We start from the raw sequence: 57671 nt of genomic DNA, 5'->3' as shown, positions 1-57671 counted from the left end.
CAAGACTATTATCTGGAACATGATCCTAACGCACAAGCAGTTTGTCGTAGTGTTCGGACTAAAATTATCAACAGATTACTACCAGAGATTGCTAAAGCTTTTAACTTCAATGTCACCAGGATGGAACGCTATGTCATTGCTTGTTATGATGGTAAAGTTGGTGGGTTTTTCCGTCCTCATCGTGACAATACAACTAAAGCTACGGCGTATCGTCGGTTTGCCTGTACCATCAATCTTAACGCTGAAGAATACGAGGGAGGTAATCTCCGCTTTCCTGAGTTTGGAGACAAAATTTATCGCGCACCAACGGGAGGGGCTGTGGTTTTTTCTTGTTCTCTTCTTCATGAAGCTACTCCTGTTACCCAAGGAATACGTTACGCTTTTTTACCCTTTTTATATGATGAAGAAGCTGCTAAAGTTAGAGAACAAAATGCTCATTTTCTTAGTAATGAGTTAATCGATAAAAGACAATAAAGTAGAGTTCGGGGTTAGGTAGAACGGTGGAACGGTTTTAGGTATTAGGTTTTATTATTCCTATATATCATACTCCCTCTCTCCCCGTCTCCTCCCTTCTCCCCACACTTCCCCTCTCTTCCCTCTTACAAGAGTGCCTTTAATGTTTAGCTAGTTTATAGGCTGAGATTAATAAAATTATGCCTAAAATCCAATAGAGATAAATACTAGCAATATACTGTAATAAGTAACTGCCAATAAATGCACCTACAATAGAACCTATTGCCATCAAAATTAGAAAAGAGTAATCATCTTTTACTTGTTGTAACTTTTGCTGGCGATTATATTTCCATAAACCCATGATAATAGTAGGTACACTGATAGCTAGACTTAAACTACCTGCTAATTTTATATCTACAGCAAAAATCAAAATAATCGTAGGAATGATTAATTCTCCTCCTGCTACTCCTAGTAAACTACTAAAAACTCCAATTATTACACCAGCTAGCCAAGCGCTTATGACTTTTAATAAACTAGGTAATTCCCAAATTTGTAAACTAAAAATTAATTCATGTGCCATTAAAATAAAACTAATAATCACTAAAAAAATAACGACAATTTTATTCAGAAGTTTTTCATTTATTCTCGTGGCATAATTAACACCAAGATAAGCACCAATTAAAGAACCTGCTAAAATATTAATAATTATACCTGAACTAGCAATAATGTTATTTAAACCAACTACTCCACTCCGAAAAATTAAGGAAAAAATAACCGTTACTAAACTAACGATGAGATTAATAATAATCGCTTTTAAAGTGGAATAATTAAAGACTTTAATTAGGATAGGTAGCCTAAATTCTGCTCCACCTAAACCGATTAAACCTCCCATAATCCCTACTAATGCACCAAATAAGAAGGGTAAAAATTTATTCATAACTAACTATTTTTTTTGTCATCAAAATATGAGGAATTGTTACCTCTATAAAAGGTTCTCCTACTGGTTGATAACCTAATTTAGTATAAAATCTTTGGTATTGATAACGAGCATGGAGTTCTATTTGTTGATATCCTTGAGATAATGCTTGTGGTTCTGCGTATTGCATCAATTGTGTCCCAATACCTTGATTTTGATAACTAGGGGCGATCGCCATTTGTCTAAGTTTGACTATCCTAGCATCTAAAGTAGGTTTTAAGATAACTATTCCGATCAATTTATCTTCAATAAATACCCCTAAATGAGTTTGTTGTTCCTCATTAGCTAAATCTTCGGTGGTTAAGGATAAACCTAGGGGTTTTCTTAAGATCTCTTCTCTTAGTTGGAGAGATTCTTGATATTGAGGACTATTAAAAATGATAATAGCAAGTCTAATCTTATTACTCAAAGTTTTATCTCTCTCTCGGGTGTGAGGTGTAAATTATAATTATTTTTACATTTTATTCCCTATTCCCTGGTTGAGATATTGGCTAAATTAATTAACTATTGCGATAGCTTCTTTTCACTCGCTATGACATTTTTAACCTTTAACTAAACTCATCGAGTCTGATTTTATGATTGTATCTGAGTTGCTTGAGAGTAACCGTAAAAATCAATACGATATTCAGTAATAGTAATTCCGGTTTGTTGTTCAATTTGTTGGATTAATTCTGGGGGTAAATCCACTTGAATATCAATAATTTGTTTAGTATCGAGACAGTTAACATGACTGTGGGGGGAGTTAGTATGACCATAAAGTCTTCCGTCAGCGCGATCGATACATTCAATGATACCCTGATTAGAAAGGGCTTCTAGGTTTTGATAAACAGAAGTATAGCCGATATTTTTACCCTGTTGATTCAGACGATCGTAAATTTCTTTAGCTGAGAGATGTTCTGATCCTTGCCAGAGTAACTCTAGTATATAACGCCGTTGCCGACTCAGGCGCATACCTAAGTCTTGACAACGGTTTACTGCATCTTCTAAAGAATATATGGGTTTATCGTTCATCTAGTGCTAGTGCCAATTAACCAAACTCATATCTAGTTTAGCTTAGAATCAGGAAAAAGGCTACTTCACAAAGTGTGAGGCTTCTTGCAGCTTAGCTAAAAGTTAAATCAGAATAAGATTCTTGACGATTTTGCAGTACATTAGTTAAGAGAGAAGCAGGTGGTTGACCATAGGGCCAAGCAAAAGCATGACGAAAAGCTGCATCTTGACAAGCTTGTAACTGTCGAAAATCAATTACATCACAAGTTAACAGATTTTCGTATTCAAAGGGTAAACGGACGTTATGTAAACCAGCGTTATCGGTACAAATAACGATATCTACTCCCGCTTCAAAACAACGGTCAAAAACTACTTTGAGTTGGTGGATATCTTCGAGAGTACCCGTTTTTAAATAGGTAGTGGGACAAACTTCGAGACATTGACCTCTAGCTGCGATTTCCTTGAGTAATTCAGGCTTTTGTAAAGGTATTTGGATACCATGACCAATACGCATTAACCAGGGTAGTAATTCAGGATAACAACCGTCGGTAGTTTCAAATAAATGACCTGTAGTTTTTAGTCCTAAATTTTGCGCGTATTGATAGAGACTGATAAATTCATCAAGGCGATCGCGATAATGGGAGTCACCCCCTGCAACATCTATCGCACACACGTACTCTGGAGTAGCGGCGGCTAAATCCACAATAGCCTTATTTACCTCATAGGGTAAGCGAGAGTGCATACAAAGAATTTGACTAGTGACGATGGGATATTCTTTAACCTTAGAGGCGTTTCCTACTACCTTAACTATCTCCTCCATAGCGCAGATGCGTTGATTTTGATCCAAGTGTTCAGGAGTACGTAAATAGGGTGTATAACGTAGTTCCAGATAAGCTAAATTCTCAAAAATATAAGCCCCGCGAATCAGACGATAGATAAAATAGGGTAAAGTTTCCACGGTTTGTACACTTTCAACCAGGGTATGCAACTCTAGGTATTCATCTAAACTGCTGCGTTTTTTGGTATAAAAAGTTTCAAATTCTGGATACTCAGGAAACCGTTGGGCTAAATCTTGAGTATGACGGTGAAAATAGCGCCAAAGAACGCGAGGGACGACAGAACCTCCTAAATGACGGTGTAAATCAGCGTATAAAGCCATAAAAACTCCTATTTTAATTTAATAAGTGACTTGACAAAAGAGAAAAAATTTGTTGATAATTAGAGATTGTGTGTACTCTAACTAATTTAATAAGCTCTTGGCTAACGTTATTGTGATAGGCGCCCAATGGGGCGACGAAGGAAAAGGCAAGATAACAGATTTATTGAGTCGTTCGGCTGATGTAGTTGTCCGCCCCCAAGGTGGGGTAAATGCAGGACACACCGTTGTTGTGCAGGGACAAATATTTAAGTTACACTTGATTCCCTCTGGTATATTATACGGCGACACTGAGTGTATTATAGGCTCGGGTACGGTAATAGATCCTCAAGTACTTTTAGAAGAAATCGATGGTTTAGAAGCCCTTAAGGTCTCAACCAGTAATCTGATGATTTCTCAGAATGCTCACGTAACGATGCCTTATCATCGTTTGATTGACAAAGCATCAGAAGAACGTCGCGGTAAGTACAAAATTGGTACAACAGGACGTGGAATAGGACCGACTTACGCTGATAAATCAGAACGAACTGGTATTAGAATCATAGACTTAATGCAGCCTACTACTCTAGCGGAAAAACTAGAGTGGACAATTAACTATAAAAATGTCATTTTAGATAAACTGTATAATCTACCTCCTTTAGATGCTCAACAAGTAATCAAGGAATATCTGCAATACGCAGAAAGACTCAAACCCTATGTCATCGATAGTTCCTTAAAAATATACGAAGCAGTCCAACAGAAAAAAAATATTCTCTTTGAAGGTGCTCAAGGAACTTTGTTAGACTTAGACCATGGGACCTATCCTTATGTTACTTCATCTAACCCGATCGCGGGGGGAGCTTGTGTAGGATCAGGGGTAGGACCGACAATTATTGACCGGGTTATTGGTGTAGCCAAAGCTTACACAACCAGGGTAGGAGAAGGTCCATTTCCTACGGAACTACACGGTAAAACAGGCGAATTGTTGGGCGATCGCGGTGCTGAATTTGGGACTACTACAGGGCGGAGACGTCGTTGTGGTTGGTTCGACGCCTTAATTGGGCGTTATGCAGTGCGGATCAACGGTTTAGACTGTCTAGCGGTGACTAAATTAGATGTTCTCGACGAACTACCTGAGATTAAAGTCTGTGTGGCTTATGAAATAGATGGTCAAATCTCTCACGATTTCCCTAGCAGTACGATAGATTTCGCTCGTTGTCAACCCATCTATGAAACCTTACCAGGTTGGCAACAATCCACTAGTCACTGTCGTTCTCTAGAAGATTTACCACCACAAGCCCTAGATTATCTCAAATTCCTAGCAGAAATAATGGAAGTCCCCATTTCGATCGTTTCTGTAGGACCTGGTCGTGATCAAACAATTATCGTTGAAGATCCCATTCATGGACCAAAAAGAGCACTCTTAGATAGTAATGGTACACCAGTTACTACTCACGATTTGCACAGTAAAGAACAATCAACTAATTAGGGAGTAATTATGAATATCACTGTTGAATGCCAAACTAGATCTCAAGATAGTAAACCTAGGGCTTTACGTCGTGAAGGACTCATACCAGCTGTTCTCTATGGACATAATGGTACAGAATCCTTATCTTTAACCATGACTCACGATACCGTGACCAATCTACTGAAAAAAGCCTCAATTAACAATACTTTGGTAGATTTAAATGTTACCGACGTTCCCTGGAATGGTAAAGTCTTAATTAGAGAGGTACAGAGTCATCCTTGGAAAAGGAATATTTTTCACGTCAGTTTCTTTTCTGTAGCTACTCAGGGGCGTCTTGATATCACTGTACCCATTAAATTAGTGGGTGAATCTGGTGGTGTTAAAAGAGGCGGTGTCTTAGAACAATTAGTCACAGAATTACAAGTTCAATGTCTAGCGGCAGCAATTCCCGAATCAATAGATATCGATTTATCTGATTTAGATATCGGTGCTATTGTCCATGTTCGTGATTTAAATATTTCCGAAGGTGTTGCAGTTATGGATGATCCTGATAAAATCGTCCTCACCATCGTTGCTTCTGCTAAAGGTGGAACAACCGAATAAAACCTCTTGTTGAGTTAGGTAGAACGGTGGAACGGGGTTAGGTAGAAAGGTTGAACGGGGTTATTTTGAATGCGCGAATTAATGATTTTTTCGCTTATTCTACATTCTTCATTCTACATTCTTCATTTCCCCTCTATTCCCTATTCCCTATTGCTTTTTGCCTTTTCCCTTTTCAAGTAGCGCTATAGATCTTGCGGTTGCGTCAAATTTAAAAAATATCAGCAGGATCTGCCGCAGAAAGTTTGCGAATAGCAACTAACCCTGAAGACATACACATAATAATAGTTAGAATCAGTACTGTAGTTGCTTTATTCATAGTCATGGTAATGGTTAAATTTGCTCCAGCTGCAGCAACTTGATAGACAAGAGTACTAATGAGCAATCCTGGGACAAATCCTAATATAGCTAAAATAAAAGCTTCTTGTAAGACTAAAACCGCAAAATATTTATCTGTGTATCCCATAGCTTTAAGAGTAGCGTATTCAGGGAGATGGTCGGTAATATCTGTATAGAGAATTTGATAAACAATAACGATACCAACGATAAAACCGATAACTACACCGAAGCTGAAAATAAAACCGATCGCGGTGCTACTTTGCCAATAATCTCTTTCTGTATCAATAAATTCCTCTCTACTAAGTACTCTGACATCACTTGGTAGTCTAGTTCTTAAATTTTCTATCACTGTGTTGACATCAGCGTCTGGTTGTACCCAAATAATTCCGATATCGATTAAACCTGGATCTCTCTCACTAAAAATGCGCCAAAAGTTCACATCACTAGTAACTAACCAACCATCAGCAGCAAAAGAAGCACCCATATTAAATAAACCACCTACTGTTATTTTACGGGATTGTACTTCTGTGGTGACTGTATCTCCTTGGGCTAAAAGTTCGGGAATAGGTCCAAATTCTGCTCGTGATTGATTATCAAATAAAACCACATCAGCGAGTTTAATCTGATTAAGGTTTTGATTTATTTCGGGTATATTTAAAATATTTCTACGAGGATTAAAACCAACTATTCCGATACTGCGAGTCCGATTATTAAGGGGATTCTTCCACAAACCAAATTGGATATAAACTGGAGCGATATCTTCAACGCCAGCCATACCTAAAGTTTGATGTAAACGTCGTCGGGAAAAAGTCTTAAAAGCTATACTCGCGTCAGTTTGAGGACTCATTAAGAAGATATCACCGTCTAGACTCCTATGGAGGGTAGTAGTACTTTCTAGGAGAGAATCTTTAAATCCTAACTGAATAAACATAAGTAAATCAGCAAAAGTAATCCCGGCGATCGCGATTAACAGTCGCATTTTTTCTCGGGATAATTGTAACCAAGATAGAGGTATTTTCATAATTTAATTTGTACAAAGACTTGAGAATAGGTGAGATTTTCTACTAGTTGACTATCTTCAGGATTGAGTAAGATTTTGACTTCAATGACGCGTTTATCTACGTTAGCTGCAGGATCGCTGTTGATTACGTCGTTTTTACCTATTTGCCAACCGATTTGGTCAACTTTACCCCGTAATTCATCGCTAAATGCTCCACCTTCACTAGTAATAATTACTTCTTGTCCAAGTTGCACTTGACTGATATCGCTTTCGTGTACTTCGGCGATAACCATCATTTGTTCGGTTCTTCCTAATTCTAGGACTCCATCTTCTTGATTAATATTTTCACCAGGACGAGTGTTAATTTTTAGTACTCTACCAGCAAAGGGAGCGCGAATCTCACTTAAAGCTAATTCTTGTTGTGCGCGTTGACTTTCGGCGATCGCTTTATCTAATCTAGCTTGAGCTTCTCTAACATCTACATCTCTAATTTCGCTGATTTTGGCTAGAGTAGCTTCTGCTTCTTTGATTTGCATTGTCAGACTATCTCTTTCTCTTTGGGAGTTAGCTTGAGCTTCTTTGATAGATTGAGAGATACTAGAGACAGTTTTATTAAGATTAGCTTGGGCTTCTTGAACTCTTTCTCTAGCTGTATCTAAAGTTAAGCGATATTGGTCTAATTCTGAGGTAGAAATAGCCCCATCACCTGCTAAACCTTCATAACGGTTAAACTCTATATTGGCGTTGTCATATTCAGCTTGAAGACGTTGTAGGGTAGCGGTTAAAGCCTCTGTTTGTCCTGTTAACTCTGCTTCCCAACGGGCTATTTCTGCTTGATTACGGGTTATTTCTGATTCTAATTCAGCTTGTAAGCGTTCAATAGTGGCTCTTTGACTATCAATCTCCCCTTCTCTTGCTCCTGCTAAAACTATCTCTAGATTGCTGCGCTGTAATTCTACTTCTTTATTAGCTACATCTAAAGTTGCTTTTTGTAGATCATAATTATCTAAAATACCTAGTAATTGACCTTCAGTAACTACATCTCCTGGTTTAACTAAGATTTCCTTAATTTTCGCACCACCTAGATTAGGTGTTGCTGCTATTTTAGCTACTTCTCCTACAGGTTCAATTCTACCTAAAGCGGTAATTGCTGTAATAGGGGTTGCTTCTGTGGTTGTTTGTGTATCTGTTGGTTGACCTAGTTTGGGTAGGTTAAATAGGATTAAACCTGTTCCGAGTAATCCACAAGCAACAGAGATAATAATTATTTCTTTACGACGGGTTTTTAACCAAGTCGGTTTATTTTGGGGGTCGTAACTTCTCCAGAAAGTTTCTACTTTACTTCTAAACATATTTTTTAGGCGGGTAAATCAAATAAGATATTATTAAAGTATGTTTCAGCCCAAGTTGTCCCAAAGGCTTTTTCTAGTACTTTTCTAGTTTTATCGTTTTGACGTTGTTTAGTGCAATAATGATGTTGTCTAGCTAGATTTAGCTGTTGTCTTTCCATAGTTGCAGGTTGGGCGATCGCCGCTAAAGAGGTATGAATTGAGAGAAATTGGTCAACTCTTGCTAAAAAGTCGGCTATTTCTTGAGTATTGGTAGGACGAATAAAGACAACGTATTCAGAGAAGATATCACCCCATTCTGGTAATTGACGTACTTGACTAAAGTTTAACTCAGGTAATGAGGCTAAAGCTTGTTGATAGTTTTCTGGAAGACTATGATCTAAACTAACTGGTGATAAATCGACGATCGCCGCGCTTACTTCTCCTCTTCCCACTACGATATCACAGCCAAAAATTGGTAGAGTATAAGCTGGATTAGGAAACATCACACAATGCAACACGTCTAGATTTTTACCTACTTTAGCTAATTCTAGATGTAATTTGCGTAGTTGAGGGGTTTGATAACAATGATTTTGAATAGTAATTTTTTCTCCTTCTAGCTTTCCTTCGACGTAACCTAATTCTGAGGGTATTTGATAGGGAGAGAGTTTCAGATTATTTGACCATTGAGTGAGAATGATGTCAGCTAACTGACTAATCATCGGGTGTAGTTGTTCTCGTAATTCGGTTTTAGCTATTTCAATCATGGTTATACTTAAGATATTAGTTATTTTTTAGGTAAAATTAAGCGATGTTTGGTTTAGGATGGCCCGAAGTTTTAGTAATCTTATTTGTCGTGGTATTGATTTTTGGTCCTCAAAAAATACCCGAGATTGGGAGTTCTTTAGGTAAAACCCTCAGAAGTTTTAAAGCGGAAATCAATCGCGAAACTCCCACCGAAGATGATTAAATTAATCCTAGTCTATTTAAGGGCCAAAAACGAAAAATAGCACGACCGACAATTTCTGTTTCGGGTAAAAATCCCCAGATGTGCGAATCGTTGCTATTATTACGGTTATCTCCCATCACAAATAAATGATTGGGGGGGACTTTAACTGGTAGTAACTGGTAGTTAGGTGATTCGAGTAGATAGTTTTCTACTACTGGAGTTTCATCCACATATACTTTACCATTAGTTACAGCTACGGTTTGTCCTGGGGTAGCGACTACTCTTTTGATAAAAGCTTGTTCATGTTGATAACCTAGGTTTTGTAGTTGTTTGGGGGGATGAAAAACAATGATATCTCCCGAATGGGGGGGGGAAAAATAATAGGATACCTTCTCTATGACTAAGCGATCGCCTAAATCTAAAGTTGGTAACATCGATTCTGAGGGAATATAACGTGGTTCGGCGATAAATAACCGAATAATTAGGGCTAATCCTAGGGCTATTACTATAGTTTGGCTATTTTCTTTAATTTTTTGCCAATTACTGCTTTGATTAGTTTCAGTGGTCATTATTTGTTGATTGGGCTAATTCTACTTTGGCTTGTTTCCAGAGTGTTTCTAATTCGTCTAAGCTATAATCTGATAGGGGACGATCTGTAAAAGTTTCCATCAAAGCTAATCTGTCAATAAATTTGCGATTTGTTCCCTGTAAAGCTTCGTTACAATCTAATTCGTACCAACGAGCTATATTAGTTAGGGTAAAGAGTAAATCTCCTAATTCTTCTTGTTGGTGTTGTTTATTATCTGTGGCTAAAGCTGCTTTGAATTCTTGAAATTCTTCGTGAAATTTTGCCCAGACTCCGTCGATATTTTCCCATTCAAACCCTATTTTAGCTGCTTTAGATGATATTTTTTGACTCGCCATTAGAGGTGGGAAAGTCTTGAGATAATGGCTTAATTGTTGGCTAAATGCTTGAGTTTGGTGTTTTTCTGTTGCTTTGATTTTTTCCCAGTTATTTCTGACTTCGTCTGTACTATTGACTTCTAGATCACCAAACACGTGGGGATGTCGTCTAATTAATTTTTCTGTGATTCCTTGCGCTACTTGAGTAAGTGTAAATTCACCGCGATCGCTGGCTATTTGTGCTTGTAAAACTACTTGTAATAATAAATCTCCTAATTCTTCCACAATCTCTTGTTGGTTTTCACTTCTAAGAGCTTCTGCTACCTCATAAGCTTCCTCAATAACATAGGGTATCAGAGTTTGGGGAGTTTGAGCTAAATCCCAAGGACAACCTTCTTCTGGTGTTCTCAGTTTAGCAACTACTTTGATTAAATCTTCTAAAGCAGCGAGAATATTTATATAGGTTTCTTCGGTTGTAACTGTAGATTTGAACATAAAAGCAAAGCTCAATAAATAACCATTACTATTCAATTATCTACCTTTTTTGGGAGAAGATTGACGACGACGAGGTTTTTTACGGGTTTTTTTGGACTGAGATTTATAATAAGAAACTAACCAATCACTGAGTATATGACTGATTGCACCTAATTCTAAGCCAAGATAAAGGGCTAAAAAGGTGGCTTTATGTTCTTGAGTCGCTAAATTCCAGACTATTTGTCTAAATTCTCCCCAATTCCAAGTAAATCCCCAGATTAATTGTCCTATCCCTATTATTAAAATTGCTGAGATAGTCAGGATAGTTAATAAATAGACAATTCTAATCAGATTCCCAATAATTGGACCATGAGAGAAAATAGAACGATGTTTAAGTAGTTTTTGGTAGGGTATCCACAAAAAACGCAATTTACCCCAACGTTTGAATTGTACTGAGTAAATATCTAAGTCAGGACCAAACATTAATCCACTAAATAAAAATGCTAGGCTGAGAATCAGGGTTAATCGTTCACTTTTGCTAAAATACCAAGTACAAATGACTAATCCTGGAACTGTCCAAAAAGTAATGCGATCGTGCGTCGAACCAGAGGGCATAAAAAATTTTTACTTAACTTCTTGCTTTTTTCAATATTTATGTTATGATAGTCAAGTATGAAAAAAAAAGGGCGATTAGCTCAGCGGTAGAGCGCCTGCCTTACAAGCAGGACGTCACTGGTTCAAATCCAGTATCGCCCATAAGTTTTAGAGCGATTTAGGGAAAAGAAGCAACCTTAACTAAACCAACATTTATATTGCTAGGTAATTAAGGGTAGCTTCTGCTTCTGCTTCATCTAGAATAGTCAAAGCGAAGCCCACATGAACAATAACATATTGTCCAACTTGAGCTTCAGGTAAATAAGCGAGACTAACTTCTTTAATAATACCACCAAAACTGACCCTACCACTACGTAAAAGAGGGTCATTTTGGTTATCGTTGATACTAACAATTTTGCCTGGGACTGCTAAACACATAATATTAACTTTGATTAAGAGCAGCGATCGCTTGTCCAAGAGCTATGCAACCATCATTAGGGGGTATTAAACCCTGATAACAGGGAATAAAACCCCTTTGATGGAGTTTGTCGATGGTGCATTCACTCAGATATTTATTTTGGAAGCAACCACCTGTTAGCATAACTCTTTTTTCTCCTACCTCTTGGGCAATCTTAACAATAATTTCAGCAAGGGTATGATGAAATCTTGCTGCAATGATTTTAGGGGAGATATTCTCTGCTAAATCAGTCAGAATCTCTCTCAACATGGGTTGCCAATCAACGAGATTATTGTTAAAAATAAAAGAGTAGGGTTGAGCTTGTTTAACCTTTCTAGCTAGAAATTCTAACCCCATAGCAGCTTCACCCTCAAAACTAACTACACTAGGTAACCCTAATAGTAATGCTACCGCGTCAAAAAGACGACCAACACTAGAGGTTAAAGGAGTATTTAACTTCTGGTTTAACATTTTTTTGAGGTTGATTAATTCAGTTGTAGAGAAATAGTGCTCAAGGTTATAATCTAAATTCAATTGGTGTAAAACCCCTAATAAAGTGCGACGAGGTTGTTTAATGGCTGTATCTCCTCCAGGAAGAGGAAAAGGAAGAAAAGAAGCGACTCTGTGACAATCTAGTGAGTCTCCTTTGACTAGAAAGAATTCCCCACCCCAAATCGTGCCATCGAGTCCAGATCCTGTACCATCCCAAGCTACACCTAGACAGGACTCGCCCCAAAGTTGTTCAGAGGCGTAAGCCCCTAAAACGTGAGCTTGATGATGTTGTACCCTGATAATGGGTTGCTCTAACTGTTGTGCGTATTGACTAGACATATAGTCAGGGTGCAGGTCACAAGCGATGAGATCTGGTGTAAACTCATAGAGTTGTTTAAGAGTGGCGATAACCTGTTCAAAAGCTTGTAAACTAGCTTGATTATCCAAATCTCCTATATGTTGACTTAAAAAAACTTGCTCTCCCATGGAGATAGCGACGGTATTTTTTAAATGAGCACCAAGGGCTAAAACTTTGGGTTTAACGCCTTTTTTCGGCAATTTCAGGAGAATAGGTAACGGTGCATAACCCCTAGCCCTTCTCAGTACAACGGGTTGCTGATTAATAACTCTAACGATAGAATCATCCAGAGGACGAGTAATGGGACGATTATGTACTAAGAATAAATCGGTTATCCTCCCTAAACGCTGTTTAGCTTCTAATTCACTAGTACAAATAGGCTCATTAGCTAGATTACCACTAGTAGCAATAATGGGGAAACCTAAATCTCTCAGGAGAAGATGATGTAGGGGAGTGTAAGGTAACATCACCCCTAAATCAGGGTTATTCGGAGCTACATTGGCTGCAATACTAGAGTTAGCTTGACGAGTGAGTAAAACTATCGGAGATTGGGGCGATCGCAATAATTCTGCTTCTAACTCGGTTACCAGACAATCTTGTTGTACTGACTCTAAATCAGGATACATTACCCCAAAGGGTTTAGAAGGACGTTGTTTACGCTGACGTAATGTTGCTACTGCTATAGAGTTACGAGCATCTACTACTAACTGAAAACCTCCTAAACCTTTGATAGCGACGATTAAACCTTCTTTAATTCCTTTAACTGCTACTTGTAAGGCTTCTTCTTGACTATAGAGTAGATTACCATCTCTATCCCATAACCCTAACTGAGGACCACAAATCGGACAAGCGTTGGGTTGTGCGTGAAAACGACGATCTAAGGGGTTATGATATTCTTGTGCACACTCAGGACACATAACAAAGGTTTTCATCGTAGTCAAGGGGCGATCGTAGGGTAACCCCTCTATAATGCTGTAACGTGGTCCACAATTAGTACAGTTAGTAAACGGATAACGATAACGACGGTTAGTCGGGTCAAAAATTTCCTCTAAACATTGAGAACAAGTACTTAAATCAGGTAAAGTAATCGCCGTTTTTTCTCCACCCACACTAGGACGAATGGTAAACTCAGTATAGCCTGTTACTGGTAACCAGTTAAGCTCTTGACTTTGAATTTGTGCTTGTGTGGGTTTTTCTATGGCTAAACGTCGTAAAAATTGCTCTAAATCATCTACATTTCCTTCAATTTCGATAAAAACTCCTGTACTAGAGTTATTTACCCATCCTGTCAGCTTTAATTCTTGAGCTAATCTATACACAAAGGGTCGAAATCCTACCCCCTGTACTATTCCTGTTAGTTTAATTGCTAAACGTTTCATGGTTGATGAGGGGTGAAATTACCCCCCAAAAAAACTAGATTATTCTTCGGGTTTAAAATTCAAGGATACACCATTCATACAATAGCGTTGTCCCGTCGGTTTTGGTCCATCAGAAAAGACGTGACCTAAATGACCACCACAATTACTACAATGTACCTCGGTACGAGTCATAAATAAAGAGCGATCGACAGAAGTTTCAATCGCTCCCTCTATGGGTTGCCAAAAACTGGGCCAACCTGTACCACTATTATATTTAGTTTCTGATGTAAATAAGGGTTGACCACAAGCAGCACAGACATAAACTCCAGAGGAATACTCCTTATCTAAAGGACTAGTAAAGGCTCTTTCTGTACCGTGTTTGCGTAAAACGCGGAATTGTTCAGGTGTTAGTACTTGACTCCATTCGGTGTCAGTTTTGCTGACGGGAAATTGTTTTTCTGTGTTCTTACTCATTTAATAAAAGTTTACAATTATTTACTAATATCATAACTGATTAACATGGCTCTTCCTGTAGTTTATCATCCTGATTATGTAGCTCCTTTACCAGATGGTCATCGTTTCCCGATGGCTAAATTTAAACAACTCTATGAATTACTCTTAACTGAACAGATTATTAGTACTGATTCTATCTACACTCCTGAGTTACCCCCCCAAACATGGTTAGAATTAGTCCATACCCCTGATTATGTTCAAGCTTATTGTCAGAGAACTTTAGATGCTAAAGCAGTCAGACGTATAGGGTTACCCTGTACCGAAATGCTGGTTAAACGTACCTGTATCGCTGTCGCGGGAACGGTTTTAACCGCTCAATTAGCTCTGAAATTAGGTATCTGTTGTAATTGCGCAGGGGGAACTCATCACGCTTTTCCTAGTTATGGTTCGGGTTTTTGTATTTTTAATGATCTGGCGATCGCTGCTCAAGTTTTACTACAACAGGGTTTAGTTAAAAAAGTCCTGATCGTAGATTTAGATGTACATCAAGGGGATGGAACAGCTTTTATTTTCCGTGATAATCCTTCTGTGTTTACTTTTTCGATGCACTGTGAAGCTAATTTCCCGAATCAAAAACAACAAAGCGATTGGGATATACCCCTACCTATCGGTTTAGATGATGATGGTTATCTACAAATTCTCGCTAAATCTTTACCTGATTTGTTATCAGAGGTTAAACCTGATCTAGTTTTATACGATGCAGGAGTTGATACTCACGTTAATGACGCTTTGGGTAAACTAGCTTTGAGCGATCGCGGTATTTATCGTCGTGAAATGCTCGTCTTCAGTACCTGTGCGGCTATGGGTTATCCAGTAGCGGCTGTCATTGGTGGAGGTTATGCAGCTGATCTTGATGCTCTGGTCTATCGTCATTCTCTCTCACATCGTGCAGCTAGTGAGGTTTTTACGGCTAAAATTAAAAAAATTCTCAAATACTAACCATGAACAGAACATTTAACTGTGGTTGTGAACTCGATTATCAAGTAACAAGCGAAAGTACCTTTATCTTTAATGTTGCTGTAGCTAAGACGGAAAATCATCAAATTATTACAGAAAATTTAGAATTAACTCCTCAGCTTCCTTCGGAAGAATTTGTTAGTCCAATGGTTAATAATCGTTATCTTAAGGTTAACGTACCCCCAGGACAATTTAAACTCAAATATCAAGCACAAGTAAAAGTCAGTTATCTAGATATAGACCCTAATGAGATCATCGAAGTTCCCCCCAAAGACTTACCCATCAATATTTTGCAGTATATTAATCCCTCTCGTTATTGTGAATCTGATCGTCTTTTTCGTTTTGCTCAATCAGAATTTGGGGATTTACAATCGGGTTATTCTAAAGTAACCGCCATCTGCAATTGGATCTATGATCATGTTACCTACATTTCTGGGAGTACAGATGCTCAAACCTCAGCATTTAACACTGTAACGGAAAGAGCGGGAGTTTGTCGTGATTTTGCTCATTTAGGAGCAGCTTTATGTCGCGCTTTAAATATTCCTGCGCGCTTTGCTGCCGGATATGCTTATGATTTAGTTCCTCGGGATTTCCACGCTTATTTTGAAGCTTACTTAGGGGGACGTTGGTATTTATTTGATGCTACCCGTTTAGCTCCCTTAGAAGGATTAATCCGAATAGGCACTGGTAGAGATGCTGCTGACATTTCTTTTGCTACTATTTTTGGTGCTGTCACCATGGATAAGATGCAATTATTTGTTGATGCTTTAGATCAGGATAAACCAGAAGCAACCACAGAGGCGATTTCTCCTGCATAAAAAATTAACTTTTTCCCAGAATTCCTAGAATTATTTTTACCCGAGGTAGTAAAGTATATTGAACCACTTATTTTTTACGTGGAATTGGATCATATCCTCCAGGATGGAAGGGATGACATTTCAGTATCCGTTTAATTCCTAAGTAACTACCTCGCAGCGCTCCAAACTCTTGAATTGCTTCTAAACAATATTGAGAGCAAGTGGGTTGAAAACGACAACTAGGAGGAAATAAAGGAGAGATAAAGTTGCGATAAAACTGAATTAAGAGAATAAGTATATATTTCATCTTATGATATTGATTAGTCAAAAGTTATTTTTTTGTTAGATAGGTGCTTAATTATCCAACCCCAGAAATTATCCCTCTATGGGTTTCTCTTCCTTTCATTTTAGGTTATTTACTGATTATTGTAGTTTTAGCAGAATTAGTGAGCCGTTGGGGTAACAAAAAACCAGAAATTACCCGCAAAATTGTCCATATTGGCGCGGGTAACGTGATTTTATTGGCTTGGTGGTTAGAAATTCCCGCAAAATTTGGCATTATCGCTGCTATAGTTGCGGGCTCCGTCTCTATTGTATCTTACTTTCTGCCCATTTTACCTAGTATCAATAGTGTCGGTCGTCAAAGTTTGGGGACTTTTTTTTATGCTGTCAGTATAGGGGTGTTAATTGCTTGGTTTTGGCCCATTAATCACCCAGAGTATGCAGCTATTGGTATCCTAATTATGACTTGGGGGGATGGTTTAGCCGCGATTATTGGTCAGAATTTTGGTTCTCATCGTTATCAACTTTGGGGAATAACGAAAAGTTGGGAAGGATCTTTAACGATGTTTTTGGTTAGTTGGTTGATTACTAATCTGATTTTAGGTATTTTGACAGGTTTTAGTTTAGCAATCTTGCTAACCTCTCTAGGAGTTGCTTTACTAGCTACTGTTTTAGAAGCTTTTTCCCAATGGGGTATCGATAATTTAAGTGTACCCCTAGGGAGTGCTTTTTTAGGTTTTTGGCTGCTAGAATTTTTGTAATTCTGCTAGCTGTTGATTCTGTTGATCTACTTGCCAAGCGATAGAACTACAAACTAGGTCACAAAGTTCAAATAAGAACGGATTAGCAATCTTATAATATACGTTAATTCCTTGTTGTTCACGACTAACTATCCCCGCTTGATTTAAAATCTTTAAGTGTTTGGAGACATTGGCTTGTCCTAAACCTGTTGCTTCGATAATCTCTGTAACGTTTTTTTGTCCTGATTTGAGAGCACAAAGTATTTGAATACGACTTTCTTCAGCTAAAACTTTAAAAAAGTCCGCCATTAGAGAAATAGCGATCGGGGATAGTTGTAGAGAGTTGGTCTTGCTAGATGTGTTCATGCTGAAACTTTCTTTTAGGGTTATTTACTCAGAATATCTTGTTGTTAATATAACAATTTAGTCTGAATGGTTAATATATACTATTCTAAATGAACTTACAACATTATTTACAATGTTACTTAAGAAGATTCTTGATTTCTTGCCATTCTCTAGCTGATAAGGGTTCACTCTTTAACTCAATCTCAAAAGTATCCTTAACTGCTTCTACTAAAGCATTGATGATAGTATCTAAATCATAATTAAGGGATGGGTAAACCTCGGGAGGAGTACCAAATACTTGAGTAAATAATTGAGTATTTTGACTTAGTTGTATTGAGCCATGTTGTAAATAGTAATTACCTTGTTTAAGTAAAGCACTCCCAATCAGTTTTTGTCCTTGAGAAGTAACTAAATCAGCAGGAGTACTCGTAGCTAAACAATTAGGATTGTTAAGATATTCTTTGCCACCATGACCATAATTTAATTCTAAACCCAGCGATCGCCATCCCTTAATCAGAAATTGACATAGGTATTGATAAACATCTGTGATTCTTCCTGATAGCCCTGAGATTACAATCATATAGGTTAAATCTTGCTCATGTAAAACAGCCCTACCACCAGTAGGACGTCTGACTAGATCTATACCCTCTAATTGCTGCCAATGTTGTGGGTAACGATGTTGGTGATAACCTAGGGAAATAGTTGGGCGTGACCAAGTGTAAAATCTTATACAGGGAGGTTGTTTACCTAGTCGATGTTGCTCTAATAACCAGCTATCGATCGCCATTTGGAGCCGACCATCAGTTGTAATAGGAGGGAGATAACGCCAAATTGTCTGCATCTTTACCCCCAGAGAAAACGTAACCACCAAAACAAACCTAAACAGGCGATCGCCACTCCATCAGCCCATTTTAAGCGTAAATCGTGCCATTGTACCCGATGTTGATTAGGACTAGTAAACCCTCTAACCTCCATAGCTACAGCGATTTGTTCAGCGCGTCTCAACAGGTTTTCTAACAAGGTTTCCAAAGCTAATACCCAGACTTTAATACTATTACGAATACCCAATTTTTGCCAATTAATCCCCCTAGTGCGCAGCGATCGCACTAAATTCTGTATTTCTTCCATCACCAAAGGTATAAAACGTAGAGACAGAGTCAAAGTCAAGACAATTTCGGTAATAGGTAACTTAAAATAACCCAGAGGAGTCATTAACTCTTCTAAACCTGCGGTAATCTCTTCAGGTGCGGTAGTCAACAAATAGAGATTAGTACTAAAAATCAAGGTAAAAATCAAAGTACTAGCGCGAATAGCCAATTTAAGAGATTGACGAGTAACCGTTAATTTATGATCTGCCCATAAATCCTGTTCAAAGATAACATAACTATAGGATTTTTCTGGTAAAGTAGCCCAATCAACAGCAGGTAATCTAGGTTGATGACTAACCGCTAAACCATCAGGAGCAATAGTAGTAATCAGAAAAACTAAGATAGCTAAAATAACCAACCATCCCATCTGTTGACGAAATACTCTAGGTGGAATTTGAGCTACAAGAAATAATAACAATAACCAACCTACTAAACTGAGTCGCCAAATATAATTAGCCAAAAGAGGGGATAACAAAAAACTCATTAACCAGAATAGCTTAACCCGAGGGTCAAGTTGATGTAACCAAGTTCTCGGTTTTTCTAAATATAGTCCAATAGCGAGCGATCGCAATAAATCCATAGTCACTAATTCATTTTATCTAATGATCTATAGTGACATGATATTCTGATTCTATCTGAGTATGGGGAGAGATGACTAATCCAGACCAATTACTAGACAAAGATGTTTGAGTTAAATAGAGAAAGATTTCCCCAAGGAAACGACGCTAAAAATTAGCATCATATGGAAATTGTACCTCCACAAAATAAAGTTGAGAAATTTCACCCGAAGAATTGATTAATTCAAAGAAAAACTCAGGGAAACTTTGAAAGAGTCGGTAAAAGATAGTATCAGTTTTCACGCCATGTTTTGGTTAAAATAGGATGAACAAAGAAAAGCAGAACAGAGTAGATGAGCGAACAATTTGATTACGATTTAATGATTATAGGTGCGGGAGTAGGTGGTCATGGTGCTGCTCTACACGCGGTAAAATGTGGTTTACGCACCGCTATTGTTGAGGCTAAAGACATGGGAGGAACTTGTGTTAATAGAGGTTGTATCCCTTCAAAAGCCTTATTAGCAGCTTCAGGAAGAGTTAGAGAGTTAAACGATCGCTCTCATCTAAAAAATTTAGGTATATCTACTCAGGGAGCAACCTTTAATCAAGAAGCAATCGCAGCCCACGCTAATAACTTAGTGAGTAAAATTCGGGGAGACTTGACTAACAGTCTCAAACGACTCAAAGTGGATATTATTCAAGGTTGGGGGAAATTAGCAGCCCCTCACAAAGTTAGCGTGATTACCTCAGCAGGAGAACAAATCTACACAGCTAAAGATATCATACTCTGTCCTGGTTCAGTACCTTTTGTACCCCCTGGAATCGAAATCGATCATCAAACCGTCTTTACCAGTGATGAAGCGGTAAGACTAGAAACTCTACCTCAATGGATAGCTATTATTGGTAGTGGTTATATCGGGTTAGAATTTGCTGATATTTATACAGCCTTGGGTTCAGAGATTACCATGATTGAAGCCCTAGATAACCTGATGCCAACCTTTGACCCAGATATCGCTAAAATAGCCGAAAGAGTATTAATTAAACCACGGGGAATAGAAACTTATACAGGTACTCTAGCTAAAACCGTCAAACCAGGTTCACCAGTAATAATCGAACTCGCTGACGCTAAAACCAAAGAAGTTAAAGAAGTATTAGAAGTAGATGCTTGTCTTGTGGCGACAGGAAGAATTCCCGCTACTAAAAATCTAGGCTTAGAAACAGTAGGATTAGCAACCGATCGTCGTGGCTTCATTGCAGTTAATGACCAAATGGCGATAATGAAAGATGGAGAAATAGTACCTAATCTCTGGTCAATTGGTGACGCTACAGGTAAAATGATGTTAGCTCACACAGCTTCAGCCCAAGGAATTATCGCAGTAGAAAATATCTGCCGAAGGGATAAAACCATCGACTATAGAAGTATCCCGGCTGCTGCATTTACTCACCCAGAAATAAGCTATGTCGGTTTAAGCGAACCCCAAGCTCAAGAATTAGCAGCAACAGAAGGATTTAAAGTCGCTACAGTAAAAAGTTACTATAAAGGTAATTCTAAAGCTTTAGCGGAATTAGAAACAGAAGGACTAGCTAAAATTATCTATCGTGAAGATAACGGGGAATTATTAGGAGTTCATATCATCGGTATCCACGCTTCAGATTTAATCCAAGAAGCAGCTAACGCGATCGCCTCTAGAGAATCGGTACATAAATTAGCCTTTAACGTACACGCACATCCTACCCTTTCAGAAGTTCTTGACGAAGCCTATAAACGCGCTTAAATACATGGAAATTAGACGTATTAACCCTAGTCCCACCGTAGCAATTAGTAGCCTAAGTTACAAAATAGCCGTACCAGAAGCTGAACCCAAAAATATACTCGAAAAAATAGTTTGGCACAAAGAAGCAGAAGTAACCAAAAGAAGAGACAAATTACCTCTACTAGAATTAAGGAAGCAACTGCAAACATTACCACCTCCATTAGACTTTCGCCAAGCTTTATTAGATAGCACCCTCAAACCAGCTTTAATCGCGGAAGTAAAAAAAGCTTCCCCTAGTAAAGGGGTGATTCGTCCTGATTTCGATCCAGTGGCGATCGCTCAAGAATACGCCCAAGGTAATGCAACCTGTCTGTCTGTATTAACAGATGAACAATTCTTTCAGGGAAGCTTTGAATACCTCGCTCAAATTCGTCAAGAGGTATCTCTACCCCTACTCTGTAAAGAATTTATCCTCTACCCTTATCAAATCTATCTCGCTAGATGTAAAGGTGCTGACGCGGTTTTACTAATAGCAGCTATTTTGAGTAACCAAGACTTGCAATATTTCCTGAAAATTATCCAAACTCTAGGAATGACAGCACTAATAGAAGTACACACCCTAGAGGAATTAGATAGAGTCTTAACCCTAGATGGTGTAAACTTAATCGGGATTAATAATCGCAACCTCCAAGACTTTAGCGTTGAACTCGATACAACTATTAATTTACTAGCAGCAAGAAGTACAGAGATTAAGAAAAAAGGGATAATCACCGTGAGTGAATCAGGATTGTACGATAATGCAGATATTCACAAGGTTCAACAAGCAGGAGCAACAGCAGTCTTAATTGGAGAGTCTCTGGTTAAACAACCTTCACCCTCTGAAGCGATCGCAGCTCTCTATAAACACAACCAATAAGGAGTAAAACATGGAAGATAAACAATTATTACTCATCCCCGGACCTACACCAGTACCTGAAAAAGTCCTCCTAGCTATGGCTAAATCTCCTGTCGGTCACCGCAGCGGAGACTTTAGCAAAATTATCGCTAGAGTAACCGCTAAACTCAAATGGATACACCAAACCCAAAATGATGTCCTTATGCTCGCCGCTTCTGGTACAGGTGCGATGGAAGCGGGTATTATTAATTTCCTTAGTAAAGGCGATCGCGTTTTAGTAGGGAATAACGGAAAATTTGGGGAAAGATGGGGTTTAGTTGGTAAAGCTTTTGGCTTAGAGGTTACTGAAATTACCGCAGAATGGGGTAAACCCCTAGATCCTGAAGATTTTCGTGCTCAACTTGAAGCCGATACCGAGAAAAAAATCAAAGCAGTGATTATCACCCACTCGGAAACCTCCACAGGTGTTCTTAATGACCTAGAAACCATCAACAAATACGTCAAAAACCACGGCGAAGCTTTGATTATCGTCGATGCAGTCACTAGTTTAGGTGCGGTTAATATCCCTATCGATGAATGGGGCTTAGACGTTGTAGGTTCTGGGTCACAAAAAGGCTACATGATTCCCCCTGGTATGTCATTCGTCTCTGTTAGTCCTAAAGCTTGGAAAGCTTACGAAACCTCTAACCTACCTCGCTTTTACTTCGATTTAGGTGCGTATCGCAAAGCCACTAATAAGGATTCTTCACCCTTTACCCCTCCTGTTAACCTCATTTTCGCTTTACAAGCAGCTTTAGAAATGATGGAACGTGAAGGGTTAGAGAATATCTTCGCTCGTCATCAACGCATTACTCAAGCTACTCGCGCGGGAATTAAAGCTTTAGGATTACCTCTACTCGCTCCCGATAACGCAGCTAGTACCGCGGTTACCGCTGTTATGCCTACTGGAGTAGATGCTGAAGCGATTCGTAGTACTATGAAAAAACGCTATGATATCGCCCTCGCTGGTGGACAAGACCATCTTAAAGGTAAAATCTTCCGTATCGGTCATCTTGGTTTTATCTGTGAGAGAGACTTACTCACCGTTATGGCTGCTTTAGAAGGAACTCTGCAAAGTTTGGGTTATGATGGAGTAAATCCTGGCGCTGGTGTAGCCACAGCAGCTAAGTTGCTCTAAAATCAAAAAAAATGTTAGCCAAGGTTAGTAGCCTTGGTTAATTATATAAGTATTAATGCCAGACAATGACAAACAGCCAACGGTTACAAATACTCTTAGTAGATGATGATCCTATTTTCGCGATCGGTTTACAAACAGCTTTACGAGAACAAGGTTACACGGATATCTTAATCTCTAATCAGGTTACTACCGCTGAGTCAGCTTTAAGTCTTATTGCTAATAATTTGCCAGATTTAGTTGTTCTGGAATTAAATCTACGTTTAGCAGATCCCGCGCAAATATCTGGGATACAATTCTGTCAAGAAGTCCACCGTCAATATCCTAATTTACCTATTTTTTTATTAACTTCTCAAACTAATCCTGAGTTGTTGCTTACTGCTTATAATCTAGGAGTTAAGGGTTATTGCGTTAAAGGAACTCCCCTTACTACCGTCGTTAGAGGTTTGAGAGAGGTAGCTAGTGGTGGTAATTATTGGCAAAGTGCACAAAATATTCAAACAATTACTCCGAAAAGAAAATCTCAAAAATGGTTACAAGTTCAACGTCGCGTTGGTTTAGAACAAATCGATAATAGTCTCAAAAAAGTTAATCACTCTTTGAGTAATTCTAATCTCCCTGTATTAGATTGGCTATTTTGGAGAGGTCGTCGTCGTGAATTATTATTAGCTCGTTGGTTAGTCAATCAGTTATTACCAGTAGAGTATGTAGTTATCGATAATCAGGTGGTTTCTGCATCTAATATTGTCAGTGATTCAACCTCAGCAATTGTCCCCAATCCTCAAGCATCTTTAATACCTTCTCAACAAACACAAATTAATAAAAATAATATCTATGAAAAAACTCTCGCTCAAATTCAGTCGGGAGTAGATAACCTCACTAAAAGTCCTTTAGAAATAGATATTCTGCGCACCAAACCTAAAAAAGAATTACTTTATCTGGTTTATAATCAAGTTATACGCACCGTTGATAAGTTAAAGTTTACTAATACTGATGAAGAGGAATTATTAAATAATATTAATCTAATTATTAAGGACTTGTGGCAAGTTTCTAGTTTTGATTTTATTACTAAACATTATGCTAATATTTTGACAGAAAAAGTACAATTATTAGATATTTTACTAAAAGAAGCTGAGTTTATTAGAGAAGATTTATTAGATAAAATTCCTTTTAAATTAGAAGTTTTTCAGTACTTAATCTCTGAAGAAATAGAGCCAGAAAAAGTTCAAGCCAGATTAGATATTTTATGGCATAATTTAATTATTGAAATAGCTAATGGGGTGATGTTAACTATTTTAAATAATTTTCTCGATGAAGAAATAATTCAACCAGATATCTATCAACATAAGATAATCTCCTCTAGAGATATCGCTAAATTTCGTAATCGTTTGTCCTGGAAATATCGTCGGGAAAAATATTTAGAAGATCCTCAAAATATCTTTGAAGATCAATACAAGGTTTACTATTTTGATAAGGGTGGTATTCTTAAAACCTATATTAAAGCTTGTCGGAAAAATGAATTAAAACAGTTAAAAGGTTTCCGTTGGTGGGTAACTATCGCAGTAGAAGCGCGAGACGCGATCGCCCCTGGTATCGTAGCTTTAATCGATTGGTTGGGCAGAATAGTAGTTTATTTACTTACAGAAGTAATTGGAAAAGCGATCGGTCTTATTGGTAAAGGATTTGTCCAAGGAATCGGTAACGCTGTACAAGAAACCCGTTATCGTAATCGTAACTCTAATCGTTTAAAATAAAAGATTAATATTGAGAAAATTGACAACAGTGACATTAAGCGATCGCCTAAAAGGAATTAATATTTATCTAGTGGGGATGATGGGTACTGGTAAAACCACCATTGGTCAAATTTTAGCCCCACAATTAGACTATCGTTTCTTTGATTGTGATCATCTCTTGGAAAAAGTAGCCCAAACTAGTATCCAAGAAATCTTCGCTACTCAAGGAGAAATCGCTTTTCGTGAGTTGGAAACCCAAATCTTAAGTCAATTATACGCTTATACTCGCTCGGTTATTGCTACAGGTGGAGGAATAGTCTTAAAACCAGAAAACTGGAGTTATTTACGTCATGGGTTGGTTATTTGGTTAGACGCTTCTGTAGAATTACTTTGTCAACGTTTAACCGCTGATCAAACTCGACCTCTTTTACAGAATACTGATTTAGAAGCTAAATTAACTGCTTTATCAAAACAAAGACGTCATCTCTACGCAGAAGCAGATCTACAAATTATTATACAACCAGAACAAACTCCAGAAGCGATCGCCTCTGAAATTCTCGCACAAATTCCCACAGTTTTAAAACCAGAGATTTAGTCTAGGTAATTAGAGTAACCTATTATGAGTGACATACTCCTACGTAGTACAAGCTAAGGTATTTGACGTTTTCAAATTATGAAACCCATTACTAAAAAGTTCTCTTTTACCCTAGATGATATTATCCTTCCCCAACAACTTCCCCCTTTAGTCTTAATTGCTTTTAATCGACCTGATTTATTAACAATAGTCACCGAAGGTATTAAACAACAATCACTCCAACCACAACAAATTATCGCTTTTGTAGATGGTTATCGTCAAGAAAGTGATAAACCCTTGATTGCTGAATGTGTAAAAATCCTGGAAGATTTAGCAAAATTTACGCCCATTGAAATTGTAAGCAGAGACTCAAATTTAGGCTGTGATCGCCAGATTCTCACCAGTTTAACCGAAGTCTTAGCAACTTATCCTAGTTTAGTTTACTTAGAAGATGATATTGTTCCCAATCCCTGTTTTTATGACAGAATGTGTAGATTATTAGAAGCTTACCGCGATTGTGAGGAAGTATTTTCTCTTAGTGCTTACGCCAATGTTCCCCGAGGATTTGCTCAGATTATTAACACAGATTTTATGGTATCTAATCGGGTTTTTTGTTGGGGTTTAGCTACTTGGGCTAATCGTTGGCAAAAATTAGACTTAATCAATAAACCACCCCAATATAACCCCTTTGGTAAATATTATGATATACCCGCTAATATTCAAACCAAACTCACTATGGTTAATCAATTTTGGTTAGAAAGAAATCAGCAAACAGACTGGAACATCAGCTTTAATTTAGGGGTTTTATATCATCAAGGAGTACATATTATCCCCATGAAATCTTTTATTAAAAACATCGGTTTTGGACACCCTCAAGCCAAAACTTATAAAAGTAATGAGCCTGATTGGGTGAACAGTGCTTATGACGCTAATAGCATCCCCAACATTCTACCAGAAAATTTAGCCTTACCCGCACCTCTGCAAGATTATTTAACACCAACAGAATTAAGTAAATATCTGCAAGCAAAAAACCTGTGGCTGAGTCTAGATGATCTAATAAATCTCTGGCGAAAATATCCCAATTGGCAACTACGTTTATTTTTATTAAGTTTTTTTAAGGCTAATTTAGCTTTACTCTGGAGTCGGTGGAAACGCGGAGGGAAATGAAGAATTAAGAATGAATGCCTTGCCCATAGCGCTATAGTAAAGATTAACTAAAATAATGTTAGTCATCCTGCAGTTTAGGGAATAATAAATATTGGGTATTGTATTTCCTCTTTATATGGAGTACTAAGATGACAACAACAATCAGCTGGAATATTAATAACAATGGCGAATGGACCGTAAATAGTAATTGGAGTCCAAATAGACAACCTGATAGTAACGACGTTATCGAAATTAATCGACCAGGATTTTTACCAACTATTACCCTTGATAATCAAAATCAGGCACAGATTACCATCAAGGAGTTAACCACAAAAGAGCCATTTCTCTACAAAAATGGTCGTTTAACTACCAATGCTAACTCAGTAATGACCTTTGACGGAGATTTAGTACCAGGTGGTGATGGTGTAGATACCAAGAATTTCATCAATCAAGAAGGTAATCCCGATGGTTTTGTCGATGATTTAAGTGTTTTAGGTCAACTATCAAATTCTTTAAATGATGGCAATGGTTTTATTAACTTCGGGACAATCAATATTATTAACGGTGGTTACCTACTGTTAGGGGAAGCGACTAATCAACAACTTGGTAACGAAGGTACAATTAACGTTGGTGATGGAACGAGCAAAGGACGTTTAGCTTTTGGCAGTAGCGGCTGGTATAATACAGGTACAATCAATCTCAACTCAAACTCAGAACTAGTACTAGGGGGATCTTTTATTCTTCCTGCTCTTACTTCTGGAACTATTAATCGCAACAACGTTAACAATACCAAAATAATTATTGTTGGAACTCTAGATCTTTTCAGTTCGCCTTTAACCCTTAATAGTAATACTGGTAACTACATTCTTCAAGGTGGTACTATTATTGGAACAAATATCACTCAAACATCACCTCACAAATTAGAGTTTACTTCTTTTGACCAAGCAGGTGGTGGAAGTAATACACTGCAAGGACTACAAAGTTTAAGTGGAGACCTTGATTTAACACCTGAAGGATCAGCAGTAGTTTTAAGAAATCTAGCCAGTCCCACAGCTATTCAAGGTAATGCTAACTTAGGTAAAAATGCTCAGTTAGTTATCGAGCGCACCTCTGGTACAGCATCATTTAATACAACTTTTCTAGAAACAGTTAATCTCGGGGAATCAGCTAGCTTACGAGTTAGTGCTAAGGATGCAGGTTTTGGAGGAACAAGAACAGTAACACTAAGTATGTTGAACGGTTCTCAGGTTAACATGAATGCACCTGGGGCTACCATAGGTAGTGATATAGTCTTTAACGGTGTTGAAAACAACCAAGGGATAGGGATATTTAATAACTTTGGGACAATTACTGCTACAGGTAGTGGTAATAGAATCATTAATCCCGATCAATTTATCAATGCTCGTGGCGCTTCAACAGGTACAGTTGTCGCTCAAAACGGTGCTAACCTACTGATAGGTGATACCAACGTTAAACAAAATGGTGCAGCAGGTGCGGATAGAACCTTTAGAAATAGAGGAGTCCTCAGGGTTAATGGCGCTACGGTTACCTTAATAGGGGATTTTGCTAATGAATCTAACGGTGTTATCGACTTACAAGCTAATAGTATTCTCAAACTCCAAGGACCATTTAACCCTTCAGATATAACTACAGGAACTTTAACCAGAAATGCTAGCAGCAGAGTAGAAATCATCGGAACACTACAACCTGATGGAGCAGATACAACCCTTAATCTAAACAATAAAGGTGACTTTTTCCTCAATGGTGGGGTAATTAATAATGTCAACGTATCTCAAACCCCTACAGCACAATTAAGATTTGACAACAATAATAATAATGTTATCCTCAATAACGCTGTTGTCCAAAATACCCTGAATCTCACCAATCCTAACGCTGTTGTTACTCTACGCAATGGAGGAAGTTTTACAGGTACTGCGACTCTAGGTCCTAATGCAGCTTTGGTGGTTGATGATACCGATCAGACTGTAGTAGATAAAGAAATCAACTTCGATGATCAGACCTTTATTCTCAGTGGTAATGGCGCGGTATTTGGACCACAAGCTACTGATACGGTTATTTTGGGTGTAGATGCTACAGTACAGTTAAACGCCCCTGGTACTTCTATTACTAGTGATTTAGGAACAAAAACAGGATCAGGGATAGGTACAGGTACAATTGTTAACAATGGTAACATTACTAGTACTAGTACTGGTAATATTCGTCCTGACAGATTCAACAACCAAGGAACTGTTAGCGCTTTAGCAGGAAGTACTTTGACAGTAGGTGGAACTACTCCAGCAGGAAGTGTAACCTCAGTAGTTAACTATAATAGTGGTAATAAAACCCTAACTGGTGGTACTTGGCAAGCGATCGATGGTACTTTAAACCTTAACAGTATTCCTGTAGAAAATAATGCCGCGGCGATCGCTATTTCTGGTACAGGACAAATTCCAGGACTAGGTAATCTACGTACCAACAGCAATAGTTTTAGCCTAGCAAATGGGGCTAGTTTTACCACTGGTAGCGCTTTTACCAATAGTGGTGAATTTGTGATCGCTAACAATAGTACCTTTAACGTCAATAACGCTAACTTTAGTCAAACTAGTGGTAATTTCTCAGCAGATGGTAACCTTACTGCTCAACAAGTTAACATTCAAGGAGGAGAACTTAACCCTGGTGGAACTAATGGAATCGGTGGTTTAAACATTACTGGTAACTATAGTCAAGCTACTAATGGTGTTGTCAATATCGAGTTAGGGGGAACTGGTGCAGGTTCATTTGATAGTCTTAATATCAGTGGTAACGCCACATTTGCTACTGATACTCCCGTTAATGTTTCTCTAGTCAACGATTTTGTACCCCAAGAGGGAGATAGCTTTACCATCTTTGATTTTGCTAATGCGACTAATCCCAACAATATTCAGTTCAATTTCCCAACCTTACCAGGAGAATCACAGTTTACCACTCAAATCAACTCTAACAATATTACTCTAGTTGTTGGTAGTGCTTCGGTTGGTCCTGAAACCCCAAGTACTATAGTTACCACCCTCGATGATCTTGTTGACGATAGCGACGGGTTAATCAGTTTACGAGAAGCGATCGCCTATGCAAATACTGGGGATACCGTTACCTTTGATCCTAATCTCAACGGTGGTACTATTACCTTAGCAGGAACAGAATTAGCGATCGATAAATCCCTAACCATCAACGGAGATATAACCAACGATAACAACCCCAATATTACCGTTAGTGGAGGTGGACAATCTCGCGTCTTTAATATCGATGATGGTAATAATAGTGCAAATAGCAACGTAACCTTAAATGGTTTAAACATTATCAACGGTTTTGTAACTGGTTTTGATACTGGAGGTGGAATTAATAGTACAGAGCTTCTCACCCTCAGCAACAGCACTATTAGTGGTAACTCCGCTTATCGTGGCGGTGGGGTACGTAGTAGTGGTCTAACGTATTTTAATAATATTACTATCAGTGGTAACTCCGCTTATCGTGGCGATGGCGGTGGGGTATCTAGTAATGGTACAGCATCCTTTAGCAACAGCACCATCAGTGGTAACAGTGCTTATAATATAGGCGGTGGGGTATCTAGTAATGGTACAGCATCCTTTAGCAACAGCACCATCAGTGGTAACAGTGCTTATAATATAGGCGGTGGGGTATCTAGTAATGGTACAGCATCCTTTAGCAACAGCACCATCAGTGGTAACAGTGCTTATAATATAGGCGGTGGGGTATCTAGTAATGGTACAGCATCCTTTAGCAACAGCACCATCAGTGGTAACAGTGCTTATAATATAGGCGGTGGGGTATCTAGTAATGGTACAGCATCCTTTAGCAACAGCACCATCAGTGGTAACTCGGCTTCCTTCGGAAATGGCGGTGGGGTTAATAATTATGGTGGTCTAGTATCCTTTAGCAACAGCACCATCACTGGTAACCGTGCTTATATTGGCGGTGGGGTATTTAGTAATGGTACAACAAATATTAACAATAGTACCATTACCAATAACATTGCTTCATCTAACCAAGGCAGTGGTATTGCCTCTTCAGGTTTTGCAGGTGTACAAACCATAGTAACTTCTAGTCTCGTTTCTGGTAATAATAATACTGATGTTGATTTTACTGATGATACTACTAACACCTTTATCAGTAATGGTCATAACCTGATTGGGGATGGTAATGCTGTAGATGCTTTCAATCAAGCAACCGATATAACCGGTAACACCAATCCAGGTTTAGGATCTTTAGCTGATAACGGAGGACCAACCTTTACTCACGCTATACTAGAAGGTAGTCCAGCGATTGACGCAGGTAGTAATCCTGATAACCTAGAGTTTGACCAACGAGGGGAAGGATTCCCACGGACAAAAGGTAACGCTACCGATATTGGAGCTTTTGAAAGTGATTTTACTGCTATCATTACCCAACCAGGAGTAATTCAATTCAGCTCAACCAACTTCTCAGTAATCGAAGATGGAACAGTAGTTGAAGCTATAACCCTAGTCAGAAGTGATGGTAGCGATGGGGAAGTAACCGTAACCGTTACCCCAACAGGTGATACAGCTACAGCAGGAGATGATTTTGACCCCACACCAGTAGTAGTAACCTTCAATGATGGACAAATCGAAGCTACAGTAACCATACCCATCGTAGATGATGACATCGTCGAAGGAGACGAAACCGTCAACCTTACTCTCTCTAATCCTACCAATGGAGCAACCTTAGGAGCAGAAGCTAACGCAGTACTTACTATCATCGATAACGACTTCCAAGCAAGTACAGGTCGAGATAATATAGTAGGTACTCCTGGAAACGATACTATCACTGCTTCTACAGGTCGTGATACCTTAACAGGTGGTCTTGGTAATGATACTTTTGTCTATAATCGCCTTACCGACGCGGGAGACATTATCACTGACTTTACACCAGGTCAAGACTTACTAGATTTCAATGGAGTCATGGAAAGTATCGGTTTTAGCGGTAGCGATCCTTTAGCTGCTGGTTATATCACCTTCAGTCAAAGTGGTCGTAATAATACTCTAGTAAATATTGATGCCGATGGTAGTATTGGTTCTGCTAGTCCACGTGCTTTCATTCTCTTACAAAATGTTCAACCTAGCGCTTTAGGTATTGATAATTTTGTTCCTTTTAGCTAAGGTAGATTACTTCTTAGGCTAGATTCCCCCAATCCCCCTTTTTTAAGGGGGCTTTTTTTGAAGAGTTTGTTATCATCAATTAAAGCAGTACGCATCTGGAGTGTTTGACATTTTTGAGTCGTGAAACCTAGTATTAGCTAACATGAGTGCAAGAGCGCGTAGCGCTATAACCAGACATGATCTAATTTATCTTTTGGACTATGGTACAGCCAATTAATCTTCAGACACTTTATCAACAAGACTATTATCAATGGTTGGAAATGACTCTTAAACAAATTAAAATGAAAGAGTTAGATAATGTGGACTGGGAACATTTACTTGAGGAAATAGAGTCTTTGGGGAGAGAACAAAAACACAAAGTTGAAAGTTATCTCAGACAACTGCTAAAACACTTACTCCTCTATCAATATTGGCAATCGGAAAAAGTCTATTGTCAAAGAGGATGGGCAGAAGAAATTGACAATTTTCGATCTGAGTTAGAAATTTTACTTCGTTCTCAAACCTTATACAATTATACCGAATCTATTCTCTCTTCAACTTATCAAAAAGCTAGACGCAGTGCAATTATTAAAAGTGAACTGACTAACTTTCCCTTTGAATGTCCTTATAGTCTCAAAGAAATTTTAGATCCTCAATGGTTACCTAATTAATCTCAAAAAGACGGATTAGTAAGCGATCACTTTAAACAATTTGCTTAAAAAATACCTTGAAAGCCTTTTTCATCAGCTGCTTTTTGCTCAAAAGTTAGTAGTGTTGTCTAGCCATTTTTGGCAGCAATCTGTTGAATTAAATAGTCAGAAAAATCAGCTTGCCCTTATTCGTAGGATCTCAGAGCTTTGAGACAACAATCAAAATTTTCAATGTCAAAAGCCGATACAGATAAAATTTTATTGAGAGTTGCCAGTCTATCGCTTTTGGCAATTTTATAAAAGGATTGTCAAGAAATATAGCGCTACGGACTTTGATAATGCCGAAAGAGCCGAAATCTTTTTTTCCTCAATAGCGAAACATTAAAAATTTATCTTGAGAAGTTCATGCTAGAATAAGATCTTGCTGCTACTAATTTCTTCCTTATGGGCTTAATTTGGGAACTAGATTTTTACTCACGACCACTATTAGACGACGAAAAGAAAAAACGCTGGGAAGTCCTTATCTGTGAAAGTCCACAGCAAATAGATATCGAACCCGATTCTATTTATAGATATGCCCAATTTTGCCCTAGTACAACCGTTAACTCAATTTGGTTAGCCGAAGCGATCAACAAGGCGATCGCCGAAAGTGGCAAAACCCCCACCAAAATACGTTTCTTTCGTCGTCAGATGAAGAACATGATCACCAAAGCTTGTGAAGAAATCGGTATTGACGCTGTACCGAGTAGGCGTACCTACACCTTAAACCACTGGCTTAAACAAAGACTAACAGAATATTATCCTACTTTAACAGGTTATGACTCCCAAGCTGCTAGTAGCGCTACCGTACAATATCCCGAACTAAACGCGATCGCCCTTCCCGATGCAGTCAGAGGAGACAAAGGAGATAAATGGGCTTTAGTTAGCCTACCCGTCAAAGACTTTCAGGAAATGAATCAATGGGATATCGCCTTTGGGGAAGCTTTCCCTCTTTCTATGTACAATCTTGACCCCGATTTAGCCATACCAGGTTTAATTATTTTCTCTAGTCGCGCTATACCCCTAGCAGGTTGGTTATCTGGTTTAGAATTAAGTTACTGCTACCTAGATGACATAACCCCTTCGGCACGTGAACTACTCAAACAAGTTTATAGATTACGCTTAGAAACAGGAGTAAGCGATAGTTGGATTTTAGCCGATATCACCGATGAGGGTAGCCTAGCCGAAGCTAAAGGCTTTAGCAACGCCAAAAATCAGGTACAACAAATCCACTTTTTAGCCATCCAATCCAGCCCCGAAGCAGAATCTTTCGCAGGATTTTGGTTACTCCAAGGTTAGTGGAATTGTGCTATTATAAATAATTGGGTTAAAGAAAAGATTAACTCTTGCGAGAAACAAACTTAAAATGATATAATGTCATTTCTGTAAAATTTTAAACCAACTAGAGTAAACTTTCAGACTAAGATAACAGTGGCAAACATAAAATCAGCAATCAAAAGAGCGCAACTATCAGAGCGCAACCGCCTGCGGAATAAAGCCTATAAATCAGCGGTAAAAACCCTCATGAAAAAATACTTTCAAGCAGTAGAAGTTTATCAGACTAATCCTAGCCAAGAAAGTAAAGAAACCCTAAAACAAGCGATGTCAGACGCTTATAGTAAAATAGATAAAGCAGTCAAAACTGGGGTATATCACCGCAACAACGGAGCGAGAAAAAAAGCTCGCCTAGCTAAAGCCCTCAAACAAGTGGAAACAGCACAATCAAGCTAACCCTAAAAAACCCGACAAAAAAGAGCAAATGCAGTTAATAGACAGCCATGTTCACCTCAACTTTGAGGTATTCCAACAGGATATAGACTTACTGCAAGCTCGTTGGCAACAAGCAGGAGTTACCCAATTAATCCATTCTTGTGTCGAGCCAGGAGAGTTTAAAAGTATCCAAAGCCTAGCAGATAGATTCCCTGAGATCTCATTTGCTGTAGGCTTGCATCCCTTAGACGTCGATAAATGGCAAGACACAAGCGAACAAGAGATTAAAGAATTAGCCAAATCAGATAGCCGAGTCGTCGCCATTGGAGAAACAGGGCTAGACTATTATAAAGCGACAAATATAAAAGAGCAGCAAGAAGTATTCTTAGCTCAATTAAATATAGCCCAAGAACTAAATAAACCACTTATTATTCATTGTCGAGACGCAGCCTTAGACTTGTACAACCTGGTTAAACAAGCAAACAAGCCGACAGGAGTAATGCACTGTTGGGGAGGAACACCAGAAGAAACAGCATGGTTTTTAGACCTAGGATTTTATATCAGCTTTAGTGGAGTAGTAACCTTTAAAAATGCCAAACAAGTACAAGAGAGCGCTAAAATAGTACCAGCCGAAAGATTACTAATAGAAACAGACTGTCCCTTTTTAGCACCAGTACCCAAAAGAGGGAAAAGAAACGAGCCTGCCTACGTAAGATACGTCGCTGAATTTATAGCCGACTTACGCCAAGAAGAAGTAGAGACATTAGCCAGTCAAACCACAGCCAACGCGATCGCCCTATTTGGACTCGATAAGAGTGGCAAGAGCGTTGACAACCTATAATAAAAACACACAAACATGAGCAATACCAATCAAAATCTCCTCTTAGACTTAATCGAAATTCAACGCTCAAGCTTTCGCTGGTTTCTCGAAGAAGGGTTAATCGAAGAACTAGAAAGCTTTTCACCCATTAGAGATTATACGGGTAAGCTAGAACTACATTTTATCGGCAAAGAATATAAACTTAAAGAACCTAAATACGACGTAGATGAAGCCAAACGTCGAGATAGTAGCTATGCAGTACAAATGTACGTACCAACCAGATTACAAAACAAAGAAACAGGAGAAATAAAAGAACAAGAAGTATTTATAGGTGACTTACCATTGATGACAGAAAGAGGAACATTCATCATCAATGGCGCAGAAAGAGTAATAGTCAACCAAATAGTTCGCTCACCTGGAGTATATTTTAAATCAGAAGTAGATAAAAACGGCAAAAGAACCTACTCAGCCTCATTAATACCCAATCGAGGCGCTTGGCTAAAATTTGAAACCGACAAAAACGGCGTAGTGTGGGTGAGAATAGATAAAACCCGCAAACTATCAGCCCAAGTCCTGCTAAAAGCGATCGGCTTAAGCGATAATGAGATCTTTGACTCCTTGCGTCACCCCGAATTCTACCAAAGAACCTTAGAAAAAGAAGAAAACCCCACAGAAGAACAAGCCCTCATAGAATTATACAAAAAACTAAGACCAGGAGAGCCACCCACAGTAGCAGGAGGACAACAACTACTCGAAGCTCGTTTCTTCGACAATAAGCGCTACGACATAGGCAAAGTAGGACGCTATAAACTTAATAAAAAACTACGTATTAACGTACCAGAAACCGAAAGAGTCCTTACCAAAACCGACATACTCGCCGTCATCGACTACCTAATCAATCTAGAATTCGATATGGGTAGCGTAGATGATATCGACCACCTCGGTAATCGTAGAGTACGTTCCGTAGGAGAATTACTGCAAAATCAGGTAAGAGTAGGCTTAAGTCGCTTAGAAAGAATCATCAAAGAAAGAATGACCGTAAGCGAATCAGACACCCTTACTCCCACCTCATTAGTTAACCCCAAACCCCTAGTAGCAGCCATCAAAGAATTCTTTGGCTCATCCCAACTCTCCCAATTTATGGATCAAACCAACCCTCTAGCAGAATTGACCCATAAAAGAAGAATATCAGCCCTAGGACCTGGAGGATTAACCCGAGAAAGAGCAGGATTCGCCGTCAGAGATATCCACCCCTCACACTATGGACGCATCTGCCCTGTAGAAACACCAGAAGGACCAAACGCAGGCTTAATCGGTTCACTAGCAACCTACGCGCGCATTAATCCCTACGGCTTTATCGAAACCCCCTACTATCGGGTCGAAAACGGTAAAGTACGCAAAGACGAACCCCCCGTGTATCTAACCGCAGACGAAGAAGACGACCTCAGGGTAGCACCAGGAGACGTACCAACAGACACAGAAGGAAATATTCTCTTTAATACCGTACCAGTACGCTATCGACAAGAATTCTCCATCACTACCCCCGAACAAGTGGATTACGTCGCCGTATCCCCAGTACAAATCGTCTCAGTAGCAACCTCCCTCATTCCCTTCCTAGAACACGACGACGCTAACCGCGCCCTCATGGGTTCTAACATGCAGCGACAAGCAGTCCCCCTATTACGTCCAGAACGTCCTCTAGTGGGTACAGGCTTAGAAGCCCAAGCAGCTAGAGACTCAGGTATGGTGATTATCTCCCAAACCCATGGAGTGGTAAGTTACGTTGACGCAGAAAGAATCAGAGTCAAAGTAAGTCCGACAGAAGCCCAAGTAGAAGGAGAAGAAAGAGAATATACACTGCAAAAATATCACCGCTCCAACCAGGATACCTGTTTAAATCAACGCCCTCTCGTATTTCCAGGAGAAGAAGTCTGTAGAGGACAAGTACTAGCCGATGGCTCTTCCACAGAAGGAGCAGAATTAGCCCTAGGACAAAATATCCTAGTAGCTTATATGCCCTGGGAAGGTTATAACTACGAAGATGCCATCTTAATTAGTGAACGCCTAGTTTATGATGACGTCTATACCAGTATCCACGTGGAAAAACACGAAATCGAAGCCCGTCAAACCAAATTAGGACCAGAAGAAATTACCAGGGAAATACCTAACGTAGGAGAAGACGCACTGAGAAATCTAGACGAAGACGGGATCATTCGTAAAGGTGCTTGGGTAGAATCAGGAGATATTCTCGTCGGGAAAGTAACCCCCAAAGGAGAATCAGATCAACCACCAGAAGAAAAACTCCTCAGAGCCATCTTTGGCGAAAAAGCCAGAGATGTGAGAGATAATTCTCTACGCGTACCCAACGGCGAAAAAGGACGTGTCGTAGATGTCAGAGTCTTTACCAGAGAAAAAGGCGATGAACTACCCCCGGGAGCTAATATGGTAGTAAGGGTTTACGTAGCTCAAAAACGTAAAATCCAAGTAGGAGATAAAATGGCAGGACGTCACGGCAATAAAGGGATTATCTCCCGTATCCTGCCCATCGAAGATATGCCCTATCTCCCCGATGGCACACCCGTAGATATCGTCCTCAATCCTTTAGGTGTACCAAGTAGGATGAACGTGGGTCAAGTGTTTGAGTGTCTCTTAGGTTGGGCAGGAGAACATCTAGGGGTAAGATTTAAGATTACGCCATTTGACGAAATGCACGGTCAAGAAGCATCACGTAACACCGTAAATGGTCTCCTGGAAGAAGGCGCTCAGAAAAGAGGCAAAAATTGGATTTATAATCCAGCACACCCAGGCAGAATAGAAGTACATGATGGTCGCACAGGAGAAGCTTTTGATCGCCCAGTGACCGTAGGTAAAGCCTATATGCTCAAACTAGTTCACCTGGTAGATGATAAAATACACGCCCGCTCCACAGGACCATACTCACTCGTAACTCAACAACCCCTAGGCGGAAAAGCCCAACAAGGAGGTCAACGCTTCGGAGAAATGGAAGTATGGGCCCTAGAAGCCTATGGAGCAGCCTATATACTCCAAGAGATACTCACAGTCAAATCAGACGATATGCAGGGACGTAATGAAGCCCTTAACGCGATCGTCAAAGGTAAACCCATACCTCGACCTGGAACACCAGAATCATTCAAAGTGTTAATGCGGGAACTACAATCATTGGGTCTAGATATCGCAGTCCACAAAGTAGAAAACGCAGAGGATGGCAGTAGTAGAGATGTAGAAGTAGATTTAATGGCAGATGTCAGAGGCGTTCGTACCCCTTCTCGTCCTACCTATGAATCCTATAGCAGGGAAGACTTCGAAGAGTCAGAAAAATAGGGAAATGAAGAATGAAGAATGAAGAATGAAGAATTAATTATTTTTCGCTCATTCTCAATTCTAAATTGGGAATAACACCGCTCCACCACCTAACCCCGTTCCACCTAAAACCATTCAACCTAAACCCGTTCCACCTAAATTTAAACTGAGCAAAAAATATGGTATTCTACAACAAAATTATAGACAAGGGCAGTCTCAAAAAATTAATCGCTTGGTCTTTTAGTAAGCATGGCTCAGCACGTACCGCTCAAGTAGCAGATGAACTCAAAGCTATGGGTTTTCGTTACGCAACTAAAGCAGGTGTGTCTATTAGCGTGGAAGATTTACAAGTACCCGATGCTAAACGGGAAATGCTCAAAAGTGCAGAAGCAGAAATCGAAAAAACCGAGACAAGATACGCTAAAGGGGAAATTACAGAAGTAGAACGCTTTCAAAAAGTAATTGATACCTGGAATAGTACCTCAGAAGCTCTCAAAGACGAAGTGGTAGAGAACTTCAGAAAGACAGATCCCCTGAACTCAGTCTATATGATGGCTTTTTCGGGAGCCCGTGGTAACATGAGTCAGGTACGCCAATTAGTAGGAATGCGTGGACTAATGGCTAATCCTCAAGGGGAAATTATTGACCTACCCATTAAAACCAATTTCCGCGAAGGCTTGACTGTTACAGAATATATTATCTCTTCCTACGGCGCACGCAAAGGTCTCGTAGATACCGCCCTCAGAACCGCAGACTCGGGTTATCTAACTAGACGTCTCGTAGATGTGTCCCAAGATATGATCGTCAGAGAATATGACTGCGGCACACAAAGAAGTGTAACAGTAGAACCAATGCGCAGCGGCGATCGCATCGTTATCCCCCTGAGCGATCGCTTGTTTGGGAGAGTATTAGCACAAGACGTAATCGACCCTAAAACTCAAGAAGTAATCGCTAGCCGTAACCAGGAAATAGACCAAGAACTAGCGGATAAAATTAGTGCAGTTACCGATAAGGTAGAAGTACGTTCAGCTCTAACCTGTGAAGCTGCTCGCTCAGTCTGTCAAAAATGCTACGGATGGTCACTAGCTCACGGAAAATTAGTTGACCTTGGCGAAGCAGTAGGAATTATTGCAGCTCAATCCATCGGAGAACCAGGAACTCAGCTAACCATGCGTACCTTCCACACAGGAGGGGTCTTCACAGGAGAAGTAGCTCGTCAAGTTAAAGCCGAACAAGCAGGTAAACTAGTCTTTAAAGGAGTTAACACCCGCAAAGTACGTACCCGCCACGGCGACGAAGTAGAACAGGTAGAAATACCAGGAGATTTGGTTATCGAAACAGGTGGTAAGAAAAATATCACTATTTCTGTAACCCCTGGTTCTGTTATCTACGCAAAAGAAGGAGAAACCGTCAACAAAGGTCAATTACTCGTAGAGATATCTTTAGCTAAACATCAAAAATCCACCGAAAAAGCCACTAAAGACGTAGCCTCAGACCTCGCAGGAGAAGTACTCTTTGGGGATATAACCTCTGAAGAAAAAATAGACCGCCAAGGGAATGCTACTAGAACCGCAAGTCGTGGAGGTTTACTCTGGATTCTCTCAGGAGAAGTCTATAACCTGCCACCAGGAGCAGAATCTGTAGTCAATAATGGTGACCAAATAGAAGTAGGGACAATTCTAGCGGAAACTAAATTAGTGACAGCTTCAGGAGGCGTAGTTAGACTAGAAGAGGGTAGCCGTGAAATCGAAATTATTACCGCTTCGGTAGTTTTAGACCGCGCTGAAGTGACAATCGAAAGCAGCGCAGGGACAGAACAATACGTCATTGATACCTATAGCGGTCAACGCTTCCGTCTGATCGCTACCCCAGGAATGAAAGTCCAAAATCATCAAGTAGTAGCAGAATTACTCGACGATCGCTATCAAACACATAGCGGGGGAATTATTAAATACGCAGGGATAGAAATCGCCAAGGGAGGACGTAAACAGGGTTACGAAATTACTAAAGGAGGTACAATCCTCTGGATACCAGAAGAAAGTCACGAAGTTAACAAAGATATCTCTCTGTTAGAAGTAGAAGACGGACAATACGTAGAAGCTCACACCGAAATAGTTAAAGATATCTTCTGTCAAAGCGCAGGAGTCGTAGAGGTAATCCAGAAAAACGATATTCTACGGGAGATTATTATTAAACCAGGAATCTATTATCAAGATATAGATCCTTCTTTCCAAGATCAAATACCTAATAACACCGTAGTTAGCCCAGGAACAGAAATTACACCAGGAATTATAGTAGAAGAATTAAGTTACTGTGAATTCCTCGAAACCTCTATGGGTTATGGTATTCTCTTACGACCAGTACAAGAATATACCATAGAAACTGAAGCAGGAACACCGTCTCAAGATTCTATCAATCAAGAGGGTAATCATAGTATAGAATTGCGCTCAGTACAAAAACTATTCTATAAAGACGGCGAAAGAGTAAAGTCAGTAGAAGGTGTGTCTTTACTTAGTACTCAACTAGTCCTAGAAATTCAATCACCATCTGAATATGCTAACGCTAATCTCAGCGCTGATATAGAATTGATTAGTGATCCAGTAGATGAAGAGGTCAAACGTCTCCAGTTAGTCGTACTAGAATCCCTAGGATTGCGCAGAGATAGCGATCATGACCCTCTAGCAGGTACTATCCAAACTAGACTACTCGTTAAAGATGGTGACGAAATTCCACCAGGAGCGATCGTCGCTCGCACAGAAATACAATCGAAAGCAGAGGGAGTAGTACGAGGTATCCGTGAAGGAGTAGAAGCAATTCGCCGTATTCTGATTATGCGGGAAGCAGATCTACACACGATACCCTGTTCTGGTAGTAAGCTCAAAATCGGTCATCTAATCGTCGGAGATACCGAAATCGCCCCAGGAGTAAATAGTCCCGAATCAGGTCAAGTCGTTGAGGTTCAACCAGACTCCGTAACTATACGTCTGGCTCGTCCCTATCGCGTCTCCCCAGGAGCTATCCTACATATTAATGATGGAGATTTAGTACAACGAGGTGACTATTTGGTCTTACTCGTCTTTGAACGTTCCAAAACAGGGGATATTATTCAAGGTTTACCCCGTATCGAAGAACTTCTCGAAGCTCGTAAACCAAAAGAAGCTTGTGTACTTTGTCGTCGTCCGGGAATCTGTCAAGTTCAGTATCTAGACGATGACTCCGTAGAAATTAAAGTTGTCGAAGATAATGGCACGATTAGTGACTATCCCATCGGTCCTGGTCAAAGCGTTGTAGTTTCAGATAATCAAAAAGTAGAAGCAGGACAACCTCTCACTGATGGTCCTTCTAATCCCCATGAGATTCTCGAAACCTTCTTTAATTACTATGTGGAAATTCAGGGAATCTATGAAGCAGCTTGTGGAGCGATCGAAAAAACTCAGAAATTCCTGGTAGATCAGGTTCAGTCAGTATATCAATCTCAAGGTATCGATATCTCTGATAAACACATCGAAGTGATTGTACGTCAAATGACCTGTAAAGCTCGTATAGATGATAGCGGAGATACAACAATGCTCCCTGGAGAGTTGATAGAAATACGCCAAATAGAACAAGTTAATGAGTCTATGGCGATCGTTGGTGGTGCACCTGCTCGTTATACTCCAGTACTTTTGGGCATAACTAAAGCTTCTTTGAATACCGATAGCTTTATTAGTGCTGCTAGTTTCCAGGAAACCACAAGAGTACTAACAGAAGCGGCGATCGAAGGTAAGTCAGATTGGTTACGAGGACTCAAAGAAAACGTCATTATTGGTCGTCTGATTCCTGCAGGTACAGGTTTTAACGCCTATGAAGAGTCGTTGCTAAACAATTATGAACCAGGAGAAGAATCAGAACCACAGACTTATGATTCAACATCTAAATCCCGCAATTTCCGTAAACTCGAAGTTCCAGAGGAAGAGTATGTCGATGAGTCTTACGATATCTATCCTAGTGTGGACTCAGAAGATATGGTTGTAGATGATCGCACCGCTAGAGTTTATGCTCAAGAAGTAGCAGAAGTATCTCCCTATGATTCTAGTGAGTTTGAGGAAGATGACCAGGATGATTATGATTTAGAATCAGAAGAGGAATAAAATGCTTGAGTACTATGATCTGTATTTCTAACTAATCATCATGTCATCTAATCACAATCAACATGAGCACAGACAGGATAATCATCCTGTCGGTCATCATCATCATCCCCACGTTCATAGTGAGGCTTCTTTACGCAAGATAGTTAACCGTCTTTCTCGTATTGAAGGACATATTAGAGGTATTAAAACCATGGTCCAGGAAAGTCGTCCTTGTCCTGAAGTTTTAGTCCAAATCGCCGCGGTAAAAGGAGCAGTCGATCGCGTGGCTAGGTTGATTCTTGATGAGCATTTAAGCGAATGTATCACACGAGCCGCACAGGAAGGTAATATAGAAACAGAAATCGAAGAACTCAAAGCAGCACTCGATCGCTTTATTCTCTAAAATATTCTAAAACCTGATTAGCTATAACCTCTGTACCATTTTTGCACAGGGGTTTTTCCTTTTGCGGGGCAATCAGAGGTTTAGTTAAAAATTCCCAATTACTTTGACTAAATTCTGTGACGCTAACAATCTGATGCCAAGCGTATTCTTTTAACCCATCTAACAGTAAACTAGATTCGGCAAAATCTTCCCGAGTTAGTGAAATAATGGGAATATCTAAGCGTAAAGCTTCAGCAAAAGTACTATATCCTGGTTTAGAAATTACCCTACCACACAGGGGCATAAAATCTACGGGTCGATAATGGTAATCTTGAACTTTAATCAGGTTAGGTAAATCCGGAGCTTGACTATCAAAAGTGATAAACTGCCATTGGGGGAAATTGTTCAGGTTTTCATAGGGTATTTTTTGTAACCCCAGACCACCAAAAGTTAATAAAACCGTTTGTTCAGTTGGACTAATTATGCCAAATTGAGCTTTTAATTCCTGAACAGCATATTTCGGTGTTCCCCCAGTTAAACCCACATCAGTAATGTTGGCAAAAGCACTCATAGACTCAGATAAAGGAAGACGAAATAGGCGATCGCACTGTTGATAACCTTGAGCAATCCAATCAGCTATAGCCGTAAATTCCCCTCCCCAAGGACGATAAATAAAGTCCCAACCGAAATTACCCATCATCCAACAGGGAATACCCGCTCCTTGAGCGATTAATGGTGCTAAATTGGGTATATCAGCTAAAACTAAATTAACCCGATTGTTTTTCAGATAATTGACTTCACTCGCCACTATACTTCTGCAGCTTTTTTGCAATTGCTGCATTTGCGCAAGGGTAGTCTGTTTATCCATAGTCAAGCTATCCGCTTGAATAACTCCTACATCAAAACTGCGAGGACGATAAATAAAATCATCTTCTAGATAAGATTCTAGCAACCAACGCGGCGCACCAGTAGTAAAGATGATCACTATTTCAGGATAGAGTTTTTTGAGCAACCCCGCTACAGATGCTACACGAACAGCATGACCAAAGCCATGACTAGTAATAATTAGATTTAAAACTCTAGATTGCATAAGATTACTCAGGATTATCCACAGGACGTAAACGAGTCAGCCTTAGTTTAAAATTCCCCCCTCCTGTTTCACCAAAAGCACGTACTCTCACAATATAAGTACCCGATTCAGTAATACGTAAGAATAATAGAGAATTATTAGTGCCATCTGGTCCATCGTCATTTTCACCAATTTTAGAGCCATCAGCAGCGATTAGGGAAACTATAGGATCAAAATCATCAGAGATTAAGTCAATCACTACCTGATCATTTTCCTCTAGATAGACATAATAATCTCTAGCAAAACCACCCTCTCCCGTAGGAATATCTTTATCTGAGAGGATATCTTCTACCTCGTTATTAGAAGGTAAAGATAGAGGATTATACATTCTTAGTTGCGCCCAACTAGGAACAGTAGTATAAATAATAGTGCCGACAGTCAGTACAGCGGTTAAACAATACTTGTTCATTGATGAGATTTAAATATTCACCAATCATAATAACAGTAAAAAAGGTCATAATTCTAGAAAAGCTGATCACGACGATAATTAGCCCAGTAATCACCTGGACGAATAGTTAAAGCTTCTGCATAATAAGAGATCGCCGTGGTATAATCTCCTAATAACCGCCAAACATCACCCAAACGATAAGTCGCCCAATAATCGTCAGGATTTACACTTAAAGCTTGATTGAAACATAATAAACATTGAGCATAATCTTGTAGATACTTAAAATTCAAATAACCCTGCTCATACCAACACCAATAATTTCTTGGTTTCAACTTACAAGCTTTACTATAACTCTGATTCGCTTCTTGATAATGACTCAACAATTCTAAAACCTTACCCCGTCGATACCAAGACCAATAATCATTCGGATAATATTCTAGAGCTTTTTCATAACTAATCAAAGCTTCCTGATACCATCCTCTATTTCTATAGAGGTTTCCCTGTTGATACCAACTTTGATAAGAATCAGGACGACACTCAAGTATTCTTAAAATCGTTTGAGTCATTATTTAGCATAAACAAATTATACTTACTATATACTATTTAAGCAAAAATCGCAACAAACTGTTACATTGAGATTAAGAGTTTTAAAGATAGCTAAATGAACGAAACACAAGAACAAATCGTAGAAACACCTTTAACCGAGAAACCAAGTTATACCAAATTAGCCATGCGCAATATGGTACGCAAAAAAAGTAAATCCTTGACACATTTTGCTTTAACTACGTTTGGTTTATTAGCTTTTCTCGTTGGCATATCCTATCTCACCCGATGAAAGTTATCGTTAATATTCAAGGTGAGGATTCTCAGTTAGGATCATCTCAACCCATTCCACTCGCAACTTGGGAAGATTGGTTTCAAACTTGGCTAAATGATTTAGAAACCGAACTCCCTGAAGCAGAAGCTTATGAGTTGAGTTTGAGACTAACTGATGATCAAGAAATAACTCAATTTAATTCTCAATATCGTCAGCAAAATAACCCGACAGATGTGCTAGCTTTTGCAGCATTAGAAGCAGACATTCCCTGGAGTGAAGAGTTAAACTCAGAACCACTTTATCTAGGGGATTTAATTATCTCTCTAGAAACCGCAGCTCGTCAAGCCCAAACTAAAGGACATTCTTTAAAACTAGAATTAGCTTGGTTAGCTAGTCACGGTTGTCTCCATCTCTTGGGATGGGATCACCCTGACGAAGCAAGTCTAGAATTAATGCTAGATCAACAAGAAAATCTGCTGAAATTGGTAGATTTAAGCTTTGACTTGCTCAAATAAAAGATCAAGCTATACTAAAATATCATCTTAAATTAAACAGTAGTTGATTCCTAAATTTATGAACCTGGATCTACAATTAATCAAAACTAACTCTACAGCTAATCAGGGTAAGCCAGATCGTAGCTTGGCTTGGCGAATTGCTCCCAATCTCTTTTTAAGCTTTATGTACGCTTGGGCAGGAATACTTTATGCTTTTAATACCCAACGTAATTTTAGAATTCACACAGCGATCGCTATTCTAGCAGTTACCCTCGGTTTAATCGCCCATATTAATGCCGTAGAAATGACTATCATTATCTTAACGTCTTCTTTAGTCATGGTGTTAGAATTATTAAATACGGCGATCGAGTCAGTAGTAGATTTAACGGTTAAACAAACCTATCACGAATTAGCTAAAATAGCTAAAGATTGTGCAGCAGGTGCAGTATTAGTCTCAGCGATCGCCGCTGTTTTAGTAGCTTGTTTTATTCTGTTACCTCCTTTATCTAGTATTTTCTTAACCCTTTGGAGTTAAACCTTGATCCTCGTTATTGATAATTACGACAGTTTTACCTATAATTTAGTTCAATATCTCGGTGAACTTCAAGAAAAGTTCCCTGTAGCTCAACCAATCAAAGTCTATCGTAACGACCAAATTGACCTAGAGACGATTACTCAAGCCAATCCTCATGGTATAGTAATCTCTCCAGGTCCAGGAAGACCAGAAGATTCGGGAATTTGTCCCCAACTAATCAGCTTATTAGGTCCAAAGATACCTATTTTAGGGGTTTGTTTAGGACATCAAAGTATCGGTCAAGTTTTTGGTGGTAAGATAATTAACGCACCTACTCTAATGCACGGTAAAACCTCAGAAATCTATCATCAAGGTGTAGGAGTATTCGCCAACCTCAGTAATCCCTTTACCGCGACTCGCTATCATAGTTTAATCGTAGCCAAAGATAACTTACCAGAGACCTTAGAAATTACCGCTTGGACAGAAGATAATATTATTATGGGTATCAGACATAAAGATTATCCCCACATTCAAGGGGTACAATTTCATCCCGAAAGTATCTTAACCAATTCTGGTAAAGAACTATTAGGCAACTTTTTAGCATCTCTGGGTTAAAAATTCCATGGAGAGAAGAAAATTTCTAATTTACACAGCAGCTAGTCTAGCTACGATCATATCTTGGCAAGGTTATCAAGCCCAAACCCCCAATAATAGCGTAACCATAGAATGGTTAGGACATATGAGCTTTTTATTCAGGGGAGAAGGAATAAGGGTACTAGTTAACCCCTTTGCGACCTTAGGATGTACCGCAGGTTATCGCTTACCCAGAGTAGAAGCAGATTTAGTACTATTGAGTAGTTTTCTCTTAGACGAAGGTTCAGCAGAAGACTTACCAGGTAATCCACAAGTCTTGTACGAACCGGGTGACTATCAATACCAAGGAATTAGATTTCAAGGGATTGGGATACCCCACGATCGCGAAGGAGGAAGACGTTTTGGTACAAACGTAGCCTGGAGTTGGACTATGGGAGGATTAAGAATACTACATTTAGGAGGAGCAGCAGCCCCTCTAGGAATAGAAGAGAGAATCCTAATGGGAAGTCCAGATATACTACTAGTACCAGTAGGAGGAGGACCAAAAGCTTATAATCCTTCCGAAGCGATAGAAGCAATTTCTGTACTTAATCCCAGAATAATCATCCCTACACAATATCTTACCCCGGCAGCTGACCCTTTACAATGTGATTTAGTCAACGTCGATGAATTCCTAAACTTAGCTAATGATTCGACTATACAGCGTTTAAATACTAATCAAATAACTATCTCAACTCAAAATCTTCCCACTGAGGGAAGTTTAATTAAAGTTTTTAACTATCAAAATCTCTTAACAGTCTAAAAATGCAAATACCAGCTAGTGAATACGCACAACGTCGTCAACAATTAATGGCAAAAATCGGTAAAGGAACAGCTATCTTTCGTAGCGCTCCTACCGCAGTGATGCACAATGATGTAGAATATCTCTATCGTCAGGACAGTGACTTTTTTTATCTGACAGGGTTTAACGAAGCAGAAGCAGTAGCAGTATTAGCCCCCCATCACGCCGAACATCAGTTTATTCTCTTTGTTCAACCAAAAAACCCCGAACTAGAAACCTGGACTGGTTACCGTTTAGGAGTAGAAGCAGCTAAAGAAGCATTAGGAGCAGATCTAGTCTATTCTATTGCAGATATCGAGAAAGAATTACCTCAATATCTAGCCACAGCAGAACGAATCTATTATCATTTAGGACGCGATCACACCTTTAATCAACTGATTCTCTCCATTTGGCAAAAATTATTAGCGACAATCCCTAGAAGAGGTACAGGACCTGTAGGAATCGAAGATCCTAGCTTGATTCTTCACCCCCTACGTCAGATTAAAAGTGACGCAGAAATAGAAATGATGCGCATCGCTACCGGTATCTCAGCGATCGCCCATAATCGCGCTCGTGAATTTACCCAAGTAGGACAATACGAGTATCAGGTGCAAGCAGAAATCGAACATACCTTCCGTCTCAATGGAGCTTTTGGTCCTGCTTATCCCTCAATCGTTGCATCTGGTGATAATGCTTGTATCCTACACTATACCGAAAATAATCGCCAAATTCAAGCAGGAGATTTACTCTTAATCGACGCGGGTTGCTCTTTTGGTTACTATAACGGCGATATTACCCGTACTTTTGCTGTAGATGGTAAATTCACAGCTGAACAACAAGCTATATATGATCTAGTTTTAGAAGCTCAACTCAAAGCTATTGAGCAGGTAAAAGCAGGAAATACTTACAACCAGTTTCATGATACCGCAGTAGCAGTAATCGTAGAAGGTTTACTAGAGTTAGGATTACTGGTAGGAGACAAAGAAGAAATCATCACCCAAGAAAAATATAAACCCTTTTATATGCACCGTACAGGACATTGGCTAGGTTTAGACGTTCACGACGTAGGATTATATAAAACTAATCCCGAAAATTGGCAAGTACTCCAACCAGGACATATACTTACAGTCGAACCGGGTATTTACATCGCTCCTAATTTCCAACCCGCAGAAGGTCAACCAGATGTACCCTCCCATTGGCGTGGTATTGGTGTTCGCATCGAAGATGATGTCTTAGTTACTCCCACAGGAAACGAAGTCTTAACCGCAGCTGTAGCTAAATAATATAGCGCTACTTTATTGCCAAGGTTACAGACACTACAGCAGTAATATCTTTTTCAACAGAAGAAGTATCATAAATACCATAGTCACTGACATCGGTAGAATTGCGACTAGTAATTTGAAAAACTCCAGTTCGAGCAGCGCGTAGGGATCCTACTTCTATTCCTGTACTTTCGGCGATCGCTTCAGCTCTAGCTTTAGCATCTTTAGTAGCTTCTGCTACCATTTCTACTCGTAATTGATCTAATTGAGTATAGAGATATTGTGGTGATTCAGAATAGAGATTTATACCCTGGGCTAGTAATTCTGAAGAAGTTTGGGATAAGTCAGTATATTTATCTACATCACTGGAACGAATTTCAAAACGTTGAGTTAAGCGATAAGCGAGAATCTCTCCTGTTTCTCTGCCATTATAATCTACTTCGGGAATAGAATAGGATTCAATAGCGCTAACGGTGATAACTTCATCAGGTACTTGTTGTGTTTTGAGATAAGCTCGCAAAATTGCGGTTTGTCTCATCAAATCTTGATATGCTGACTGAGGATCTTGTTGTTGAGTAGATACTGAAAAGCGCCAAATAATATAATCAGAAGTAATAGGTTGTTTAGCCGATCCAGTGACAACTAGAACATCATCAGCTCGTCTAATTGTTTTTAACCCTGTAGTAGCAATCCAAGAACTGATCACTAAAGATAAAGATAAAATCGTTAATCCCGCTAATAATTGTGGAAAGGGTTGAGAGTCTTTCATGATCCAAAAAATCCCCAGCTTGTTCTACTTTAAGACGTTAAAACAGAAATAATAGTTCCAATTTCCACTGGGAATCACAGCGATAAAGCTGTATCTCACGGATAAATTCTCGAAAATAAAAACGGCGTTCAGCTTCTGATAAGTCTAACCAAAATTGGGGTAAAGAAATGGTTGGAGCGATCGCTATCAGATTAATTGGGGGTAATTGAGCGATTTTTCCTTCTAGAGTAGCTATTTCGGTTTTTAATTGGTAGATACGTCTCGTAGCTGTTTGAGAGTCAAAAATACCTTGAGTTTCTAGTTGGGGAATTTGCGCAATAATATCTTGCTTTTGCTTAATTTCAGCCTTAAGAGTGGTTTTAAAATCTTCTAACCCTACTGTTTGTCGAGTTGACACTGCTTGAGGTAAATCTAGACAGATACGTTCAATAGTAGCAGTCAAAACCTGATCATAGGCGATCGCCCCACATTTAGGACTTTTTGGACAATCTCTCGTCCTCAGATAAAGATACTCGGTTTTTTGTTTTGCTTTAGTTACTTTAGTGATATTGAGGGTATGCTGACATTCTTGACAGACTACTAAACCGGCGAGGGAACGAGATGCACTCGCACTACGAGGAGGTAAACTACGATTACGTTTTAATAATCGATCGATTTGCGCAGCTTCTTCCTTGGAGAGAATAGGGGTATGGGTATTAAGCATAATTTCTCCAGTAGAAGAGCCTAAATTACCACGATAGACAGGATTAATTAACCAGTTGCGCGCGGTAGAAACAGCAATTTTTTTAGCGTATTTCTTCTCTAGATAACGTTGACTTTTGCGCAAACAACCATATAATAAAAAATGTTCAAAAAAGTCCTTAACTACAGGTGCAGTAGCGCGATCAACCAGATAGCGATCTTGACCTCTACGATAACCATAGGGTGCTTTTCCAGGTGGTGGAAGGGTTTTAATCCTTTTATTTGCGTGTCCTCGACGTAAGTTACGACTATTGAGTTGAGTATTAATTCTGCTCAATATTTGACTAAGATTAGATTTTAGTGTTGAGGTTTGATAGTCTTCTGCTAAACCGATAACTTCTATTCCTAGACTTTCTAATTGTACTAGGCGATCGCTTATTTCTGATAAAGAATCCCCTAACTCTACTAAACTACGCAATAACAAACGTTGGGGGGGTTGAGATTGACAATCTAGACATAATTGTTTTAGCTGTTCACGGTTACCGATATCTTGATAGATATATTCTGCTGCTATCTCCTCCCTTGGGGATGTATCTAATAAGGGATCAATATAAATATAAGCGATCGTTAACAATGGTTCCTACTTAAAATTCACTACAATATTGAGTTATTTTTATTATATACCCTAGCCTGGTTGCTGCCACTTTTTTTACCTTTCCGAGGAAGTAAAAGGTTATTGGCAAGCCTTACACTGTGGTAATATATAGTTAAATTATCGAACTAAAACCAAGTTAAGATATGCGTTTTATCAATCAAAGAGACTTTCTAAAAAGCAATAGTAAATTTCGCAAGTTTCTCTTATTATCAATTATTGTTGGCTTATTTTTAGTTTTAGTTCAAATAATTTCTAGCTTTCTCAATAAATCAGAAATTGCCCCAGATATTCACTATCTTAAGACAATTCCTCCCCAAGCAGAACAGGTTGAAACAGGTATTTTTGCCCTTAATCTCTACAATCTTGAGGTGTCAAGTAATACTTACTACCTGGATTTTTATATCTGGTTTAAATGGAAGGGTGAAATAGATCCTACTGAGAGTCTAGAATTTGGTAATGGTGTAGAACAATGGGGTATGACTTCAGTTCCTATTTATGAAAAGCCAGAAGAACTACCCGATGGCAGTTACTATCAAGTATGGAGAGTAGAAAGCAGGTTTGTACAACCACTAATTCTTAATCGATATCCTTTGGATCAGCATAGTTTAAACATCCTGGTGGAAAATTCCATTTATACCATCGATCAACTAGTTTATATTGCTGATTCCACACAGTCAGGCTATTCAGCTGGTATATCCATTCCTGATTGGAAGATTCAGGGTTTTAACCTGTCGAGTATGGTACGTCAATATCCCAGTAACTTTGGCGATCCTCGGATTGGAGAGAAACCTCAATACTCAATTGTTCGATATTCTTTGAATATAACTCGACCTGCAAACTTCTTTGTTTGGAAGCTTTTGTTACCTTTAATAATTGTTGTTGCTGTTAGTTGGGGTCCTTTGTTATTAAATCCACAACATATTGACTCAAGAATTACATTACCCGTAACAGGTCTTTTAACAGCTGTATTCTTACAACAATCTTACTCAGCTAATCTGCCAGATATTGGCTATTTAGTTTGACTAGATAAAATATACGTCATAGTATATATTCTCATTTTTATTTCTATACTAGAAGCAATTGTAACCGCTGAATGGATTCAGAATGAAACTCCAAACGGTTACCAGCGAACTGTGAAACTTGATAGAATGATGTTAACAATTCAACCCATTGTTTTAATTGTTAGTATTGTGCTAATAATTCTCTTGTCTTAGCAATTTTTTACCCTATTTTAATATAGTTAGGTTGTGATTCAATTCTCCTAAACCAACTAAGTATAGCAGGATAACCACATAAATCAAATCCTCCCTCTTCTGCGACATGGGTATAAGCGTATAAACCAATATCAGCGATACTATAATTATCCCCTACAAAAAACCTGTGTCTAGTGAGATGTTGTTCCATCACATCTAAAGCTGCATAACCTTTAGGTTGTTTTTCGGCTAAAATCCCTCGATATTTTTCCGCACCATTGAGATAACGAATCAGATAACGAGATGTAGCGATATAGGGTTCATGACTATACTGTTCAAAGAATAACCATTGGAGCACTTGAGCACGTTTTAGTCTATCATTGGGGAAAAATTCGCTATTTTCACTCAAGAAATACATAATTGCGTTGGATTCCCATAAAAATTGTCCCCCTTCCCATTCTAGTACAGGTATTCTCCCATTAGGATTTTTTTGGAGAAATTCTGGTGTACGAGTCTGTTGTTCGATAATATTAATATTAATCCATTGAAAAGGTTGCTGTAATTGTGTTAAAAGTAGTTTGACTTTATAACAATTTCCCGAATTAACATCACCGTAAACTTTAACCATTTGTTCTCTATGTTATCTTCTCTGCGTTTAATTTTAGCTGTAAATATCTCTAGGTTAATTACTTTTTTGGTAAAAACTTTACAATTAGGTGCAGCTAGCGTCTTACCTGGGGCGATCGCTTTACGTCTTTATCCCGAGATACTCTCTTTAATGTGTCAACAGATTAGTCAGGGTATTATTTTAGTTTGTGGAACTAATGGTAAAACTACTACTTCTTTATTAGTTAAAAATATTCTTACTCTACAAGGTTATAAAGTTGTCCACAATGAAACTGGTGCTAATCTAGTTAATGGGTTAGTTACCGCTTTAATTAATCAAGCTAATTGGCAAGGAAAATTAAGAGCAGATTATGGTATTTTAGAAGTAGATGAGAATATTTTACCACTGGTTGTAGATACAATTCAACCTAAGTTTATTTTAGCTCTTAATTTATTTCGTGACCAGTTAGATCGCTATGGGGAAGTTGATAGCATTAGTCAACGTTGGCAACAGGCGATCGCTAATCTTCCTACTGAAACTATAGTTATTCTCAATGGTGATGATCCTACCCTAGCTTATTTAGGTCAAAATTTAACACAACCAGTCTTCTTTTTTGGTTTAAATCAACCTGAACTCTCTGTAGATATTCTCGACTATGCTACTGATTCTACTTATTGTCCTCGTTGTGGTTCTGCTTTAGATTATCACCATATTTATCTCTCTCATTTAGGTGATTTTCATTGTCATAACTGCGGTTTTACTAAACCAGAATTAGCTATTAATAGTCAAGAATGGTCACAAATTTTAATAGGAGTTTATAATAAATATAACACTATAGCAGCAGTTTTATTAAGTTTAAAAATAGGTATAAAAGCAACAATAATCAATCAAGCCATAACGCAATTTAAAGCAGCTTTTGGGAGAGCAGAAGAAATAATCATTGATAACAAAATCGTCAAAATATTATTAGCGAAAAATCCTGTAGGACTAAATGAAACAATCAGAGCAGTACACCAAGCTAATCAAGGAGAAAATACTGTTACATTATTAGTCTTAAACGATCGCACTCCTGACGGAACAGATGTATCATGGATTTGGGATGTAGATACAGAACAATTAACCCAATTACAGGGTAAAATTATTGTTAGTGGCGATCGCACTTATGACTTAGCATTACGAATGCAGTATAGTAATCCCTCCCCTGAACATTTAATCGTTATTGATAACCTCTCTACAGCGATTAAAACTGCTTTAGATAACACCCCAATGGCAGTACCCCTTTATATCTTACCTACCTATTCAGCCATGCTAGAAGTAAGACAACTACTCACAGGTAAAAAAATTCTTTAATTAGGGAAGGGGACTTAGCAAAACTGTCCCCCTAAAGAGCAATCAAAGTATATTTATCTAAGTTGTTCGAGGATTTCTTCATCTAGAGAAAAATCAATCTCTTTTTTATCTCTTCCTGAAGCTAGATAGTCGTTTTCCCAGGAGTCTTTTAACCCTGAGACTAGATCGTATTGGGGTTGCCAATTTAAATCCGTCATAGCTTTGTGAACATCAGCAAAAAAGTGCTGTACTCTGATAGGGAAAGGTTTATTCTTACCGAAGTTAAAGTCTTCAGGATTGTAATGTAAAATACGAACCTGATCCCGAGATTTACCCATAGCTTCAGCACAAGCATAGGCTAAACCGTCAAAAGTGACGTAACGTTCACCAGAAATATTATAAATCTGACCAACAGCTTGGGGATTACCTAAAACCGCAGCCATAGCAGTAGCTAAATCAGCTACGTGTCCGAATTGAGTAATATGTAAGCCATTTCCTGGAATAAGTACAGGGCGATCGCGCCAGAGACGGTCAAAAAACCAAGCTTCTAAATCATTATAGTTTTGTGGTCCATAGATATAAGTAGGACGTATGGAAGTCCAAGGTAACCCTATTGTCTCTAGATATGCTTCTGTCTCATATTTACCGCGGTGACGACTTTTGGGATCTACAGGATCTCCTTCTTGATGGGGTAGTTGATCAGTAGGTAGATAAACTCCCGCGGAACTGACATAGACGAAGTGTTGGACTCTAGCTTGGAAGATTTCCCCTAGGGGTTGAGTATCGCTTAATTCTCGTCCATTATTATCAAAAATAGCGTCAAATTCTTCTTTAGCTAGTTTTTCTGTTAATTCTGTAGGAGAAGTGCGATCGCCGATGATTTGTTGGACACCTTCGACGGGAAGGGGTTTATTGCCCCGATTAAATAACACAACAGAATGACCCGCAGCTACTAAAGTTTTGGTTAGATAAACTCCAATAAAACGAGTTCCCCCCATGATTAAAATGCGCATATATTTCCTCTTTGATTTAAACCTTAAGTAAAGTTACGGCAATATTACCCGAAAAACAGACATCTACATCGCTTCCTGGCGATCGCTCTCTTTGGGCGTATTCACCGTGATAATAGTATAAATCCCCTTCTATTCGATAATTAACTGGTAAAGGATGATTACTAGGTTCACAGAAGATAATTTCTGGTTCTGGTTTTCCTGTTTCTAGGTGAGGTAGATTGACATTCCAAAAGTAACCAGGTTCGAGAGTTTTGACTAACAATACTTCTAACACCTTTTTGGTGAGATTAGTAGCTTTTGACCAATCTATCTCTAGGGGTTTTTTAATCCAATGAGAAATCGCTATACCTGGGATACCGTGAATCGCTGCTTCTCTTACCGCTGCTACCGTACCAGAGGTATAAACATCTACACCAAGATTACCTCCCGCATTGATACCTGAAAGGACGTATTTAGCTTCCTGATTCAGGTGAGTAATAGCGATACGCGTACAATCTGCAGGTGTTCCATCTATAGCGTAGGCTGTCTCATTGCGACGTTGTACCTGAATAGGGCGATGAGTGGTAAACTGATGTCCACAACCTGAGAGATGGTCTTTTGGTGCTACAACTAGATTCTCTAAGGCAATCGCCTTGGCTAATGCTTCTAACCCTGGTGCATCAATTCCATCATCGTTAGTTAAAATAAACATCTTTGCTGTTTTTCTCTTGATTCAATGTAATTGTAACTTCAATTAGCTGCGAAAATATAAGGATTAACCTAACCAATTCCAGACCAATGAAACGTTTACTACTCAGCTTATTATTATGCACTCTCTTAGTGAGTAACATTTTTTCTACCCCAGCTTGGGCTACGAGTGTTGATGATTTCCCACCCCCTGATAGCAATACCTGGGTGATTGACCAAGCAGAGGCTATCAGTCGCGCCAACGAGGGCAAATTAAGCACTAATCTAGCTAATTTAGCCAAAAACACCGGAAATGAGCTGAGAATCGTCGTACTTCGTCGTCTTGATTATGGCGAAAATATCGCTAGTTTTAGCGACGAACTCTTTGAGACTTGGTTTCCTACTCCTGAGACTCAAGCTAATCAAACTTTAGTAGTTTTGGATACCTTAACTAATAATGCTACTTTACGTCGGGGGGAAAATGTCCAATCTCTTCTCGACGATGCTAAAGTTAATAGCATTTTAGAAGAAACGATTCAAGTTAACCTCAAACAGGGTGATAAATATAATCAAGCTATCCTAGAAACAGGCGATCGCCTAGTGGCGATTCTTGCCCAAGAAGCAGATCCAGGACCGACTCAAATCGCCGAACCCCTTAAGCTTGAGGGGACTTTCACCGAAGCGGAAGACACTAAAAAAGGTAGCGCTACTTTGTGGGTAATTGGACTATTAGTTTTAGCTACAATTATCCCCATGGCTACTTACTTTTTTTACGTTGGCTTTTCCAACTAATCCTGAATATATTCTGTACCTGTAACCAAAGCAAACTCAGCCCGCATAAATTCTCTTCCTAAGTAGGCAGCGTGATCTAACATAGTAAGAGGACATGGTTGAGTTTGCTCAACAATTTTGACACAGATTTCTTTTGCGCTTCTACCAGTGAACACTTGTTCTGGCTGACGTTCTACTTTTCCTTTCGCGGGTATCACTTTTCCTGTAGCGGGATCTGCGGCTAAACCCTGTTCATTGATAATATTGCTATAGTGTTTGGCACAAATGAGTTTAGCTTCGCGATCTAAATAGATAATAAAGTACCCACCAGGATCTAAGGCTATATCTCGCTTAGATAATTCTTGGTCAATAGCGGTAATAGAGTCTATCAGTTCAGTCATCACCAGATAAATTTCCTTAAAAGACCGCTACTTATAATACCATGTTCCTTAGTCAGATGCCCAGGCTTCTTGTGGAATTAGATCAATGATTCTATCTCTGAGTAAAAAGTCGTTTTCTTCTAATTCTTTCTCGATACAGCGCCATTCTCCATTAGGAAAAAACTGACAAAGGCTATAAATTCTCTGTTGGCGACTGACTCGCCCGGTTTGGACTAACTGTAGGGTTTCTTCTTGGATCATACTGATCGAATAGCTTCTTGTGATTGTTGCCATAGTCACACCTCACGCTTATTTAGTCTCTATCTCGATCTTAGCTTATTTAACTGCTAGAATATATCAAGATTTATTGCATCGATAATCTTAAGATTCTTATTAACTAAAATTTGACGACAGACAAGTGTACAATACAGACTATTATCTTTGGACACAACAACAAGCAGAAGTCTTGAAAAAAGCGGCATTAGAAGATATTGACTGGCTAAATCTTATTGAGGAAATTGAGGGGTTGGGTAAAAGCGAAAAGAGAAGGTTAGAAAGTTACCTGACTCAGTTAATGGTTCATTTGTTTAAATTATCTTTTTGGTCAACAGAAAAACAGTATAACCAAAAACACTGGGAAACAGAAGGGCTCTCGGTGTACATGCGGTGATAAGCTTTCACAAGAATGGTTATAGGCAAGAGATGCAAGAGATGCAAGAGATGCAAAAGAGAAGAAAGTGAACTTTAAATACAATTTACCCCATAGTGCCGAGAGAGCCAACAGAAGTAGCTGATTTTCGCTATGAAATTGACAAAGTTTTACAAGATAATCCCTCTTTAAATTATTTAGCTTAACCGCGAGAAGCCTCAAGCTTTATTTTCTCAAATAAGCGTGAGATGAATCGCGTCCTTATTT

The 57671-nt window shown here is 39.0% G+C and carries 57 protein-coding genes, 1 tRNA gene and 2 pseudogenes (1 of these 60 running past the window's edge); 32 read left to right on the top strand and 28 right to left on the bottom strand.

The genetic code is table 11. The annotated features are described in order from the left end of the window. Positions 1-474, top strand: the final stretch of a protein-coding gene (locus EA365_06085; GenBank protein TVQ46231.1) for a 2OG-Fe(II) oxygenase. Its footprint begins 651 nt before the window's first position; only the last 474 of its 1125 coding nucleotides appear in the window; the start codon falls outside the window, past its left edge; its stop codon occupies positions 472-474. A 139-nt stretch (positions 475-613) separates the two neighbouring features. Here the strand turns inward: EA365_06085 and EA365_06080 are convergent, their stop codons facing one another. The 4 genes from EA365_06080 to EA365_06065 all read right to left on the bottom strand — a co-directional run bounded on the left by EA365_06080 (position 614) and on the right by EA365_06065 (position 3578). After that, on the bottom strand, positions 614-1390 hold the full coding sequence (locus tag EA365_06080) for a sulfite exporter TauE/SafE family protein (GenBank protein ID TVQ46230.1): 777 nt from the start codon (positions 1388-1390) through the stop codon (positions 614-616). Beyond that, the gene (locus EA365_06075) at positions 1383-1838 is read right to left on the bottom strand and encodes a GNAT family N-acetyltransferase (GenBank protein ID TVQ46229.1); all 456 of its coding nucleotides are present in this window, start codon (positions 1836-1838) and stop codon (positions 1383-1385) included. Before EA365_06075 ends, EA365_06080 begins: the two co-directional genes overlap by 8 nt. Before the next feature lie 164 nt (positions 1839-2002). Further along, positions 2003-2440 carry a transcriptional repressor gene (locus EA365_06070; protein ID TVQ46228.1) on the bottom strand — a complete coding sequence of 146 codons (438 nt, stop codon included), beginning with the start codon at positions 2438-2440 and terminating at the stop codon, positions 2003-2005. Positions 2441-2531: 91 nt separating this feature from the next. Beyond that, positions 2532-3578, bottom strand: a complete 1047-nt coding sequence (locus EA365_06065; GenBank protein TVQ46227.1) for an adenosine deaminase — start codon at positions 3576-3578, stop codon at positions 2532-2534. Between the two features lie 97 nt (positions 3579-3675). On the opposite strand from EA365_06065, the gene EA365_06060 reads away from it, so the two are divergent. After that, positions 3676-5043, top strand: coding sequence for an adenylosuccinate synthase (locus tag EA365_06060; GenBank protein ID TVQ46226.1), 1368 nt, complete (start codon positions 3676-3678; stop codon positions 5041-5043). Positions 5044-5052: 9 nt separating this feature from the next. Further along, on the top strand, positions 5053-5625 hold the full coding sequence (locus EA365_06055; GenBank protein TVQ46225.1) for a 50S ribosomal protein L25/general stress protein Ctc: 573 nt from the start codon (positions 5053-5055) through the stop codon (positions 5623-5625). 208 nt (positions 5626-5833) lie between these two features. On the opposite strand, the gene EA365_06050 is transcribed toward EA365_06055, so the two are convergent. Genes EA365_06050 through EA365_06040 form a run of 3 tightly spaced genes read right to left on the bottom strand, consistent with a single transcriptional unit; the run spans position 5834 to position 9056 of the window. Beyond that, on the bottom strand, positions 5834-6982 hold the full coding sequence (locus EA365_06050) for an FtsX-like permease family protein (protein ID TVQ46224.1): 1149 nt from the start codon (positions 6980-6982) through the stop codon (positions 5834-5836). Then, entirely contained in the window at positions 6979-8313 is a 1335-nt protein-coding gene (locus tag EA365_06045) for an HlyD family efflux transporter periplasmic adaptor subunit (GenBank protein ID TVQ46223.1), read from the bottom strand. The genes EA365_06050 and EA365_06045 overlap by 4 nt, the downstream gene beginning before the upstream one ends. 5 nt (positions 8314-8318) lie before the next feature. After that, positions 8319-9056 (bottom strand): phycocyanobilin:ferredoxin oxidoreductase, encoded by a 738-nt coding sequence (locus EA365_06040; protein TVQ46222.1) that lies wholly within the window; start codon positions 9054-9056, stop codon positions 8319-8321. A gap of 44 nt (positions 9057-9100) precedes the next feature. Between EA365_06040 and tatA the strand changes: the two genes are divergently transcribed. Further along, a complete protein-coding gene (gene tatA / locus EA365_06035) occupies positions 9101-9259 on the top strand; it encodes a twin-arginine translocase TatA/TatE family subunit (GenBank protein TVQ46221.1) in 159 nt (52 codons plus the stop codon). On the opposite strand, the gene lepB is transcribed toward tatA, so the two are convergent. From lepB to EA365_06020, 3 genes are read right to left on the bottom strand one after another with little or no spacing between them, the layout of a single operon-like run. After that, the gene (lepB, locus tag EA365_06030) at positions 9256-9807 is read right to left on the bottom strand and encodes a signal peptidase I (GenBank protein ID TVQ46220.1); all 552 of its coding nucleotides are present in this window, start codon (positions 9805-9807) and stop codon (positions 9256-9258) included. The two genes, tatA and lepB, sit on opposite strands and share 4 nt — an antisense overlap. Next, positions 9797-10636 (bottom strand): nucleoside triphosphate pyrophosphohydrolase, encoded by an 840-nt coding sequence (locus EA365_06025; protein ID TVQ46235.1) that lies wholly within the window; start codon positions 10634-10636, stop codon positions 9797-9799. Before EA365_06025 ends, lepB begins: the two co-directional genes overlap by 11 nt. A 36-nt stretch (positions 10637-10672) precedes the next feature. Continuing rightward, positions 10673-11230 carry a metal-binding protein gene (locus EA365_06020; GenBank protein TVQ46219.1) on the bottom strand — a complete coding sequence of 186 codons (558 nt, stop codon included), beginning with the start codon at positions 11228-11230 and terminating at the stop codon, positions 10673-10675. Positions 11231-11299: 69 nt separating this feature from the next. On the opposite strand from EA365_06020, the gene EA365_06015 reads away from it, so the two are divergent. Beyond that, a tRNA-Val gene (locus tag EA365_06015) sits at positions 11300-11371 on the top strand. A 51-nt stretch (positions 11372-11422) separates the two neighbouring features. On the opposite strand, the gene EA365_06010 is transcribed toward EA365_06015, so the two are convergent. The 3 genes from EA365_06010 to msrB are packed head-to-tail and all read right to left on the bottom strand — an operon-like array spanning position 11423 to position 14348. Further along, positions 11423-11647: a HypC/HybG/HupF family hydrogenase formation chaperone gene (locus EA365_06010; protein TVQ46218.1), complete on the bottom strand. Its 225-nt coding sequence runs from the start codon at positions 11645-11647 to the stop codon at positions 11423-11425. Between the two features lie 4 nt (positions 11648-11651). Further along, entirely contained in the window at positions 11652-13895 is a 2244-nt protein-coding gene (hypF, locus tag EA365_06005; GenBank protein TVQ46217.1) for a carbamoyltransferase HypF, read from the bottom strand. Positions 13896-13934: 39 nt separating this feature from the next. Then, complete coding sequence (gene msrB / locus EA365_06000; protein ID TVQ46216.1) at positions 13935-14348, bottom strand: peptide-methionine (R)-S-oxide reductase; 414 nt, start codon at positions 14346-14348, stop codon at positions 13935-13937. A 45-nt stretch (positions 14349-14393) separates the two neighbouring features. Here msrB and EA365_05995 point away from each other — a divergent pair, with 45 nt between their 5' ends. Then, positions 14394-15326 carry a histone deacetylase gene (locus EA365_05995; protein TVQ46215.1) on the top strand — a complete coding sequence of 311 codons (933 nt, stop codon included), beginning with the start codon at positions 14394-14396 and terminating at the stop codon, positions 15324-15326. 2 nt (positions 15327-15328) lie between these two features. Then, the gene (locus EA365_05990) at positions 15329-16162 is read left to right on the top strand and encodes a transglutaminase family protein (protein ID TVQ46214.1); all 834 of its coding nucleotides are present in this window, start codon (positions 15329-15331) and stop codon (positions 16160-16162) included. 67 nt (positions 16163-16229) lie between these two features. Here EA365_05990 and yidD read toward each other — a convergent pair whose 3' ends face one another. Continuing rightward, the gene (yidD, locus tag EA365_05985) at positions 16230-16448 is read right to left on the bottom strand and encodes a membrane protein insertion efficiency factor YidD (GenBank protein ID TVQ46213.1); all 219 of its coding nucleotides are present in this window, start codon (positions 16446-16448) and stop codon (positions 16230-16232) included. Between the two features lie 67 nt (positions 16449-16515). On the opposite strand from yidD, the gene EA365_05980 reads away from it, so the two are divergent. Continuing rightward, entirely contained in the window at positions 16516-17184 is a 669-nt protein-coding gene (locus tag EA365_05980; GenBank protein TVQ46234.1) for a phosphatidate cytidylyltransferase, read from the top strand. Here EA365_05980 and EA365_05975 read toward each other — a convergent pair. From EA365_05975 to EA365_05960, 4 genes and pseudogenes are all read right to left on the bottom strand, one after another. Then, positions 17170-17529, bottom strand: a complete 360-nt coding sequence (locus EA365_05975) for an ArsR family transcriptional regulator (GenBank protein TVQ46212.1) — start codon at positions 17527-17529, stop codon at positions 17170-17172. The two genes, EA365_05980 and EA365_05975, sit on opposite strands and share 15 nt — an antisense overlap. A gap of 115 nt (positions 17530-17644) precedes the next feature. Continuing rightward, a complete protein-coding gene (locus tag EA365_05970; GenBank protein ID TVQ46211.1) occupies positions 17645-18349 on the bottom strand; it encodes a lipoate--protein ligase family protein in 705 nt (234 codons plus the stop codon). A gap of 2 nt (positions 18350-18351) precedes the next feature. Further along, positions 18352-19236: a hypothetical protein gene (locus tag EA365_05965; protein ID TVQ46210.1), complete on the bottom strand. Its 885-nt coding sequence runs from the start codon at positions 19234-19236 to the stop codon at positions 18352-18354. Between the two features lie 19 nt (positions 19237-19255). Continuing rightward, positions 19256-19516 (bottom strand): annotated as a pseudogene (locus EA365_05960) (DUF2887 domain-containing protein). A gap of 50 nt (positions 19517-19566) precedes the next feature. On the opposite strand from EA365_05960, the gene lpdA reads away from it, so the two are divergent. From lpdA to EA365_05890, 14 genes are all read left to right on the top strand, one after another. Then, on the top strand, positions 19567-20988 hold the full coding sequence (lpdA, locus tag EA365_05955; GenBank protein TVQ46209.1) for a dihydrolipoyl dehydrogenase: 1422 nt from the start codon (positions 19567-19569) through the stop codon (positions 20986-20988). A 4-nt stretch (positions 20989-20992) separates the two neighbouring features. After that, a complete protein-coding gene (trpC, locus tag EA365_05950) occupies positions 20993-21883 on the top strand; it encodes an indole-3-glycerol phosphate synthase TrpC (GenBank protein ID TVQ46208.1) in 891 nt (296 codons plus the stop codon). Positions 21884-21893: 10 nt separating this feature from the next. Beyond that, positions 21894-23039, top strand: a complete 1146-nt coding sequence (locus EA365_05945) for an alanine--glyoxylate aminotransferase family protein (GenBank protein ID TVQ46207.1) — start codon at positions 21894-21896, stop codon at positions 23037-23039. A 65-nt stretch (positions 23040-23104) separates the two neighbouring features. Beyond that, positions 23105-24790 carry a DUF3685 domain-containing protein gene (locus tag EA365_05940; protein ID TVQ46206.1) on the top strand — a complete coding sequence of 562 codons (1686 nt, stop codon included), beginning with the start codon at positions 23105-23107 and terminating at the stop codon, positions 24788-24790. A 76-nt stretch (positions 24791-24866) separates the two neighbouring features. Next, complete coding sequence (locus EA365_05935; GenBank protein TVQ46205.1) at positions 24867-25364, top strand: shikimate kinase; 498 nt, start codon at positions 24867-24869, stop codon at positions 25362-25364. Between the two features lie 78 nt (positions 25365-25442). Next, a complete protein-coding gene (locus EA365_05930) occupies positions 25443-26510 on the top strand; it encodes a glycosyltransferase family 2 protein (protein ID TVQ46204.1) in 1068 nt (355 codons plus the stop codon). A gap of 128 nt (positions 26511-26638) precedes the next feature. Beyond that, a complete protein-coding gene (locus tag EA365_05925; protein ID TVQ46203.1) occupies positions 26639-31663 on the top strand; it encodes a hypothetical protein in 5025 nt (1674 codons plus the stop codon). A gap of 200 nt (positions 31664-31863) precedes the next feature. Continuing rightward, complete coding sequence (locus EA365_05920; GenBank protein TVQ46202.1) at positions 31864-32313, top strand: DUF29 domain-containing protein; 450 nt, start codon at positions 31864-31866, stop codon at positions 32311-32313. Between the two features lie 423 nt (positions 32314-32736). Continuing rightward, entirely contained in the window at positions 32737-33630 is an 894-nt protein-coding gene (locus EA365_05915; GenBank protein ID TVQ46201.1) for a DUF1092 family protein, read from the top strand. 132 nt (positions 33631-33762) lie between these two features. Beyond that, a complete protein-coding gene (locus EA365_05910; protein ID TVQ46200.1) occupies positions 33763-34062 on the top strand; it encodes a 30S ribosomal protein S20 in 300 nt (99 codons plus the stop codon). A 28-nt stretch (positions 34063-34090) separates the two neighbouring features. Further along, positions 34091-34882: a TatD family deoxyribonuclease gene (locus tag EA365_05905; GenBank protein ID TVQ46199.1), complete on the top strand. Its 792-nt coding sequence runs from the start codon at positions 34091-34093 to the stop codon at positions 34880-34882. 15 nt (positions 34883-34897) lie between these two features. Beyond that, positions 34898-38203 carry a DNA-directed RNA polymerase subunit beta gene (gene rpoB, locus EA365_05900; protein TVQ46198.1) on the top strand — a complete coding sequence of 1102 codons (3306 nt, stop codon included), beginning with the start codon at positions 34898-34900 and terminating at the stop codon, positions 38201-38203. A 158-nt stretch (positions 38204-38361) separates the two neighbouring features. After that, positions 38362-42312 carry a DNA-directed RNA polymerase subunit beta' gene (locus tag EA365_05895; protein TVQ46197.1) on the top strand — a complete coding sequence of 1317 codons (3951 nt, stop codon included), beginning with the start codon at positions 38362-38364 and terminating at the stop codon, positions 42310-42312. A 40-nt stretch (positions 42313-42352) separates the two neighbouring features. Further along, on the top strand, positions 42353-42694 hold the full coding sequence (locus EA365_05890) for a hypothetical protein (protein ID TVQ46196.1): 342 nt from the start codon (positions 42353-42355) through the stop codon (positions 42692-42694). Here the strand turns inward: EA365_05890 and EA365_05885 are convergent. The 3 genes from EA365_05885 to EA365_05875 are packed head-to-tail and all read right to left on the bottom strand — an operon-like array spanning position 42684 to position 44756. Beyond that, entirely contained in the window at positions 42684-43763 is a 1080-nt protein-coding gene (locus EA365_05885) for a glycosyl transferase (GenBank protein ID TVQ46195.1), read from the bottom strand. The genes EA365_05890 and EA365_05885 overlap by 11 nt on opposite strands. Before the next feature lie 4 nt (positions 43764-43767). Next, positions 43768-44211, bottom strand: coding sequence for a peptidase (locus EA365_05880; protein TVQ46194.1), 444 nt, complete (start codon positions 44209-44211; stop codon positions 43768-43770). Positions 44212-44264: 53 nt separating this feature from the next. Beyond that, the gene (locus tag EA365_05875) at positions 44265-44756 is read right to left on the bottom strand and encodes a tetratricopeptide repeat protein (GenBank protein ID TVQ46193.1); all 492 of its coding nucleotides are present in this window, start codon (positions 44754-44756) and stop codon (positions 44265-44267) included. Between the two features lie 95 nt (positions 44757-44851). Between EA365_05875 and EA365_05870 the strand changes: the two genes are divergently transcribed. The 6 genes from EA365_05870 to EA365_05845 are packed head-to-tail and all read left to right on the top strand — an operon-like array spanning position 44852 to position 48712. Further along, complete coding sequence (locus EA365_05870; GenBank protein ID TVQ46192.1) at positions 44852-45025, top strand: DUF3285 domain-containing protein; 174 nt, start codon at positions 44852-44854, stop codon at positions 45023-45025. Next, a complete protein-coding gene (gene ybeY, locus EA365_05865; GenBank protein TVQ46191.1) occupies positions 45022-45522 on the top strand; it encodes an rRNA maturation RNase YbeY in 501 nt (166 codons plus the stop codon). Before EA365_05870 ends, ybeY begins: the two co-directional genes overlap by 4 nt. A 58-nt stretch (positions 45523-45580) precedes the next feature. After that, a complete protein-coding gene (locus EA365_05860; protein ID TVQ46190.1) occupies positions 45581-46036 on the top strand; it encodes a diacylglycerol kinase family protein in 456 nt (151 codons plus the stop codon). 3 nt (positions 46037-46039) lie between these two features. After that, entirely contained in the window at positions 46040-46630 is a 591-nt protein-coding gene (locus tag EA365_05855) for an aminodeoxychorismate/anthranilate synthase component II (GenBank protein ID TVQ46189.1), read from the top strand. A 7-nt stretch (positions 46631-46637) separates the two neighbouring features. Further along, positions 46638-47411 carry a Zn-dependent hydrolase gene (locus EA365_05850; protein ID TVQ46188.1) on the top strand — a complete coding sequence of 258 codons (774 nt, stop codon included), beginning with the start codon at positions 46638-46640 and terminating at the stop codon, positions 47409-47411. Positions 47412-47413: 2 nt separating this feature from the next. Continuing rightward, positions 47414-48712, top strand: coding sequence for a M24 family metallopeptidase (locus EA365_05845; GenBank protein ID TVQ46187.1), 1299 nt, complete (start codon positions 47414-47416; stop codon positions 48710-48712). 7 nt (positions 48713-48719) lie between these two features. On the opposite strand, the gene EA365_05840 is transcribed toward EA365_05845, so the two are convergent. Continuing rightward, the gene (locus EA365_05840) at positions 48720-49460 is read right to left on the bottom strand and encodes an SIMPL domain-containing protein (GenBank protein TVQ46186.1); all 741 of its coding nucleotides are present in this window, start codon (positions 49458-49460) and stop codon (positions 48720-48722) included. 37 nt (positions 49461-49497) lie between these two features. Next, on the bottom strand, positions 49498-50775 hold the full coding sequence (locus tag EA365_05835; protein ID TVQ46185.1) for a recombinase family protein: 1278 nt from the start codon (positions 50773-50775) through the stop codon (positions 49498-49500). 326 nt (positions 50776-51101) lie between these two features. Between EA365_05835 and EA365_05830 the strand changes: the two are divergent. Continuing rightward, positions 51102-52010: pseudogene (locus tag EA365_05830) on the top strand (hypothetical protein). Positions 52011-52017: 7 nt separating this feature from the next. Here the strand turns inward: EA365_05830 and EA365_05825 are convergent. Further along, positions 52018-52617, bottom strand: coding sequence for a glutathione S-transferase family protein (locus EA365_05825; GenBank protein ID TVQ46184.1), 600 nt, complete (start codon positions 52615-52617; stop codon positions 52018-52020). Positions 52618-52626: 9 nt separating this feature from the next. Here EA365_05825 and EA365_05820 point away from each other — a divergent pair, with 9 nt between their 5' ends. Then, a complete protein-coding gene (locus tag EA365_05820) occupies positions 52627-53946 on the top strand; it encodes a Mur ligase family protein (GenBank protein ID TVQ46183.1) in 1320 nt (439 codons plus the stop codon). 53 nt (positions 53947-53999) lie between these two features. On the opposite strand, the gene EA365_05815 is transcribed toward EA365_05820, so the two are convergent. Both EA365_05815 and surE read right to left on the bottom strand, forming a co-directional pair. Beyond that, entirely contained in the window at positions 54000-54938 is a 939-nt protein-coding gene (locus EA365_05815; protein ID TVQ46182.1) for an NAD-dependent epimerase/dehydratase family protein, read from the bottom strand. 16 nt (positions 54939-54954) lie between these two features. Continuing rightward, complete coding sequence (gene surE, locus EA365_05810) at positions 54955-55629, bottom strand: 5'/3'-nucleotidase SurE (GenBank protein ID TVQ46181.1); 675 nt, start codon at positions 55627-55629, stop codon at positions 54955-54957. A gap of 86 nt (positions 55630-55715) precedes the next feature. Here surE and EA365_05805 point away from each other — a divergent pair, with 86 nt between their 5' ends. Then, positions 55716-56396 (top strand): YgcG family protein, encoded by a 681-nt coding sequence (locus tag EA365_05805; GenBank protein ID TVQ46180.1) that lies wholly within the window; start codon positions 55716-55718, stop codon positions 56394-56396. Here EA365_05805 and EA365_05800 read toward each other — a convergent pair. After that, positions 56393-56776, bottom strand: a complete 384-nt coding sequence (locus tag EA365_05800) for a DUF4346 domain-containing protein (protein TVQ46179.1) — start codon at positions 56774-56776, stop codon at positions 56393-56395. The genes EA365_05805 and EA365_05800 overlap by 4 nt on opposite strands. A 48-nt stretch (positions 56777-56824) precedes the next feature. Next, complete coding sequence (locus EA365_05795) at positions 56825-57049, bottom strand: DUF4327 family protein (protein ID TVQ46178.1); 225 nt, start codon at positions 57047-57049, stop codon at positions 56825-56827. Between the two features lie 124 nt (positions 57050-57173). Here EA365_05795 and EA365_05790 point away from each other — a divergent pair, with 124 nt between their 5' ends. Continuing rightward, positions 57174-57425, top strand: coding sequence for a DUF29 domain-containing protein (locus EA365_05790; protein TVQ46177.1), 252 nt, complete (start codon positions 57174-57176; stop codon positions 57423-57425). The last annotated feature ends 246 nt before the right edge of the window (positions 57426-57671 follow it).

This window comes from Gloeocapsa sp. DLM2.Bin57 (assembly GCA_007693955.1).
GTDB lineage: Bacteria > Cyanobacteriota > Cyanobacteriia > Cyanobacteriales > Gloeocapsaceae > Gloeocapsa.
Note: the sequence above shows the minus strand (reverse complement) of the source record. Positions and strands in the feature narration are given on the sequence as shown.

Bases quoted from the DNA above. Each gene is read 5' to 3' on its own strand.
- EA365_05975 (TVQ46212.1), bottom strand. From the start codon at position 17,529: ATGAACACATCTAGCAAGACCAACTCTCTACAACTATCCCCGATCGCT.
- EA365_05940 (TVQ46206.1), top strand. From the start codon at position 23,105: ATGACAAACAGCCAACGGTTACAAATACTCTTAGTAGATGATGATCCT.
- EA365_06025 (TVQ46235.1), bottom strand. From the start codon at position 10,636: ATGTTCAAATCTACAGTTACAACCGAAGAAACCTATATAAATATTCTC.
- trpC (TVQ46208.1), top strand. From the start codon at position 20,993: ATGGAAATTAGACGTATTAACCCTAGTCCCACCGTAGCAATTAGTAGC.
- EA365_05805 (TVQ46180.1), top strand. From the start codon at position 55,716: ATGAAACGTTTACTACTCAGCTTATTATTATGCACTCTCTTAGTGAGT.
- EA365_05970 (TVQ46211.1), bottom strand. From the start codon at position 18,349: ATGCAGACAATTTGGCGTTATCTCCCTCCTATTACAACTGATGGTCGG.
- EA365_05935 (TVQ46205.1), top strand. From the start codon at position 24,867: ATGATGGGTACTGGTAAAACCACCATTGGTCAAATTTTAGCCCCACAA.
- EA365_05990 (TVQ46214.1), top strand. From the start codon at position 15,329: ATGAACAGAACATTTAACTGTGGTTGTGAACTCGATTATCAAGTAACA.
- EA365_05965 (TVQ46210.1), bottom strand. From the start codon at position 19,236: ATGGATTTATTGCGATCGCTCGCTATTGGACTATATTTAGAAAAACCG.
- EA365_06050 (TVQ46224.1), bottom strand. From the start codon at position 6,982: ATGAAAATACCTCTATCTTGGTTACAATTATCCCGAGAAAAAATGCGA.
- tatA (TVQ46221.1), top strand. From the start codon at position 9,101: ATGTTTGGTTTAGGATGGCCCGAAGTTTTAGTAATCTTATTTGTCGTG.
- EA365_05800 (TVQ46179.1), bottom strand. From the start codon at position 56,776: ATGACTGAACTGATAGACTCTATTACCGCTATTGACCAAGAATTATCT.
- EA365_06040 (TVQ46222.1), bottom strand. From the start codon at position 9,056: ATGATTGAAATAGCTAAAACCGAATTACGAGAACAACTACACCCGATG.
- ybeY (TVQ46191.1), top strand. From the start codon at position 45,022: ATGAAAGTTATCGTTAATATTCAAGGTGAGGATTCTCAGTTAGGATCA.
- hypF (TVQ46217.1), bottom strand. From the start codon at position 13,895: ATGAAACGTTTAGCAATTAAACTAACAGGAATAGTACAGGGGGTAGGA.
- EA365_05875 (TVQ46193.1), bottom strand. From the start codon at position 44,756: ATGACTCAAACGATTTTAAGAATACTTGAGTGTCGTCCTGATTCTTAT.
- EA365_05930 (TVQ46204.1), top strand. From the start codon at position 25,443: ATGAAACCCATTACTAAAAAGTTCTCTTTTACCCTAGATGATATTATC.
- EA365_06045 (TVQ46223.1), bottom strand. From the start codon at position 8,313: ATGTTTAGAAGTAAAGTAGAAACTTTCTGGAGAAGTTACGACCCCCAA.
- EA365_05880 (TVQ46194.1), bottom strand. From the start codon at position 44,211: ATGAACAAGTATTGTTTAACCGCTGTACTGACTGTCGGCACTATTATT.
- EA365_05820 (TVQ46183.1), top strand. From the start codon at position 52,627: ATGTTATCTTCTCTGCGTTTAATTTTAGCTGTAAATATCTCTAGGTTA.
- EA365_05850 (TVQ46188.1), top strand. From the start codon at position 46,638: ATGGAGAGAAGAAAATTTCTAATTTACACAGCAGCTAGTCTAGCTACG.
- EA365_06010 (TVQ46218.1), bottom strand. From the start codon at position 11,647: ATGTGTTTAGCAGTCCCAGGCAAAATTGTTAGTATCAACGATAACCAA.
- EA365_05995 (TVQ46215.1), top strand. From the start codon at position 14,394: ATGGCTCTTCCTGTAGTTTATCATCCTGATTATGTAGCTCCTTTACCA.
- EA365_05825 (TVQ46184.1), bottom strand. From the start codon at position 52,617: ATGGTTAAAGTTTACGGTGATGTTAATTCGGGAAATTGTTATAAAGTC.
- EA365_05925 (TVQ46203.1), top strand. From the start codon at position 26,639: ATGACAACAACAATCAGCTGGAATATTAATAACAATGGCGAATGGACC.
- EA365_06070 (TVQ46228.1), bottom strand. From the start codon at position 2,440: ATGAACGATAAACCCATATATTCTTTAGAAGATGCAGTAAACCGTTGT.
- EA365_06055 (TVQ46225.1), top strand. From the start codon at position 5,053: ATGAATATCACTGTTGAATGCCAAACTAGATCTCAAGATAGTAAACCT.
- lpdA (TVQ46209.1), top strand. From the start codon at position 19,567: ATGAGCGAACAATTTGATTACGATTTAATGATTATAGGTGCGGGAGTA.
- EA365_05905 (TVQ46199.1), top strand. From the start codon at position 34,091: ATGCAGTTAATAGACAGCCATGTTCACCTCAACTTTGAGGTATTCCAA.
- EA365_06080 (TVQ46230.1), bottom strand. From the start codon at position 1,390: ATGAATAAATTTTTACCCTTCTTATTTGGTGCATTAGTAGGGATTATG.
- EA365_05795 (TVQ46178.1), bottom strand. From the start codon at position 57,049: ATGGCAACAATCACAAGAAGCTATTCGATCAGTATGATCCAAGAAGAA.
- EA365_05845 (TVQ46187.1), top strand. From the start codon at position 47,414: ATGCAAATACCAGCTAGTGAATACGCACAACGTCGTCAACAATTAATG.
- EA365_05885 (TVQ46195.1), bottom strand. From the start codon at position 43,763: ATGCAATCTAGAGTTTTAAATCTAATTATTACTAGTCATGGCTTTGGT.
- EA365_05915 (TVQ46201.1), top strand. From the start codon at position 32,737: ATGGGCTTAATTTGGGAACTAGATTTTTACTCACGACCACTATTAGAC.
- EA365_05945 (TVQ46207.1), top strand. From the start codon at position 21,894: ATGGAAGATAAACAATTATTACTCATCCCCGGACCTACACCAGTACCT.
- surE (TVQ46181.1), bottom strand. From the start codon at position 55,629: ATGTTTATTTTAACTAACGATGATGGAATTGATGCACCAGGGTTAGAA.
- msrB (TVQ46216.1), bottom strand. From the start codon at position 14,348: ATGAGTAAGAACACAGAAAAACAATTTCCCGTCAGCAAAACTGACACC.
- EA365_05815 (TVQ46182.1), bottom strand. From the start codon at position 54,938: ATGCGCATTTTAATCATGGGGGGAACTCGTTTTATTGGAGTTTATCTA.
- yidD (TVQ46213.1), bottom strand. From the start codon at position 16,448: ATGAAATATATACTTATTCTCTTAATTCAGTTTTATCGCAACTTTATC.
- EA365_05890 (TVQ46196.1), top strand. From the start codon at position 42,353: ATGTCATCTAATCACAATCAACATGAGCACAGACAGGATAATCATCCT.
- EA365_05920 (TVQ46202.1), top strand. From the start codon at position 31,864: ATGGTACAGCCAATTAATCTTCAGACACTTTATCAACAAGACTATTAT.
- EA365_05860 (TVQ46190.1), top strand. From the start codon at position 45,581: ATGAACCTGGATCTACAATTAATCAAAACTAACTCTACAGCTAATCAG.
- EA365_06020 (TVQ46219.1), bottom strand. From the start codon at position 11,230: ATGCCCTCTGGTTCGACGCACGATCGCATTACTTTTTGGACAGTTCCA.
- rpoB (TVQ46198.1), top strand. From the start codon at position 34,898: ATGAGCAATACCAATCAAAATCTCCTCTTAGACTTAATCGAAATTCAA.
- EA365_05870 (TVQ46192.1), top strand. From the start codon at position 44,852: ATGAACGAAACACAAGAACAAATCGTAGAAACACCTTTAACCGAGAAA.
- lepB (TVQ46220.1), bottom strand. From the start codon at position 9,807: ATGACCACTGAAACTAATCAAAGCAGTAATTGGCAAAAAATTAAAGAA.
- EA365_05840 (TVQ46186.1), bottom strand. From the start codon at position 49,460: ATGAAAGACTCTCAACCCTTTCCACAATTATTAGCGGGATTAACGATT.
- EA365_05895 (TVQ46197.1), top strand. From the start codon at position 38,362: ATGGTATTCTACAACAAAATTATAGACAAGGGCAGTCTCAAAAAATTA.
- EA365_06065 (TVQ46227.1), bottom strand. From the start codon at position 3,578: ATGGCTTTATACGCTGATTTACACCGTCATTTAGGAGGTTCTGTCGTC.